We start from the raw sequence: 57,671 nt of genomic DNA on the forward strand, positions 1-57,671 counted from the left end.
TGCTTCGCGAGGCCGATCCGGTTATGCGGGCGATGTTTCTCTGGCATGGTGTGGAGGAGGTTGAACACAAGGCAGTGGCCTATGATCTTTATCAGACCGTAGCTGGAGGTGGATACATGATGCGCGTCTCTGCGCTAGTGACAGCAATGTTGATAATGCATGTGGTGGTGGCGCCTGTCTTTATCAATATGCTGCGTCTGGATGGTGTCTTGACAAAACCCGGCGTGGTAGCGCGTGGACTAAATCGGTTGTACGGGCGTAGAGGAGTTGTCACTTGTATGATGCCAGAATTTCTTGCGTGGTTTCGACCCGGGTTTCATCCTTGGGAAACCGGTATGCCAGAGAAGGTGGCCGCTTGGCTGGAAGAATATGGTGAACATGGTGATCCAATGCGCGCGTCCGCAGCAGTCTACGGTGACCTCGCTGTCAAGGAGGTCGTGTGAATGAGCATGATCAAGCCGTCCTCGGGTACTGCAAAGTCATCCTCAGAGTTTCATAGCCATACACCTGGGCGGCATTGTGGTAGTTCTGCGATTCGGGATTTGCTGGAGTTTCATGGTCTGACTATGACTGAGGCCTGTTGCTTTGGTCTTGGCGCTGGGCTTGGCATTACGTATGTTGAGGTGCCAGGGTCGTCAACGCCATTTATCGTTCATGTTCGCTCCATGGGATTCGAGGAGAAGGTATTCTCGACTTTGGGCGTGCCATTTGCCTGGGATGTTTTCGAGGACAAAACGCGGGCGAGCGACGCCCTCAATGTAGCTTTGCTGAGCGGGCGTCCAGCATTGTTACTCACGGACATCTTTCACCTCCCTTATTTCAACAGTAAAACCCACTTTCCGGGGCATGCTATCGTTGCCTGGCAAATTGATCCGCTGCGTAGTCAGGTTTTCGTCAGTGACACCGAGCGACCTGGTCTAATACCAGTGCCTCTAGAAAAGCTTGCTGACTCCCGCTTCTCCACTTCGGAACCCTTTGTACATTATGGCAACATGTATGCTCCGTTGCGTATTGACGCAGAAGTATCCCCTTTGAGCATTCGACGGGCTATCTTTGACAATGCTTCCAGCCTGATGCGGGGTAATCGCCATAGCGGGCTGGCGGCTCTGAATACTTGGATTGCAGAGTTGGCGCGCTGGGCGGCTGATCCGAACTGGCGTTGGAACCTGAGATTTGCTTATCAGGTGATCGAGAAGAGAGGCACGGGTGGTTCAGGCTTTCGCACTATTTACTCGGAGTTCCTGGAGGAGGCGCAGATTCATTTACCTCAGGTGGAGCGTGGCGGGTTGGTTCGGAAAATGCGTGCTTCGGCAGCAGCGTGGTCAGATTTGGCAGCAGTGCTTAAAGCGGGTTCCGAGGCTTCTGTATTTCCCCATGAGAAAATTGAAGCTGCGATAAATCATGTTCTCATTAATGAGCATTGCTACGTAGAGAGCGCGCTCTCCATTTTTCCAGAATCTTGACCAAGTAATGTGGCCGGCTTTGCTCAATGGCCTGAACAAGAGTAGGTATCTTGGAGGTAACGCTGAATGATTGATCGATATCTTGAAATGGCAAAGAGTTTTTTCGGTGCTTCACACCCACTGTTCAATACACTTGGTGTGGAAGTAGAGGAAATTTGCGGGGGTAAGGCTGTGATGACCATCTGTCACCAGAAGTTTTTGACAGGTCGCAACGGTAGTATGCATCGTGGCGTCATCGTGACTCTGCTTGATACAAATTGTGGTTTGGCAATATTCTCCAAACTCGGTGATATGAGGGCGATTGCTACAATAGATCTGCGAGTCGACTTCATCGCAGAGGCTGTGTCGGGAGACTCAGTAAGCAGTGAGGTGGAGTGCTATGCGATCAAGAATGATATTGCTTATGTTCGTGGCCGAGCAATAAATAATCGAGATGATCGGCTTTTGGCGACGGTGTCTGGGTCATTTGCTGTGGGTACACTTGGTCCAGGCTTTGATTCTTCTATGCAATAAAAGGCGGGCATTAATGGCTGATGTAGGTACAAAGCGTGTCGGTAATGACAGAGAAGACAAAGTTGCATTGTTAAATCCTGCACAAGCAAAACTGCTGGAAGACAATCCATTTGTAGGGTTTTTAGGAATGAAGCTGGTTAATTCGGCTGATGACGTAAGTTATCAGCTTTCATTCCGCGATCAGCATATGGGCAACCCTTTATTGCGTACCTTCCATGGTGGAATCTTGGCCAGTTTTGGTGAGATCAGCGCTGCTTTGCATGTTATAGGGATTCTTGATCTTAATAGCGAGCCTCAGTGCCAAAGTATGACCTTCGACTACTTGCGCCCGGCATTCGCCGGAACCATATGTGCGGTGCCTCAAGTCATCCGATCAGGCAAACGATTCATCATCACATCAGTAGAAATCTATCAAAATCAGACATTGGTGGCGATGGGCCGATTTATTTATACCCGATAGCTCGGCCCTGAAGAGAAAATTCTATCGACCGTGTTGAATTGCTCCCCAATCCGCAGCTTCTGTGTGGTTTGCGGCTGAGTAGTCTGAGGCGGTGATCTTGGGCCTCAGCGTTATCAAAGTGAGTTGGCAATACGCCTGTAATCATCGGGGGGTTGGCCAAACCAGCGCTTGAATGCACGCCTGAAGTTGGCGCTGTCGTGGTAGTTCAGCAGCACGGCAATTTCTTCGATCGATAGAGTAGTTTCACCCAAATAACTAGCCGCTTGATTGGAGAGAATTTCCTCACGAATTTTTCGAAAACTGGATTGCTCTTTCTTCAGCTTCCTCGCAAGGGTGCGTTTGCTCATTAAAAGAGTAGCGGCGGCTTCTTCCTCACTTAGTGTGCCGGGCGGACGGGATAACATCATTTTCTTAAGGCGGTTCTGATAGCTCGATGTCTGCGCTTGAAGTTGCTCTAGCAAGACCTCACAATGCTGCAAAGCAAGTTGATAGCTTTCATGATTGGCTGAAGCATTCGGCTCAAGACACAACGCCATCGGCAATCTGAGTGTTAACTGTTCGCGGCAGAAATCAATTCGTCCGGAAAGATACTCTGCATAGATCGCTTGGTATTCAGGCGCTACATGGGTAAATCCAATCTCTGCCTCTTCCAAAGCACGGCCTAAAATAAATTCACCGAAATTAAGTAGCACAGTGACAATCAACTCTGCCACGCAACGAAGCAGATCGTTGTCCAGTTGTATCTTGAAGGTCACCCTACATTCAAGATTATCCTCAGTCTCATACAAACGCAGTTCGATAACACCAACACGAGTGGGCAGGAAAGTGTGTATGGCCTGAAATGCACTGAGCAGGTTCGGGCTGCTGGAGGCAGCAAAGCCCATCGTGCCATGAGTTGCCGGTGTCAAGCGTCTGCCCAGCCGCAGTCCGAATCCCGGTCGGCCCGACAACGCCAGTGCGTTGCGTAGAATCTGTATCTGCTGAGCCGACGTGATCAGACCGTTATCACTCAACAGCTGAGCGGCCCTAAGACCGGTACCTTGTAGTAATTCCGGCAATTGCCTAGCTGTTAGCCCGAGCTCACGCGCTATAAGCCGTGAGTAATTGGACGGAATATTCTTCACCGAGTCGACACTTGTTTTGGTGTGATGTGTCATTGAGAGGGCTCTTGTAAAATTAAATTGTCTCCAAATGACCTCTATTTTGTCAAGAAATGACCTCCTCTACATGAGGATGCATCAATAATATGATCACTCGTAGAGATAAAGGAGAAAAGCGTTGGGGAAGATTATTTTTGTTGAGCATAACAGCACCGAGCATGTCGCCAAGCTTGATGTGGGCTCTACTTTGATGCAAATTGCCGTCACCAATGCTGTGCCAGGCATTGACGGGGATTGCGGCGGAGAGTGCGCGTGCGGCACCTGCCACATTGTTGTTGACGGTCAATGGTTCAATAGAACCGGTGAGATCGCGGATGTCGAAGAGCAAATGCTATCCATGACACCGGAGCGGACTGACACTTCGCGTCTTGGTTGCCAGGTCAAGGTTACTGAAGAAATGGATGGCATGATTGTTTACTTGCCAGAATTCCAGATGTGAAAAAAGTGGAGCGATTTATGACAACGAAATCAAGCATGAGTGGCACGATTCAGACAAAGGTAATTAATGCTACGGCCAAAATCGTGCCCATGAACTTGCAGATTAGGGCGCTAAAAGTATTGATGAAGGCAAAGAGAAAAACTATTGGGCCTAAAACCCCTATGCTCCATTTTGTCGAATCCCCATTGCCTGACGTTACTACGCTTTCCATTGAGGAGATTGACGCCAGCAATCCGTTTCTTTACCGACAAGGCAAGTGCTCAGCCTATTTCAAGCGGCTGCGCGACGAGGCTCCAGTTCATTACCAGAAAAATAGCCCGTTCGGGCCATACTGGTCGATAACACGCTTCGATGATATTTTATATGTGGATAAGAATCATCAGTTGTTTTCCTCGGAGCCTCAAATCGTTCTGGGAGATCCCCCGGATGGTTTGTCCGTCGAAATGTTTATTGCCATGGATCCGCCTCGGCATGATAAGCAGCGACGGGCAGTTCAAGGCGTCGTGGCGCCTCAAAATCTGAGAGAAATAGAGGGGCTGATTCGTAGCCGTACCGGCGAGGTGCTTGACAGCCTTCCGCTGAATGAGCCTTTCAACTGGGTGCCCAAGGTATCGAAAGAACTAACCGCTAGGATGCTCGCAACCTTACTAGATTTTCCCTACGAAGAACGCCATAAGCTTGTGGGCTGGTCAGATCGATTATCGGGTGCGTCATCGGCAACAGGTGGTGAATCTACCAATGAAGATGTCATGTTTGACGATGCAGCGGATATGGCGTGGTCCTTCTCAACCCTTTGGCGCAACAAAGAAGCTGATCGAGCAGCCGGCGAAAAGGTTGGCTTCGACCTGATTAGCATGATGCAGAGTAACGAGGACACCAAAGACCTGATTAATCGTCCGATGGAGTTTATTGGTAACCTAGCGCTACTCATCGTCGGTGGCAATGACACCACACGAAATTCTATGAGTGGTGGCGTGCTCGCCCTAAATCGGTTTCCCGAAGAATTCGTTAAGCTTAAGGCAAATCCGGGGCTGATTCCTAATATGGTTTCGGAAATCATCCGTTGGCAAACCCCGCTTGCGCATATGCGTCGCGTTGCTACACAGGATGTCGAGCTGCATGGTCAGACCATCAAGAAGGGTGACCGTGTTGTGATGTGGTATGCATCAGGAAATCGTGACGAACGAAAATTTGAAAATCCCGATCAATTCATCATCGACCGTCATGATGCAAGAAATCATATGTCGTTTGGCTATGGCGTTCATCGTTGTATGGGTAATCGCCTTGCTGAACTTCAACTGCGCATTCTTTGGGAGGAGTTGCTGAAGCGTTTCGATGACATCGAAGTCGTTGGCGAGCCGGAGCTTGTTCAATCAAACTTTGTACGCGGCTATTCAAAGCTGATGGTGAAGTTGACGGAGAAGAGTAGATGAGCCATCAGGGCGGGCGAGCGTCAGAGCAGTTTGACTACGTGGTGGTTGGGGCTGGCTCGGCAGGTTGTGCGGTCGCTAACCGGCTGTCCGAGAGTGGTCTTTATTCCGTACTTTTGCTCGAGGCCGGACCAGAGAGTCGTCATAACCCCTTCGTGAATATACCTCTGGGATTCTTGCAACTCATGTTCAGCCGTCGTTACAACTGGCAGTTCAAGACTGAGCCGCAGCGGCATATGTATGGTCGTTCGTTGTTCCAGCCTCGGGGTAAGATGCTTGGTGGGTCGAGCGGCATCAACGCTCAGGTTTACATCCGTGGTCATGCTCAAGATTATGATGAATGGGAGAAACTGGGTTGTCAGGGATGGTCATACCAAGAGGTGCTGCCTTATTTCACGAAGTCGGAGAATTTCGAGCCGCCATTGAATCCGCTTGATGTGCCGTTCCATGGTCGGGGAGGTCCACTCAATGTTGCTGAACGCCGCTATACCAATCCCCTTAGTCTGGTGTTTGTTGAGTCTGCAAAGCAGGCTGGACACCGCCACAACAGCGACTTTAATGGCCATCATCAGGAGGGTGTAGGTTTCTACTACGCCTATCAGAAAAATGGTGCGCGATGCAGCAATGCACGCGCCTATCTTGAGCCGGCGTCAGGACGCCCGAACCTGACTGTACGAAGTGGTTCACATGTCACCCGAGTACTGCTCGAAGGGACACGTGCTGTCGGTGTGGAGTATCGGAGCGGGACGGGCCTAGTACAGATTCGAGCAGCGCGCGAGGTCGTACTCTGCGGTGGCGCGTTCAATTCGCCGCATCTGCTGATGTTATCCGGAATCGGTCCGCGTGAGGAACTTGACAGGCACGGCATTCAGGTGCGTCACGCGTTGGAAGGGGTGGGGCAGAATCTTCAGGACCATATCGACGTGTTTGTTCGTGCCCGGGCACGCACCCGTCTGGGTATTTCGATGCATCCAAGCTACTGGCTCAAGGGATTATGGGCCGTGCTGCAGTATCTGGCTGGTCGGCGCGGGGTGCTGTCCAGCAACGGCGCCGAGGCTGGCGGGTTTATCCGCTCCCGGCCGCAAGAGCCGATTCCCGATCTGCAGCTACACTTCGGGCCCATGCTGTACGCTAATCACGGACGGGACATTAAGACCGCAATGAGTGGTTATGGCTACATAGTCATGATCTATGGGCTTCGGCCTTTGTCACGGGGCCGAGTCGGTCTGCACAGCGCTGATCCCCATGCGGCACCGCTGATCGATCCCGCCTATTTGTCCGACCCCGCGGATGTTGAGCGACTTGTTCGCGGGGTGCGAATGGTGCGCGAGATTCTGGTACAGCCGGCCTTTGCGCCGCACCATGATGTCGAGGTTTCCCCCGGAGAGGCGCTGTTGTCGGACCAAGACCTCGCAGACTGGGTGCGGCGCAGCGCTGAATCGGCATATCACCCGGTCGGTACATGCAAAATGGGCGTCGATTCGCTGGCAGTGGTGGACCCGCGTTTGCGAGTGCATGGCGTGCAGTGTCTGCGGGTGATCGACGCGTCGATCATGCCGACCTTGGTGGGTGGCAATACCAATCAACCGGCGACCATGATCGGCGAGAAGGGCGCCGCGATGATGCTTGAGGATGCCGCGACATCCGGCGCCTGAAAAAACTTTCCCATAAATCAGTCTGAGAGAGGCCATGGCGAATAAATCGCAAGAGGTGACAGTCATCGTTGGGAGTGGGCATGCAGCAGGTGCGCTTTTGGCCGCCTTGCTGCGAGGCAGGTACCAGCATGAGGTGGTGCTGATCGGTGAAGAACCACATCCACCGTACCAGCGACCACCTCTGTCGAAGAATTATCTGGCCGGTGAGGTTGAGCAGGAATCACTGTACCTGAAGCCACGCTCGGTATACGAAAATGCAGGTTATCAATTGCGGCTCGGTGTGCGTGTCGATCAGATCGACCGAGACAGCAAGACGGTCAGATTATCCGATCACAGTAAGATCAAATACGACCGCCTTGTCCTGGCCACTGGCTCACAGGTTCGGCGCCTGACGTCGCCGGGGGCCAAGCTGAAGGGCATTTATTATTTGCATGACATGGCTGACGCGGATGCCCTGCGTGAGGTGCTCGTTCCGGGCAAACGTCTGGTTATAGTCGGCGGCGGTTTCGTCGGCCTTGAGGTCGCCGCCAGCGCAGTCAAGAAGGGTGTCCATGTTACGGTGCTGGAAGCTGCCGGGCGTCTGATGCAGCGGGTTACCGGGCCGGAGATGTCCGCTTTTTTTTATGCCAGACATCGTGATGCCGGGGTGGATGTACGACTGGATACAGGGGTGACCGGGTTCGAAACCGGGGATCACGGGTTTGTTGCCGGGGTCCGGTTGGCCAATGGCGACACGGTGTCGGCGGATATCGTGCTTGTTTCGATTGGCGTCATACCAGATACCGCACTGGCAGAGGCCGCCGGCCTGACCTGCGATGGCGGTATTCTCGTCGATGAGTTTACTCGCACCGATGACCCCGCCATTCTGGCGATCGGAGACTGCACACGCCATCGCAATCTTTTTTTTGAAGACAGACTACGGCTGGAGTCGGTAGCGAATGCTGTTGATCAGGCGCGTACTGCCGCAGCAGTATTGATGGGTGAGGACAAGCCCTACGATAGCGTGCCGTGGTTCTGGTCGAATCAGTATGACATTCGTCTGCAGATGGTCGGCTTGTCACAAGGCCATGATCAGCGTGTCATGCATGGTAGCCCGGCGGATAAGGGATTTGTGGTGTTCTACTTGCGCGACGGCTGCGTCATCGCGGTAGACGCGGTAAATTTGCCAATCGCTTTTATGGTCGGAAAGCAGCTGGTTCAGCGACGTATGATTTTGAATACTGAACTATTGAGCAATCCGGATGCGGATCTAACATTGCTCCTAATAGCTACCTAACGAAATTTTGAACCGCTCTGAGATTTGTGAGACTCCGTTGTTTGACACAATGGTGCCATCATCAGCAAACCCGAATTCAAATTCGCCCCTGAGCTTTGCAGGCGAGCAGTTCGCATGACAAGGGAAGTCTGCAAAGATTGGTTCAATTGCCATCGACTGATGGTGCCTCTGATAGACTTTTCTCCCGACGCAGATTTAAGTACGATCAACGAATCGGTTAGTAGGCGGAATATACCTGCACTTATGCAAATTGGCCTCAACGAAAACCGGGACTGTTCAACATTTCAGTAAATAATATGTTAACTAGTAAGACAACATATGAATGTAAGCCGAATCCCAATCCGAATTGTACAAGTGTTAACGGTTGTTTTCTGTTTCCTACTGTTCGCCTGCACCTCCGATTCCAATGACAGCGAAAACCCCGCTAGCACCGGGGGTGTAACTGCATCAAGTGAGTCGACGAGAACCGTCTTGATGTTGGGCACCCGGTCAAGTCAGTCCAGACCGGTGCAAGTGATTGAGGCAAATGAGGGTCAATGGACTAGTTATGAGCGCGCCGAAGATTTCCCATCAACCGTAACTTTGCCCAAAGGCTTTATTCGCATGCGCGATGGCATTGAACTGGCCTACACAGTCACTTTGCCTGCAAACGAATCTGCTCAACCCATTCCCGCTGAAACGTATCCCGCCATTTTGATACAAACCGCTTACAACAAGGCGGCGGGTGCATTTGTGCCTGCGATCGGGGGAGCTGATCCATTTATGGTGAAGCGAGGTTACGCCACAGTCGTTGTTGATGTGAGAGGTACGGGTAATTCACAGGGCGTTTGGGATGCGTTCGGGGAGAAAGAGCAGGGTGATTATTCCGAGGTTGTAGATTGGGTGATTTCTCAACCGTGGAGCAACCAAACAGTGGGTGTGTACGGAGTCTCTTATTTGGGTATCAGCGCGATTTTAACGGCTGCGAAAAATCACCCTGCGGTTAAAGCTGCGTTTCCAATAGTGCCGATTGGTGATGGTTACCGAGACATTGTGTTCACTGGAGGACAAGTCAACCCGACCTTTATACCGCTATGGATGGGGTTGGTGACCGGGCTTGGCGTGGTGCCGTTTGATGCTTTACAAACGGACCCGGCCCGGGGGATTGAGTTGTTGGTGTCGCACCTATTGAATGGGGTTGTTCAATTTCAGGTGCCAACAATTCTCAAGGCGCTTTTGGGCGAAAATGAAACAGCATTTGATGGTGAGTTTTGGAAAACCCGTTCTCCGCTTGAACAGGCTGACAACATCAAGGTGCCCACTTTCATCGTGGGCGGCCTTCGTGACCTCTTCCAACGAAGCGAGCCCATGTGGTTTGAGCAGTTAAAGGGCCAAACCACAGCCAAACTATTGATAGGGCCTTGGACGCATATTGAATCTGCCGGAATTCCAAGCGATGGGTTGCCTCGTGACGGGGTTCCTACTTTGCAACAAATTCAGTTGATGTGGTTTGATCAGTACTTAAAAGGCATGGATGTAGGCGCGGACAAGTTGCCCAACGTGACACAGTATGTGCTGGGGCATGAAAAATATGTGACAGCCAGTGATTGGCCTCATCCAGGTGTCCAGGCCACCGAGTTTTATCTGCGTGGCGACAAATCGTTGAAGCCAGAACCAGCAGAAGCGATGGAGGCATCCAGTGTGATTCTCCAGGCGCCGCTTTTCGGTCTTTGTTCCTCTTCGACCAGCCAGTGGACAGCAGGGGCTCTTGGTTTACTTCCGATTTCTTGCAACACGGAGGACACCTTCAATCAGATTCCATCGGCCAATTTCAGAACGCCGGTACTTACTGAGGATCTTTATATCAATGGACCGATCGCCGCAGATGTTTGGATTACCACCACAGGCCGGGAGGCTGCATTGTCGGTCCGTCTATCTAGTTATGATCCAGCAACCGGTCGATCAAAATCAATCAGCAATGGATTGCTAACGGCATCACATCGGGCCGTGGATGACACAAAATCCAGGTTTATGAACGGTCTGCGAATTCAGCCGTGGCATCCATTTACTAAAGAGGCCGTGTTGCCAGTACAGCCTGGTGCACCAATGTTGTTGCCAGTAGAGATTTTCTCGACCGCAGCAGTTATACCCAAAGGGCATCAACTTCAGGTGTCGATCAATTCAAGTAATTTGCCGCAAGGTTTGCAACCAGTGCCGCAGTTGCTCGGTGGTTTATTGGGTGCAATCAATATATTGAATAGCGACGAGCATCGTTCAAAGATTGTGTTGCCTGTTGTACCAACAAGTGCATTGAGCCAATGAGCCATCTTTCGTACACTAATTACTGAACTGACAGAGGGAGGTTGGGGATGACTGCAAGGCGTCTAATTGTTGCCTCCCTTTTGTTGGTTTTTCATGCTTTGGCTTTGGGCGAATCAGTTCTATCTGTGTCTATCCCTGCACCCAACGATGCGCAGCTTAATGCCCATGTTTATCCTCCCTCATCAAAAACTTGTAAAGGTGTTGTCGTGGTTTCGCATGGCGCAGGTGGCAATGAGCGAGGGTATTCCTATCTCGGTGAGTTTTTTGCATCAAGCTCTTTTTTAACCGTGATTCCAACCCATCGTCTGAGCGACAAATCGGCATTGACCCGTTTGCGAAAAGACCATGGGCTTGAGGATGGTTTGATTCAATTGACTACCAATTCAAAGGCCTATAAAGAGCGACTCGTCGACATTGGTATTGCCAAATCGTGGGCAGAGAAAAAATGTGATTCGGGGTTTTCGGTACTGTTGGGGCATTCGATGGGAGCAGCCACTGTGATGTTGGAGGCTGGCGCTAAAAACTTGATGGACTTAAGCGGTGAGGATCGATTCGATGCTTATATTGCACTCTCACCTCAAGGAGAGGGTGCAATTTTTAATGCGAAATCATGGAGTCCAATACAAAAGCCTTTGCTATCAATAACAGGGACAAGGGATGATGAATTGAGCGGTAATTCGTGGAAACACAGGACACAGCCTTTCAAGAATATGTCCGCCGGGTGCAAATGGTTGGCTGTCATTGACGATGCAACGCATTTGAATTTTGCAGGACTGGGTTTTTCATATCGGACTGAGAAATACACTATAGAGGTGATTGATGCTTTCCTGGCAGGTATTAACAAGGGGTGTAGAGCCCCGACATCGTTGAAGTCGCTTCAGGGGCTTTATCTCTTCCTGGAAAGTGATTTGTAGTGGTCCCGATCTGACTCGATAATCAATCTCGACGCTCTTCTAACACGGCACCGCTTATCATCGTCCAAACGAAAGTACCGATTTCCTCGAGAGAATAGCGACCACCGTCACGAAACCAGGTAGCCACCCAGTTTAGAGCGCCCAGTCCAATCAATCGCAGCAAGTCTAGATCAACATCCTTGCGAATAACACCTTGGTCGGCCAGTGACTTCAGCATCGCTGCCCACAATGCTTCATAGCTATCGCGTAGGCTGATCATCTCCTTTCGAGCATTGCCACGTAAGGATCGCCACTCGAACAACAGCACATAAACCATATCTGAGCCACTGACCAATAACTGTAAGTGTGCGTTGATACCACGGCGCAGTTGTTCAGCGGGTTCGGATACTCCCGCAACAGCATTGCTGACATCGTTAGATACTTGCTCCAAGCCCAGACGCATGAGATCAACCAGAATGTCCTCCTTGGTTTGGTAGCGATAATGCAGGCTTCCGGGGAGCATGTTACAGGCCTCGGCAATTTCCTTGACCGTGGTACGGTCATAACCCTGTTCGCGAAAAAGGCGCGCCGCGGAGGCCAAAACAAATTGTCTGTCAGCTTGGGCTACCGGTGTAGACTGACGCTTTTTCCTCACAAGCTCCCCCTGATTGTTATTTTTAGCAGTTTGATTTTACCCCAACATACATCAGGAAGCCCCTTGCAACGCCATTCTCTTTACCGTCATCAGTATCAGACGCGCCACTGTGTATTGGAAGTGATTCCAATTTCCCTGAACTGAACCGCCCCGGTTTTTGTAGAGGCCAATTTGCTCAAGTGCAGGTTTGTTTGGCCTGCTGACCGATTTGTTGATAATAATTAATCGTTGCTTCTGCGGTGAATGACTTCGGCTTTATAAAAATCATTGATGGTCTATGCAAGTGCATTGTCATGGCTGTCGCTCTTGCTGCCCACTGATGGTTCAATGCCGGTGCGTGTTCAAAGCCGAGTTCAAAGCCAAGGTGGCGTTGGCAGGCTAGGTGTTTCCAATAACCAGAAGGGGCAGTCTGGAAGGTCTTGCAGATTGACTCAACCCCTAAGGTTTGGTGATGTTCGTCGATGAAGCGCCTCATTTCTTTTTGAGGCGGTCGAATTCCGCCTAGGCGAAAAAGGTACTGGCCAGCAGCAACTCTCACATCCGTTTCATTCCGTTTCATTGCGTTTATCCAGAGAAAAAAAAGGTCGCATAAAGCGACCATTTCAAGTTACTGCCACAATGGTGTTTTTATCAACACCTAAAAACGTTGTGTAAGACCCAGAGAGAAAAACTCTGCATCCAAGTCTGCAATGCCCTTAAATTCGCCACCGGACACTTCTACTGGAGTCACCTTATTGTTATTCCCAACTTGACCCGCATCAATGTCAATAATGCCAAACGCCAGAGAGATGGTTGTATCCCGACTAGGCGTGAAACTAGCCCCCAGGCCATAGAAACGGCGGTCATTATCAGGTAAAATGGGAACTCTTAAGTCGTCACCCACTACACCGTTCTCCATGCCGTAGCCGGCATGCAAGGTCAGACGCTTATATGCTTTGTAATTCAGACCAATCCTGTAAGCATGCGCCACTTTGAAATCTTGCGGTAGGTCCTCAATGACACGGCCATTACTAACCCGTTCATAACGCAAAAATGTTTCGGTATAGTCTTGATAGGTGTAAGTGGCCATTAGGTCCAGCTTTGGGCTGTAATGGTGAAACAATGAAATTCTAAACTCATCCGGGAAAATCACCCTCTGGCGTGCTTGCTGTTGCGGTGCTAGATCGGCGGCGGCTTGTGGGCCATTCACCCCCAGCAAAGGGCCACCAATTGCAATCAAACCACCGTTGAGAAACTCACGGAAAGCTGCAGTGTCAGCGTTTTCGTTAACTGTTAATTCGCCCTGATTGCCGTTGAAGCGGGTTTTGGGGCGGTACGACGCACCAATCCGAGTGCGATCCGTCGGCTCCCACAGCAGGCCGGCTTGCGCATTTAAGGCCCATCCTAAAATTCGCAATTTGGCATCTGTTTCACCAGGAATGGGAGGAGCCTGTCCTAGGGCACTCAAGCTATCCAAAAGAGCAGTAGTGCCTGGGGGGCCTAGTTTACTTACTGCATCGCGGAAATTCAAACGCAGTTTGATGGATTGAAAGTAGCGCTCATAAGAACCATTGGCACCAATGGATAGGGTTGGTGTCAGTTTATAGCCAAAGCCCAGGTTCAAGCGCGTTATCTTCAAATCACTCTCGCGACCAGAACCACGGCCTGGGAAATCTTCGCGATAACGGGTCAACAAACCATGAGAACCCGATGCGCTGAAACCCACCACCAACTTGGGACTGACCGGAATAGCCACGAACAAGCCCGGAATAAACAGGGCTGAGTCATAGCCGTCTTTTCTGGAAAAGAACTCACCGTTTGAGCCTTGGCGTCCATCGTCGGTTGGGGGGCCATCGTTGTCTTGAGTGGAGGTGTAATCGTTGTCGAAGGTGGCAATGCTGGCCACGTTCAACACCTCAATCCGCTTGAATCGGGTCAAAGCGGCAGGGTTAAAGAAAATTACCGACGCATCCGAAGCCTCAGCGGCTTGACCGGCACCCGCCGTGGCAATGCCCATGGTGCTTTGATTGTCGTTGGCAGTACCACCAGCAAAAGCCTGCTGGCTAAGTGAAAAGGCCGTGACTGAAAACGCGACGGCACAGGCTCTCCGAAGGGAGCTTTGCTGCAAAAACACCATTGGTCTGTCTCCTGGCTCCGACGTGCAGGGTCGCAGTGCGCCCGGCTTTTAAGAAAGTCGTGAGTTTTTTGCTGGTTGTTTTTAAAATTTTTAACGGGGTATTTCCGAGAAATAGTACCTCAGGAAACACCCTATGTTTACAACGATTAACATTGATACTGACGGAAATGTAACCCAGATTCAATCAATCGTTCAAATTTTTTTTTATCAAACCAGCGAGAGCCGTTCTTTCCACAACCTCATAGGCGCATCCATATTGGTTTGCATGGGATGAAAGCCTGGTTTGTAAAATTTCAACAAGTCCGGAATCATCTTGCGGAATACGCCTTTGCGGCCGAAATACAGGTCGGTGAATTTCATCCATGATTTAAGGTTGTACAGCTCACCGTCCTGTTTCATGCAACTCAACATGGCGGCCAGCACCACCGGGCCAATGCCAATCGATACGATCGTCATTGCAATTGCGCGTTGTGAGTACGAGCCGCCAATGGCCAAATGCGTATCGAAAGCCACCGCTCTGTGCTCGCTTTCTTCCATGGCATGCCAATAAATCAAATTCTTGATGGTTGGGTCGATAATCATGTTGTGAAATTCTTCACTTTTCATGATGTGTTCAGCGATCACGGCCGTGTAATGCTCAACCGCTGCGGTACCCGCCAGGCGTGCCTTGACGGACAGCAGTTTGTTCAGCTTCCTGCGCGCCCAGCGAGTGCGTGCATCCCAAACATTCACGTTGATGCCCTGGTGTTTCAATTCTGCATTGGCTTGAAGATGCTCTTTGCCATGCATGGCTTCCTGCCCGATAAATGCGCTGATTTCCCGCAATAGGGCTTCATCTTTCACCCATTTTTTTGCATCTCGCACAGAATCTACAAAAAATTGTTCGCCTTCGGGAAAGTAGGCCTGAAAAGCCGTCCAGACGTGGCTGCTGGCAGGGTCATTGTTGACAAAATGGCGATTGATATTCGAAAAATCAAAATCCATTCGACGAACCGGAAAGCTGGAACCTTTCTGGTGAATTGAAACGGGTGTGCGCATGACAGCCTCCACAGACTCATTTACATCATTACCATCAATGACGTTGACAGTAGCTGATGTAATATTACAGATGTGGAATTAAAAGTAAAGCGATGTAATGAAGTAGTTTTCTAGATCACTTCTTCGTCTTTCAAAATTCGCAGTTGCAATTCACGCCACACCCGCGTGCCAGTCTCGTCAAAGCGCAGCACGCTTTCAAAGAATTGTTGCCGTGCAGCAGCATTGATCCACTCGGCGGGTAACAGTGGATCGCGGCGTACTTCATAAATGGCTTGACTACCCACCAGGTAGGCGTCTCGAGCCGCTTTCTCCAGTTTCATGCGGGAATAGCCCTGCATCCAGTCATTCAACTTTTTGGTGTGACTTAAATACAGTTTTTCGAGCTTTCGGATGTCCCATAATTTTTGAATCGAGACGATTTGAGAAGGGGTGGCGGGTTTCATTTCAAAAGCAAGAATGTTTTTCTCGACTCCCTGAGCCAGCAGTTTTTCCTGCAGGCCAGCAAGGCCCAGATTCAGGTTCGCCGGCCGCAAGAAAAGGCCTTGCTCAAACTCCCGAAAGCCCTGCAGTGCAAGTGCCTTCTCGCGAAGTTGCAACTGTTTGCGATTGCTGCGACCAAGATGGGCTGTAAATACCGCGTAAAAATTTCCATTCCAGTCGCAGGTCGCTGTAAGCCTGTTACTCCACCCTTGAATGTCTTGACCCGTGAAGGCCGCCTGCCTACCCAGGGTGTAAACGCCCCGGCCTGCCGATTTCAATTGCCCTTCAGCAACCAAGCGGGCCATTGCCACCCTTGCACTGTTTTCGGAGACGCCAAACATGCTGCAAGCCAGCACAATGTGAGCGGCCTTCACTTGGCGACCCTTGCCAGCCAACATCAGGCCGAGAATTAATTGTTTTGGGGAAGCGTTTGTTTTCACGGGAGTTTTTAATAAATTGGAGGTAATAGTCTAACTTGTTGCAGGGCGGGGTGGTGGGGTCACCCTGCTGCCTGCTGCAAATTCGATATATTGAAGAAAATAACAAAAACAGCGTAAATTGCATTGCGCTGTAACATTCGGAGACCCTGCAACCATGAACCCGATTCAGTTTGTGGCCGAGAAAGCTGTTCGTGCAACGCTGCGCAGCACTTTCAAAGCGCCCGGTAAACTTCCAATTCCGCTCAGTTGGCTGGCGGCTACCATGAACGCTGGGGCACCACTGTTCAAGGTTCGACCCGATGCCAGGGTCGAGTATCTTGAATTGGGCACCTGCATGTGTGCGCTCGTTCGCCCAGCTGATTCGCACACCGACCAGGTGTTATTGCACATGCATGGCGGAGCGTTTTTTGCCGGTTCGCTTGAAACGCATTTACCCCTGGCCAGTGAACTTGCTGTGCGTTGCAATGCCCGGGTGTTCCTGGTTGATTACCGGTTGGCACCGCAGGATCCTTATCCGGCGGCGCTTGAAGATGGCATGGCTGCCTATCAGGCCTTACTGGATCTCGATGTCAATCCAAAAAACATCACTTTGGTTGGAGACTCTGCTGGCGCAGCTCACATCTTGTCCATGGCCATTTATGCGCGCAACGAAGGTCTTCCCCTGCCTGCAGGTTTGGTGATGATTTCTCCTTTTGTCGACATGACATTGACAGCCGCCTCCATTCAAGCCAAGGCCAAGGCCGATCCCATGTTGAGTGTGGTGCCATTACAGCGCGGGGTCACTGCTTATTGCGGCGACGTGCTGCCTGCGGACCCCAAAGTGTCGCCTGTATTTGCTGACCTTGAGGATTTGCCACCCTTGTTCATTCAGGTGGGCAGTGATGAAATTTTGCTGGACGATGCCTTGTTGCTCGAACAACGCGCCAAGGCTGCAGGTGTGCAAGTAAGCTGCACAGTGCACGAGGGTATGTGGCACAACTTTCAAATGTTCAATGCCTTTGTTGAAAAAGCCGACAAGGCCTTGTGGGCAATCGCCGATTTTGTACGAAGAGGGGAACAGGAATGAAGCAATGGGCATTGGTAACAGGCGCATCGTCTGGCATTGGTTTGCATTTGGCAGAGTGTTTTGCGAAGGATGGAGTTTCCCTGGTGCTCAGCGCACGCAATGAAGCCAAGCTCACTGAGCTGGCCGCTGACTACATGGGCAAATACAAAGTGGACGTCATTGTGATTGGATCGGACCTGTCCAAGCCCAACGCGGCCAGCGAGCTTGTAGCCAAAGTCAAGGCGCACAGCATTGAGCTCAGTTATCTGGTTAACAACGCAGGCGTGGGCACTTACGGTTTGTTCAAGGACACGCCAGTCGAGGACACCACCAGTATGCTGCGCCTGAATATGGAAGCACTCACTGTGCTTTGCAGTGGCTTTATGCCCGATTTGCTGAAGACACGAGGAAAGATCCTCAATGTGGCTTCTACGGCAGCATTTCAACCCGGCCCGTACATGGCGGCCTACTATGCGACCAAGGCCTATGTGCTCAGCTTTAGTGAAGCGCTTGCCGAGGAGCTGGTCGACAGTGGCGTTGCTGTGTGTACCTTGTGCCCCGGCCCCACTGCATCGGGATTTCAGGCCGAAGCGAACATGCAGAAATCCGCCTTGGTGCAAGGCAAGCGCATGCCAAGCTCAGAAGATGTTGCCGTCAAAGGTTACGCCGCAATGAAGCGAAACCAGCGTGTTTACATTCACGGTGCACTGAACTGGACCATGGCACAAAGCATCCGCTTCACGCCACGTAGCTGGGCGACCAAAGTGGTTAAATTAATCTCCAAGCCTGTGGCTTGAATGGCATTCGGGGTTTCTCAGTGATGATGCAGGAAACACACCTGGTTCCGATGCACGGTGGCGGCCATGTGGCCTTGCATCGTTACAAGCCTTCAAACCCGGTGGGCTCGCCTGTTGTGGTGGCCCACGGCACTTTGTCCAACCAGCTTGCTGTGGAACATTTGGGTGTGTTTTTCGCGGAGCAAGGGTTTGATACCTGGCTGTTGGAGTGGGGCGGGCACGGGCAAGCCAGGCCTGCGTACCGCCAGCAAAACTTTGAATACCCGGCTTTGAATGATCTACCGGTCGCGATTGACTTTGTTGTTCAACACACAGGCCACTCGCAGTTGCATTGGACTTCTCACAGTGGTGGAGGTTTGCTGGCCTTGATGTTGCTTGCCCGGCAACCCGAACGCACTTCACAAATTAAAAGCCTGAGCCTGATTGGTGCGCAGGTGACAGATGCTGCACCCAATTTGAAAGAAAAAATTCGGGTTGCCGCTTTGGGAGCATTGACCCGCCTGTTTGGCCGAACACCAAGAAAACTGGTACCCATTGGGCCAGAGGGGGAGCCCACTTTGCTACTGGTGCAGTGGTGCAAATGGAACCTGAGTGGCAAATGGAAAGGGGCAGATGGTTTCGATTACCTGGCGGCATTGAAGCAAGTCAGCGTACCTTCATTGGTGATTGCGGGCGGGCGAGACGATGTAGCGCCTCCCAAGGGTTGCAGACGAATTTATGAGGCTTTGGGTGGTCCCAAAACCTGGCATGAGTGCACCGTGCAGAAGGGGTTCAGCAAAGACTTTTCACACAGCCAGATGATTCGCGGTGAAGCAGCGAAAACCGAGGTTTTCCCGCTGCTGCACCAATTCATTCAAACCATTTAAAACTTACTTTCTGATCAGAAATGTTTCAAAATGGGCAGCAATGGCCGGGTGACTTTCAGTTTTGATGTGTGGCGGAAGTTTGCGCAGCGTGTGCTTGAACAAGGTGTGTAGCACATTGATTACGCCGTTGATTGTTTTACTGATCACAAAATTGAAACCCATCAGGTCTTTAGGTGTGTATACCAAAGGCACCAATGCCGTCTCTATGGCTTCAATCAGCAGCTCAACACCTTCTTCAATGCGTGTATCGTCACGCTGAGCCAAGGCATTCATTACATCGCTCGCTTTTTCTGCGTATGTTGTAGTGACCGGAATCACGATGTAGGGATATTCTTGGCCAGTCAGGTTCAAAATGTGAACCATGTCGTGAAAATGTTGGATCACGGGCGGCACGCGTTTGTTGGCAATAAATTTGATAAGCCAGCCGATGTAATGTTGTGCCTCGCTTTGTACCTTGTGTATCACCTTCGACGCATCTTGCAGCATTTTGTCGGGTTGGGTTTTGTTCAATTCATCGAGCAGGTGAGTGAAGCAGGTGTCGAGAAGTTGCACATAGGTTTGCGCCAGTAGGTCGGCACCCAGCGCTTTGTCTTCATCGCTGATGGGTTTGGACGCTCGCTCGTGTAGTGCCTTCATCTGTATATAAACATCTTCTTTGATTTGAACGGCAATGTAAGGCTTGTTCATGTTTCTTCAGTAAGATCTCGATTCACACAGTTTACGTTTAACACGCCATGCAATCCCAGCCCCCAGTTGAATTCACCGACGAAATCAAATCCCTTTTTGTTGAAAAGAAGTTGGCGCAGGCCCGCCAGCGTTTGCTGGATACATTGAGCAATCAATGGGATGGACACTGCAACCTGATCGCCTTTACTTACTTGTACGCTGAAAATCGCAGCGCCGATGATTGCACGCTGGCTTTGGAATGGCTTCAAAAAGGTGTGATGGCCGGAGAAGTGGACGCCAAGGTGATTCTTGGGCGTTTGCTGGTGTCAGGTGAACTGGGTAGTCAGGATTTTTCTCGTGGCATGGACCTGCTGCAACAAGCAGCGCAGGCCAAAGTGTTGATGGCCGTGCTGACTTTGGTGCAAATTTACAAGGGTGGGGTTGAAGGGCATCTGGATGCTAATGCGCAACTAACCTTGCAATACTTGCGGCAAGCCGCTGACCTGGGCGACCCCAATTCCGCTTACCACCTGGCGCTTGAACTTGAGCGTGCGACCAGGCCCGATTTTACGCAAGCCTTCAAATATTTTGACAAGGCCGCTCAAGGCGGCCTGTCGCAGGCCATGCACAATGTGGGTGTGTATTATTTGCATGGCAAAGGCGTTGCAAAGAATGCGGCGCTGGCCATGGCTTATCTGACCGAGGCGGCCAAGCTCGGTTCGCCTTTGTCCATGTTGAGCTTGTCTTTGTTGTATCTCGATGGGGTGGAGGTGCAGAAAGATCGCGGTGTGGCTTTAAGTTGGCTTTACATTTACCAGGTGCTTTTTCCAGAAACCGACATACCAGACCAACTTCAACTGTTGCTTGATGATGTGTCTGCCGAGGAGGAAAATTTCGCACGCAAGGCTGCCCAGAATTTTGTGAATCATCAACTGAATAAATCTCCTAGCGGAACGCTGCATTAATCTGCAATACTGCCTGCGGGAGCTTCCCCATAACCACAAACGAGGACCGCCATGACTGTTTGCCCGATTGCGATTGCTGTTGGTTGTCAAAAATGTCCTGCATTTAAAATTTGTCCTGCCAAGTCGATTCTGGGTGATCAACCCAAAGCCGGCGAGAAGCAGCCTGAAAAGAAACAGTAAGTTGCGATACTTTTTCTGAAAAACCCCGACCTGGTTCGGGGTTTTTTTATGTCAATAAGTTTCGCGATTTGTTAAAAAGTGTTTCTCAGGCACATTGCTTGCATACTAAACTGACCACTCGCCATTGCAGCACCAATTCGGCGCATCGCTTTTCACAAGAAGGAGAACAATGCATGGAAGCACTTACTCAGTTTGTTAATTCAATCAATGGAATTGTGTGGGGGCCACCCATGCTTGTTGCCATTCTGGGTACGGGTCTGTTTTTGCAGCTGCGTTTGAAGTTGATGCCAATATTTAAAATTGGCATGGGCTTCAAGTGGATTTGGAAAAGTCGAAGTCCCCAAGCCGGAGCGAAAGGCGACATTACCCCTTACGCTGCACTGATGACAGCACTGGCCGCAACGGTGGGTACCGGCAATATTGCTGGTGTGGCTACAGCCATTGCTTTGGGCGGTCCCGGCGCCTTGTTCTGGATGTGGATGACTGCGCTGGTGGGTATGGCCACCAAGTATGCCGAGGTGTTGTTGGCTGTGCATTATCGAGAAACCGATGCACGTGGTCAGCATGTGGGGGGGCCAATGTATGCCATTAAAAATGGCTTGGGTCAAAACTGGAAATGGTTAGGTATTGCATTCGCACTGTTCGGTGGCTTGGCGGGTTTTGGTATTGGGAACATGGTTCAGGCAAACAGTGTTGCCGATGTGCTGAATGTGACCTTTGGTATCGACAAATGGATTTCCGGCATTGTAATGACGGTGCTGGTGGGTTTTGTGTTGATCGGCGGCGTGAAGCGAATTGGTGCAGTGGCACAAAAAGTGGTTCCGTTCATGTGTGTGGCTTACATCGTTGCCTCGGTCATTATTCTGGGAATGTACATCGACCAAGTACCCGCTGCGTTTGCCTTGATCATCGAGAGTGCTTTCAACCCGGTTGCCGCCACTGGTGGTTTTGCAGGTGCGGCAATCATGCTGGCTATTCGGTATGGTGTCGCGCGCGGTATCTTTTCCAATGAGGCTGGCTTGGGCACGGCCGGTATTGCGCAAGCTGCCGGCCAAAGTAGCAACCCTGTGGAATCAGGCTTGGTGGGCATGATGGGTACCTTCATCGACACCATTATTGTGTGCTCTATGACCGGTTTGGTGATTGTGGTGACTGGTGTTTGGAGCAGTGGCTTGAACGGCGCCGCTCTCAGTTCCAGTGCTTATGCAACAGGTTTACCAGGTGTGGGTGAATATGTGTTGGCATTGTCGCTGGCCTTTTTCGCTTTCACTACCATTCTGGGTTGGTCGTATTTCGGTGAAAAGTGCTGGGAGTTTATTGCAGGCACTGCCATCACCATGCCTTACCGTGTGTTGTGGACAGGTTTCGTCATGGTGGGTGCTGTTACTCAGCTTGACTTCGTGTGGCTGGTGGCCGACACATTGAATGCCTTCATGGCCTTGCCCAACCTGGTTTCGCTGCTATTGCTTTCACCAGTTATCGTGAAGCTCACTAACGAGTATTTCGCCAACAAATAATTTTTTCTTCGCATCGGCAAGCCGCAATCTCAGCGGTTTGCCGGCCAGACTTGAACCAGTTTCGAGTTTCTCACCAAGTTTTACTGATTGTTCTGCACTTTGCCGCTATGATACGGTCCCCTTACAACAAGCAGACGCTTTTCCTCAATATGCTTCCAGGAATATACGCATGACCGATGTGAGACGTTTCAACAAAGTGAAAAGCAGTTTTCTCGTGTTGATCGTTGCATTCTGGCCTGGCATCGCATTCAGTGATTCCTCCCTTGATTCCCTACTGAATCCGCCCGCGGCCGAGCAGTCGTACAGCAATGAAATTCAAAACGCGTTGTTGGCTCATTATTCAAATTGGGCGGGAACGCGCCACAAACTGGGCGGCACCGGTACCAACGGCGTGGACTGTTCCAGTTTTATTCAAACCTTGTTTCAAGACAAATTCCAGCTGCGCTTACCACGCAGTTCACGAGAGCAAATGACCATGGGCGAGCGGGTTGATCTCTCTGATTTGCGTTCTGGTGACCTTCTGTTTTTTCGCACAGGCCCCACACGTCGCCATGTAGGTGTGTATGTGGGTAACAATCAGTTCATGCACGTATCTACGCGGGCGGGCGTTGAAATTGCCAAGTTGCTCAGCCCTTACTGGCAACGTCACTTCATTACGGCCCGCCGCGTGGGTTTGGCGGGCATTACACCTTCAAACTGAATGGCGTGAAGTTGGTGTCTCTGTCGTAATAATCTTCGCTTTCTGCGCGTTTCAAACGCGCTACTACCCAGTAGGTGAGCGGCGTGGCCAGTATTTCCCAGCTGGTCTTAAGCACGTACTGCGTCAATGCCACGGTGATGATTTGATCGGTGGTCATAATCCCCCAAAACGCGATGGTGTAAAACAAGCCAGAGTCCACGAACTCACCCACCACAGTGGAGCCAATGGTTCGGGTCCACAACCATTTGCCCTGGGTCCATATTTTCATTTTGGCCAGCACAAAGCTGTTGATAAAGCTGCCACTCCAAAAGGCAATTAGCGAGGCCAGCACTATGCGCCAGGTGTTGCCAAACACACTTTCAACTGCAGCCTGTTTGTCGACCCAGAAGGATGCTGCGGGAAGATTCACCACGGTGAATGCCATGAACGATGCAAAGGCCAAAGCCCCAAAACCTGCCCACACGGCCCTGCGGTCGCGGCCGTAACCATACACCTCGGTCAGGATGTCGCTGAATATGTAAGAAATGGGGAAAAACAACACACCTGCTGCAAAGGTAACAGTACCAAGCAATGGCAAATTCAGTTCGGCAATTTTCGCGGGGCCGATCAGGTTGGAACACAACAGCACGGCCACAAAGGCAACCAGGACGAATTCATAATATTTGTATTGACGCATCCAAAACCCAGTTAATTGGTTAGTAAAGGGAATATTAGGTTGATTAAGTAGTAATTGTTGCAGTAATTGTCATTGTGTTAACAATTATTGAAACCTATACTCGAATGAGAGGTTTTGTAAGTGTAGTTTTTGGAAGCACCAATTGGAAGTCAGGGAGTTATTATGAAAGTACAGAGGAAGACAAACACAACCAAGAACAACAAGTTTAAGTTCAATATTTTAGCGGGCAGTCTTTTGGCTGTCGTCAGCGTTGCGGCTTTGGCTTCTAGCCACCGTGAAGCGCCTTCAATCACGACCACTCCGAAAGCAGACGGAACTGATTTTTACATGTTCCGCAGCTATGAGACCAATCGGTCAGACTTCATCACCTTGATTGCCAATTATCAGCCCCTTCAAGACGGCTACGGTGGTCCAAATTATTTTTCAATGGATCCCAACGCGCTGTATGAAATTCACATTGACAACGATGGCGATGCGCAGGAAGAAATTACATTTCAGTTTAATTTCAGAAATAATCTCAAGGATATTGCGCTGCCGATTGGAAGCGGGACTAACAGGCCCTCAGTCAGCATCCCATTGATTCAAGCGGGCACTGTGTCTACATTGTCAGATCCCAATTTGAATCTGAATGAAACCTACACCATGACAGTAGTGCGCGATGGGCGACGCAACGGTAACCGTACTTTGGCGGCCAAAACCAGTGGGGGCAGCACCACGTTGGAAAAGCCGGTGGATTACATTGGTGAAAAAACCCTGGGCAATGCAGCGGCTTATCAAAGCTATGCCGATGCGCACATTCACAATGTGACCATCCCTGGCTGTGCAGCGGGTACCAACCAGGCACGCGTGTTTGTAGGCCAGCGGCAGGAAGGTTTTGCAGTGAATTTGGGTACAATTTTTGATTTGGTGAATGCCCCGGCCAGTGCCATTTCGAATCGCAGCAGCGCAAACGCAAATGCGGCCGCCGTCAATTCAATTCAAGACAAAAACATCACCAGCATTGCGCTGGAAATTCACAAGGATTGTTTGGCCCCCAGCACTGAAAAGGTAATTGGTGGATGGACTACGGCCAGCTTGCGTCAAGTGCAAATTGGCGACGGTGTGCCTGCCCAAGGGCATCAAACTGCCGAGAAGGTGGGGGGTGCATGGGTGCAGGTTTCCCGCCTTGGCATGCCCTTGGTGAATGAGGTGGTGATTGGCTTGAAAGACAAGGACCGTTTCAATGCTTCAAAGCCCAGCGGCGATGGTCAGTTCCTGACCTATGTGTCTAACCCCACTTTGCCTCAGCTGATCAGCATGGTGGTGCCGGGGCTGCAAAATACAGCTCCAACCAACTTTCCACGTACCGACCTGCTCAATGTATTTTTGGCGGGTATTCAAGGCGTGAACCGCCCGGCAAATGTAACCTTGTCGGAAATGATGCGCTTGAATACGACGATTGCACCTACCCCGATCGCGAACCAGAACACGCTGGGGGTTGTTGGTGGCGACAATGCGGGTTATCCAAATGGCCGCAGACCAATTGATGACGTGGTCGACATTTCGCTGGTGGCAGTGATGGGTGGTTTGTGTGTGGCAAATGGTACGGGTAACGGTCTGGGTTTGAATACAGTACCTGGCACTAGCCTGACTTCAGCCTGTAACCCTGACAGCGTGCCTTTGGGCTCAACGTCCCTAACGCTTCATGATGCGGTGGCTCAGGAACAGGTTACTTTTTTGAGTCGTTTCCCATTCTTGAACACGCCAATTCCAGGTGCACGGAATTAATTTCATATCAAGGAGCTTTAAATGAAACTGAAAAGCAAACTTGGATTGGCCACAGGCGCAGCGTTGCTGCTCACTTTGGGGGCCTGTGGAGGTGATGGCTCACCTTTTAACCTGGGTAGCGCAGCAGGTGACGGGAATATCAATGCATCTGAGGCGGGTGCCTTGGTACGCAGCACTTCTGAAACCGGTGAACCTGAAAACGCTAGTAACCTGATGTTGGCAACCTCTGAAACAGCAGAGCCCTTTGATCTTCCAGACTAATTACACAGCAAAAATTTGATACAGTATTTTCAGAATCCCGTAGCAAGTGTAGCTGCGGGATTTTTTTTGGATGGATTTCTACATGAAATTGATTGTCTTTGGGGTGTGTGGTTTGGCCCTGATGCCGCATATTTCCAGTGCCCACGGCATTCATTTTGATTCCCAAGAGCTTGATGAAGTGTCGGTGACTGAAAGTATCGAAGCCATTCACACTTTGGGCGGAATCACCAGTTCCCAGGGCATACTCGGTGCACGGCGATTGGCCAACCAGAATCCGGCAAGATCCTCGGATGTGCTGGAGGCTGTACCCGGTTTGAATGTGACCCAGCATTCTGGTGGTGGCAAAGCCAATCAATACTTTTTGCGTGGCTTCAGTCTTGATCACGGCACAGACTTGTCGATTAACTTTTTGGGTGCGCCCTTGAACCTGCCGGGTCACGCACACGGGCAGGGGTACGCAGATTCAAACATGATCATTCCCGAGTTGTTGTCTCGCGTGGAGTACCGCAAGGGCCCTTATTTTGCGCAAGATGGTGACTTCAGCTCTGCGGGATCTTTGAACATCGATTATGTCAGCGAGTTAACAAGAGGATTGGCTTCATTGTCGGTGGGTGAGTTTGGTTATCGGCGTGGTTTGTTGGCCAATTCAGTGTCTTTCAATGAAGATCAAACCAAACTACTGTATGCCATTGAGTTGACTGATAACGATGGTCCCTGGGAGATCGCAGAGAATCAATACAAATACAATGCGCTGTTGAAATTGAGTCATCGAATTGATTCAAGCAAACGCTTCGAGCTGCAATATTCAGGCTATGAATCACAATGGACGTCGACCGATCACATTCCAGCTGATGCGGTTAATCAGGGTTTGGTGGGTCGATTTGGAAGCCTTGACCCAACTGCAGGTGGATTTACGCAACGACATGCTGTTTCAGGCAACTTCACCCTGGCTTGGGATCAATCGATCACGCAGCTACGGGCTTACCTGGCGGATTACAAACTGAATCTTTTCAGCGATTTCACTTATGGGCTCAGGGACAATACGGCGCTTGGCCGCCCCGGGGTGATTTCTGACCAGTTTAACCAGGTCGACAGCAGGGTAACTTTTGGCGGTGGTGTGACACATACGCTATTTGAAAATTTGTCGTTCATGCGTTCGCAATTGGCGGTCGGGTTTGACTATCGGGTAGATGATGTAAACCCAGCGGGGCTCTACGACACAATTGCCCGAGAGCGATTGGCCACTCGAAGCGAAGATTCTTTTGAGCAAAGCAATTTGGGTATTTTTATATCGCAGCAACTGCTTCCAGCGTCTTGGCTCAAACTGACTGGCGGCTTGCGATATGACCAGTTCGATGTTGATTTGAATGGTCAGTTTGATGACGATGAAGACCTGACAACACCCAATGTGATGCGAAGTGGTTCTCGAAATGATCAGCAATTCAGCCCAAAGTTCAGCGCAAGCATTACTCCATTTGAACATGACACTGAATTGTTTTTGTCCATTGGTCGGGGTTTTCACAGCAATGATCCCCGAGGTTTATTCACAGCAAACCCAGTGGACTATATCGTGAATACCCGTGGCTCAGAGGTGGGTTTGAAAACTACCAATACCTCAAGAAATTTGAGTGCTTCAGCGACCTTGTTTCAGTTAGAGAGTGACTCTGAACTCGTTTTTGTCGGTGATGCGGGTACGACCGAGCCCAAGGGTGCTACCAAGCGGAACGGGCTTGAATTGATTGCAAGTTATTTCAACAAAACCGGCTTTGAAATTGATGGCTTCGTGACTCTTGTGGATGCTCGTTTTGTCGGCGTGCAAGACAATGGCATTCCCAACGCGATAGAGGAGTCTGCGGCCGTGTCGTTGGGTCAAACCTGGGGTAATTTGAAAGTAGGTTACAAGTTGAAATATGTGGGCAGCGCGCCTTTGGTGGAAGATCGGAGCATTGAATCGGACTCAGTGATCAATTCAGATCTGTTCTTCAACTTGAAAGTGAACAAAGATCTCAGTTTGAATTTGTCCATATTCAATTTGTTCGACCGGGACAATAGCGATATCCAGTATGCGCAGGATTATTTTCTAGCAGGGAGCCCGGCTTTTGGAAAAACTTTTCATCCATCCCTGCCACGGCATGTTCGGTTAACAGCCAATTTACAGTTCTGAGTGCTTTTCGTTTCAACGAGGTTCAAGAATGACCGATAAAAACTGGCTTTTGTAAGCACTGCCTTTTTCTTCGGTGATCAACGCTCGAAGCAGCGCTTTGCTCTTGGGTTGTAACAGCAAGGTGACTTTGCCGCTTGCATCGGTTCTCGACCACAGGGTTACTGGCGTTTCGGGATACTCCAGGCCGACGGGAAGCTGCGCCAAGGGCTTGCCGTTTTTGTAAACATAAATTGTGGAAGCGTCGCCTGGCAGCGTGATGAATTGGGCAAGTTCCGGGTTGTACAAATTACTGTCTTTTTCAATGGGTTTGATTTGTGCCGCTTTAAAATATTCTTCGTTGAATTTGTCGCTTTTCAACACCTTGTTCACCAAGGCTTTGTCGACCTTGTTCTCATCAAAATGTTGTGCGCCCTGCCGCGGCGAAAGCTCGATCTGGCTGGTTTTCAGAATGGCGAGGCAGTTGGCGGGGCGCTCTTTGTACGTGTAGCGAATACTGTTGTCATTGAATGGCAAGCCGAACACCTCGCCGTCGCCACCAACACATCTTACAGAGTCCACATATTCACCCTTGACTGTAATTTCCTTGGCCGGGAAATTGTGCCCAGTCGACAAACCGAGGCTTTGTTCACCAACGTCAATCCAGGTGAGGTGGGCCATGGCTGGAGCACTTGCACTAACAAACAGCAAAACAATCAGTTTCTTTAACACGGGAACCTCGATACAGCAGGTTAGAATCACTCAACACTACTACACATCGGAACGAACATGGCGAAAACCAACGCTGACCAGCCCAAAGATTTGGCGTCGCAATTGCTAGAGGCCGAGGTGGGCTTCTGGTTGCAAAACCTGAAAGGCAAAAAGTTTCAAGCTTTGCTGGCTGATGAGTTGAACCATGTGCTTGCCAGGCTTGAGCATATTCGCCTGCGCGATGCGGTGGATGAAAGCAAAGTAAAGGCCACTGCCCGGCGTTATGCGGTGGAAATGGAAATTGGTGGCGCCATTCCTGAGCTGTTTGGTGAAATTGCCAATCGCATTTTTGAGTTTCCAGCCAGCCGAACCACGAAAATTGGTGAGGTGGTATCCGATTCAATCGCGACAGAATTCATTGAGAAAATTTTTGAGCAAAATGGTGTGCTAGACCACGCAGTAACCAATATTCGAAACAGCACACCGTTTCGACATTTTTTGTCGGATGTAATTTTTACCGTGCTCAAAGGCTATGTGTTTGAGCAAAACAACCTGATGAAATTTTCTACTGTGGCCAGCAGCACGCGCAAGGTGCGTGAGTGGTTGAGTACCAAGGCCCCCGATTTGTCTGAGGGGCTCGAAGAGCGGGTGCGCAACCTGATGGAAAGTGGAGTGAAGGGATCGCTTGAGATGGTGGATGAAACGCTGGATAACGAGCAATATCGCGAAACTGCCATGAACAGTGCCTTGGCCTTTTGGGATGTGGTGCGCGAATGGCCGCTGACAGCCTATCGCGATTACCTCACTGAGCAAGACCTGCAAGAATTCATGGTATTGGGTTATGAATTCTGGCTTGAATTCCGCAACACCGAGTATTTGAAATCATGCATTGATTTGGGTGTGGACTTTTTCTTTGAAAAGTACGGTGAACAGTCTCTGCAAGACCTGCTGGATGACATCGGTATCAGCCACGAGATGATTACTGATGAACTGGACAATTACATTCCTGACCTGGCTGCCCTGTTGATCAAGGAAGGGCTTGCAGAAAGTTTCCTGCGCCGCAACCTTCAACGTTTCTACAGCAGCAAGAAGGTGCAAGACCTTCTTGCAGAATGATTGTTCAAAGGTTTCCCGTGCTTGTTCCTGCCGGCAGGTTCAATACCTTGCCATTGGTGAAGTTCAGCACCACGGGGCCGTCTGACACCACGGTGTAAGCGGCACCGTTTCTTAGGCAGCTCGCAGTGGTGTCAAGACGCATCGATTCCACATTGCTCAGCGTTGCAGTGAAACGGTTCTCGCTGGCGGCCTGAACAGGTTCACCCATCAGCCTGCGAAAGGTTTGAATGAACGGCACGGGGCCCACACCCGCGGTTTGACCGGTTTCGAAGGTCTTCTGGGAGCGCGCGCAAGCAAAACTTTCGATATCAATATCGATGTCACCTTCTTCACGGCCTTTGATGTTACTTAGCCAATACGCCTTGTCATGTTTGATTGCATACTCGGGAAATGCAAAGGCCTCATTGGTTTTGTACGTGATTCGACCTGGGTTCTTCACACGTTTCAGCTCGCTGGAATACGCCGCTTCTTTCTCCCAATTGTCCAGGGCGATCAGTGTCAGGTGTTCGGCCGGGGCGTGCATATAGAACTCGTACAATACACCGTCGGCTTCACTCAATTTAAGAGCCCAATCGAGTCCGGTGTTCACTTGAACCAATTCATCCAGTGCACCGTAAGAGTGTGTGCCGGGAATGTGTCGAAGATTTCCAAGGTACTTGCTGATGTTGCCTTTGCCGCCTATTGTGCTGCCCAGTGGAAACTCGAAGGGCAGGGCACCAGTCACGGCCTGTTCACCTTGAATCAACACATCGCCAATCAGTGGCGTGTTGAAAATACTCCCTGTGAAACCCACCCAGTTGCTTAGGCCTGCAAAGCGGTCTGGATACAGAATGGCCAAACGTGTAGAACCGTAGCCACCCATGGAATAACCGCCCACCAAAACACGCTCTTCGTCGATGTTGAAGGTGTTTAGCGCGTCGTCCAGTACATCGAGCACATCGCGTTCAGACAAACCAGAGTAGAAACCATAAGGACCGCGTCCCAATGGTGAGATCAACACGCGGTCGAGTGCATCGCCAAACTGGGCCTGCATGCCTGGCTGGTTGATCTGACTTGCGTGGTTGGCTTCACAACCATGCAGTATCATTTGCAAGCTGCGTTGGTCGTCAAAATTACCATTTTCTGGAATGTAAACGCCATAGGGTTGATACTTGCCCACAAAGTGGAAGTACTGGCCGCAAAACATGCTGTCGTTTTCAGGGCTGCTCGCTTCGGCCTGAAGTACCATGCCTTCACCAGTCGAGTTGGGGGCAGTGTATTTCGAGGTGTAAACCCGTTGTTTGAAACCAGCATCAACCTTTGCAGTTTCCGTGGTGCCGGAATTCATCTTCCGGATGTCAACGATTGCGAAGAACTGGCTGATATCGCCCGCACCCAGCGCTGCAGCTTGTTTGTCTTCCCACCAGTTGCCCTTGCCAGGTAGTGCTTGCGAGGGAACAGTACCTTCTGCACCTGCTTCTTCATTGGGGCCACGGAAGGCCACATTCATGACTTCGCCACTGCTTTGAGCGGTCACCGCCCATATTTTGAATGTGTTGCTGGTGGGTGAGGAGAATGTGCCGGAAATGATGTTTGTGTCGACATTGCCGTTGTTGAATTGAACCACTGTATCGGCGCCTTGTACCGTCAAGCCCAACAGCGTCTCTGAACCCGTGTCTGGGTTGTTGTCTGTGTCAATCGCAATGGCTGCGATGGTTTGTCCCGCGTCGTAAAGGGCATTGAGTTCGAATGTGGCTGTGTAGGTGTTGCCTTGTTTGCTCAGGCGGAGCTCAACCAGGTCGGCAGTACTTTCTGCGCCTGCCGGATAGCGTGAATCGCCCGCCGTGGGCGATAGCAATCCGGGCGTGTTGGCCAAGGGGTTGCCCAATTGGCCAGCGCGACTGGCGAGGTTTAAAAGGGCAGGACTGGGGGAAATGAGTCCTGTGTCCGCGCCGTAATCGTCGTACACATAGTCACGGTAAACCAACACCCCGTTGCAAATTTCGGTAACGCCTGCAAACCAGGATTGCTCGTTGCACTGCGCTGTTTCTTGCGGGTTGACTGGTGTGCCAGTGCCTGGGTTATCGGAAAGTGCGGAGTCTTCGTTGCTGCAAGCAATCAGAAGCGCGCTAAAGCTTAAAGCGATCAGTGTTTTTCGGGATGTACAGGGCACAGTAAAAGTCCAAAAGTGAATTGGGTCTAAAGAACTTTTACTTCAGTAAAGTACTGATGGATTCAAGCGGGGGTTAATTGTTGCTGGCCAAAATCTGAAAATCCTTAGCCCAACCCGCTGCACGATCAGCAGCGTTGTTGCGTTGCTCTGCAGTGGCTGAATTGAGAATATCTACAATCAGCGCAATGGTTGCCTTTTGTCGTTGTTCGCTTTCCTGTTTTTCAGCGGCACTGCTTGGGCTTTGCCAGGCGTTGAGCAGGCGAGCAATTTCCTGGCTTAATGTGGCTTGGTCAATTTGACGGTTGGAGGCTTTGTTCACCAAAGCCATGAATTGTCGCTGCCGCTCAAGCCGTTTTTCATAGCGTGACTCGGACCAGCGAATTTCGCTCCTTGCCCATGTGTCAATTTGCTTAAGCTGAACCGCGTTCAATGTGCCCAGCCAGCGCTCGAACCGCTCGGTCATCCGTTCAGCTGATTCGCGCACGCGCTCATCAGCGCTTTGCATCAAGCGTTCTTCGCGGTATTCCTTGTTGGATTTGTCGAGCGCTTTTTGAATATCCGGAGCTTGATTGGGCCACAGGCCCAGCATGTTTTTCGCAATTACAGGTGCTGCTTGATTGGCTGTGCGTCGAAGTGATGCCCGAATGGCAAGGTTCAGTGCTTGCACCTGGTTTGCACTCACAGGCATTACCACGTCATTGCGCGCAGCGAGGGCTTGTCGGGCGGTTTGCAGTTCGCTGGCTAGCACGGGGAGTTCGGTGTTGCGATGCCACTCCACAATCTCATTCAGACTTGTTTTCAGAAATGCAGATTGTTCGGAATCAAAATCGACTTTGCTGGTGAGATACGTGTGCGCAAAACTTGCCGAGTTGTTGTAACCCAGCTTGATCGCGCTGCATGCGGCCAACAAAGTAAGGCAGGTCAGAAGTAAACAGGTTCTGGTTCGAATTGCAGGTTTTATCACGAGTTCTTGCCACCCAAAAAAGTTGAACTTGTTGGTGTAGGACCCATTGAATTGCCATTCGTTCATTGGGTTTTGAAGCGGCTGGCCCAATCGGGCAATGGGTGAATGAATGCCTGCATGTTCCCACCCTGAATTCGAAGTACTTTCTTATAAGGTTCTTGTACGCTGGAGTTGTCGAGCACCCACACATCGTCGCACAGGGGCAGGGCGTTCAATACATTGTCAATAGTTCTGGGAATTCGCGTTTCGATTTTTTCTTCAGGTACCGCATGCCCGCCAGTTTCAATTCGTTGGTGCACGCGGGCTTTGTTCAAACTGCTTTGTTCAAGATGGACAAACACCATCACCACCTGGTAGCCCAGTGCTTTGGCTTTCGCGACAAAATCAATTTTGGAGGGATGTGAAAACACGGTTTCAAAGCAAAAGTTCTTGCCTTGTTCAAGCAGACTGTTGCGCAGGTTCTCTGCAATTTTTGCAGCTTCGTAGCTGTGTTCCTCGGGTGCTTGGGGAAATACATCTCGGGCAATGTCGTCGGCATTTACGAACGGCATGCCCAATGGTTTTAACTGTGTGCGGTAGAAAGTCGATTTGCCAGCCCCGTTGCCACCCACCAGCAGCCACAGCTGCTTCATGCCAGTTTGACAGGCTTGAATTGGCCATTTTCAAATTGACCAATTTTGACTGCACCTTTTGGGCCAATTTGTTCAAGCAGGCCAGGGTGGGTAGTACTGGCCTGGTAGCGTACTTTGTTCTGGCTTACCTCTTCTTTCAACTCACCGGTGGTGCGTCTCATGTCCAGGTTACCAAATACCCAGTCGGCACTGACAGGCGGTGCATTCACTTGTTCTAGTTTTACACGCAGCAGCCCTGCTTTGATTTGTAGCAAACTCTCTGGGTCTAGCAGGCTTTCAACTTTTTGCCCAATGCTGGCCCAATATTCGATTTGTTCAGCCGCGCTGCGGTGGTGGAGCTTGCCCAACACGGTGGCATTGCTCATCAAGTCAGACTGAATTCGTATGGGTGAAGAGGCTTTGGCCATGGCGTGTTTCCTTGATTGATTGATTTCCTGTGTTACGGCTTGATTGTAGCATTTTGCTACAATCAAGGCAATTTACAGTTGGCCATTCAAAGGGAAATATCCAATCAAAGGTTTCTGAGCACAAATTCCTTGATGGCTTGTGCGCAGGGGTAGGGCGTCTCGATCATCGGCAAGTGACCCACTCCGTCGAACAGGCACATTTCGGCCCGCTTGATCAGGCGTTCGAACTCGTAAGCGCAACTGATGTGCAGAACATCATCTTGTTTGCCCCACATCACGAGCGTGGGCGCTGAAATGTCTTCAAAAGTTGCCTTGGTGTAGTCGGGGCGGCGGCTCAACATTTCTTGAAACAGGAAGCTATTCACGTCGCGGCGGTGAATCAATTCTGTTGCGGAGAAAAACGCAGCAGACGCAGCCAGTGCCCGGTTGTGAAACACCAGGTCGGTCAACTTGATTACATCCATGGGGGCGCGTGGAACCAGGCGGTTTTTGCCGCGAAGAACCTCACGAATAAAGTCGGTTTCCTCGGTACCAGGAAGGCCCAGCGCATCCATCAATACCAGGCTGGTGACCATTTCCGGAAAGCGGGCCGCCAAAAGGCCAGCCAAGGCGCCCCCCATGGAATTGCCCACCACGTTCACCTTGTGAACGCCAATTTCTATCAGCCAGTCGTGAAGGCGTTCAGTTTGGTCTTCAAGACCATAGTTGCGATCCGGGTTGAAGCCGCTTTCACCCCAACCGGGAAGATCAGGGATCAAAATTCGAAATTGGCCTGCGAAAAAAGGGAGCAAGGGCAGCCAGTGTTCTTTCGCAGCGGCAAAGCCGTGCATCAGCAACAAAGCCGGGCTGTTTTCGTGGCCTATTTCCAGCCAAACCAGTTTGTCTTTTCCCACGCCAATCCGCTTGCGATGAACACCCACCAATCCGCCGTACCACGGGTTCAGCCGGGTAAAGCTAAACAGCTTGGGACGCCAGTCTTTCAGTTTTTCTGGGTCTATCTCGGGGGCGTGGCGAAGAAATGCTTCGCCCACGTGATCGAAGTACTGATCTACCAGTTTTGCGCCTTCGCTAATTGGAGAGACTTCTTTGCCTTTGGACTTGCGGACAGGTTTGGCCAAAATGGACCTTCTATTTTTAGTATTGATACATGATTAGCAAAGCATACTTCGAATAATTACAAAGATATTTCTACAACACAAAACCGGATAATCTTTGTACGCAGTATTTTTTGCATCATTCGGGGCTTGGCTTACACTGTCCTTGCAAGCCAGCCCGATATTTTTGAGTGTTCCTTGCGCTTGTGTCAGATGGGCGACACAGTGGAATTCACCACAGTGCGGAATTCTTCCGGTATCAACAGTTCATAGGTGGCACCGGTACCCGGTAAGTTGGGCAAGCCGGGCAAGGCAGGCAAGTTAGGGCCACGCTGGTTGCTGAAATAAAGCCGTGAACCATCCGGGGAGAAGGCGGGTCCCGCCAGTTCACTTCCACCCCCTGTAATTTGGAGCAAAATTTTTGCGGGCTGGTTGGGAATCATCACCATCAAACGCATCGCATCGCCATCTTCCGCCACGATGACATCGCCAGCCGGGCTGATTACCAGATTATCCACATCGTCAAAGCCGGTGCCCTCAGCCAGTTGGCTGTTGTCGAACACCACCTCAATCAAATCGTTGTCAATGTCCAGCGCGTATACTCGGTTGTCACCTTTGCAGGCGAAGAACGCCACCGCGCGCATGGGCTTGGCGACACCACTAACCGCAGGCGCTTGACCCTGCGGGAATTCTTGGATCCAGATGCCTTCGCCACCCCTGAACACGGTGCCCGGAACCGGAAGACCTGCTGCGGCGGTGCGTGTGCGTACCTCGGCCTGTGGGTTTTCAGGCTCGAGAACATCGGCCCATTTCACGCGGTGAACGCGTTGTGCCACGGCGATGTCTTCTTGATAGGCACCGGCCTCGAAACCCACAATTTCCAGAACCTGCAACTTGCCTTGCTCCATGTTCAAGCCCATTTGCCCGTTGACTGCTGGGCGCAAATCGCCTTCGGATACGAACCGATACAAACGGCCGTCACCCGCGTCCTCAGTCAGGAACAAGGTTTTGGTGGTCATGTCCACCGCAACTGCTTCATGATTGAATACACCCAGCGCTGGTAACGCACGCGCAGTTGCAGTGCTGCCCAGTGGGTCACATTCCCAGGTCACACCGGTTTGGGTTTCTTCGCAGCTAAGCCAGGTTCCCCAAGGTGTGGCCCCGCCTGCGCAATTGCGGGCCGTTCCGGTCAAAATTCGATAGGCCGATTGAACCTCACCTTGCGCATTGAACCTCAGCGCACCCACGCCACCCTGTGGTGCCTCGGTTTCGCTGTTCGAGACATACACCCAACCGCCATCTTCGGTCGGGAAGACTGCGCCACCATCGGGAAACATATGCCAGTTGTAACCGGTCAAGCCCAGTAAATCGGGAATACCCAGCACCGGGTTGCTCAAGTGCCTTGCAACAGGGCGGACGGTAAAACCAGCTGGCGCAAAAATATTGTCGACACCCGTGGCCACCAGTTCGCCAATGCCAGCAAGTGGCCCGGCTTGCAAGGGCAGCTCCATGGCCAAAGGCCCAAGACTGGGTGGGTTAACCATGGGTGGGTTTACATTTTCATTGGGGCCTGTGGGGGTGGCATTGGATGTGGATGCTTCTGAATCAGAACCACATGCGCTGAGCAGGGGTAAGGCACTGGCCCCTGCGCCTAGAAACATGGCTCGCAACAAGGCGCGGCGTTTGAATGAGGGAATGGCTGGATGATGCATGGTGAAACCTGTAGGAATGTCATGAACGGCTAATTTTGATACTGCGCAATCGGGCTCATGGTTTGGGTAAAGTACTCAGTGTGAACAGCCATGTCTTTGACATATTTCAAAATCAAGACGGGTCATCTAGTAAGCCTGCTCTTTTGTGTTTTCAATCCTTTCCAAGCTTTGGGCAGTACAAGCTACAAGAACAAAGTGAAGGTGACGGGATGAAGCGGCGTGATGTGTTGAAAGTGATGGCGGCCAGTACATTGGTGGGTTGCGGAGGTGGTGATGATTTATTGGTGGGTACCAATCCTGCCGGGCCTGTTGGGCCCTCTGATCCAGGCACTGATTCGCCAGTTTCAAGCAATGAATTCGAAGAAGCCTTGCCACAACCGGGGTTTGAACCCGCAAGTTTTGACTTTCCCATGGTGCTGGCCATGCCATTTGCACATGGTGTGGCCAGTGGCGACCCTTTGGCGGACCGCGTTATTTTGTGGACCCGAATTACCTTGCCCGAATACCCGGCACAAGGTGTGCAGGTGCGCTGGCTGGTGAGCACCACAGCCGATATGCAAAATGTAGTGCGCCGTGGCACACAGCGTGTGGTGGCAGAACACGATTACACATTGAAAGTAGACGCTCAGGGATTGCAGCCCGCCACCACTTATTACTATCAGTTTAAAACCGGTCCGCACAGCAGCATTGTGGGGCGCACGCGCACTGCGCCGGCTGACATGGTTTCAGCCATCCGCCTGGCAGTGGTGTCATGTTCCAGTTACTGGTCCAGTACTTGGAGCGGATATGGTGCCATTGCGCAACGTGAGGACCTGGATTTGGTGATTCACTGTGGCGATTACATTTACGATTTTGTCGATGAAGACGAACAGGTTCGGGCTCGAAAAAACATCGAGGACACCGCCTACGTGGATTATCGCGACTGGCTGAACATTGACGAGTGCAGAAGGCGCTATGCACTGTTTCGTTCAGACCCCAACTTGATGGCAGCGCACCAGCAACACCCCTGGTTCATTACCTGGGACAACCACGACATCGACCCTGGGTTTGGCAATGAATTGCCCACCACTTTGCCCGAGGGTGTCGAGTCCACTTGTACCTTACTTGACACCACACGCGCTTTTTGGGAATGGACTCCTTCGCGCCCTGTGAAAGCCGATGGCAGCGGTGAATTCATTTTTTATCCCGATACTGAATACCCTGAGCCCGTCGATCCCTTGCTGGTGTATCGCAGCTTGAACTATGGCCCGCTGGCCAGCATTCGAGCGCTGGACACACAAAGTTATTTACCCGGCTACGGCTTACAAGCGGATGCCTCGCATTTGCCGGAAGGTACGCCCACCTTGTTTGGAAAAACACAATTTGACTGGCTACTTTCACAACTTCGCAAAGATGAAACGGAGGGCGTGGTGTGGAAAGTGTTGAACAACCAAACCTGGATTGCGCCCTGGGTTGTACCCAATGTGGTGGGCTCTCCGGTGCTGCCATTGCCTGTTCGCTGGAGCGATTACAACACCGAGCGAAATTTGTTGATTTCGCAATTGCGCGGCGCAGGTGATATTCCTTCTGTGAATGGTACAGTTTTTGTTTCCGGTGACATGCATGGCAACTGGATTTCTGATGTGGTGGAAGACGAGCAAACCGCGTTGTTGAACCAGTATCAGGTGGCACCACCTGTGCCCACTTTGAGGCAGGGTACATCTCCAGAAAATATTTCAGCAGGCTTTCAGCGGGCAGCCACAGCCAATTTGCCGGGTGTGAATTTGCGCGCAGCGTCAGCTGCGGTAGAGTTTGCACCTTCTTCAATGGGAAGGGGTGGAGCCGATGAGTTGGTGGCCAATGCCTTGCCGGGAAGTCCGTTTGCCGTGCATGTGGCAGCAAGCCGTGCCATTGAAACTGCCACCATGCTGGGCAACAAGCATGTGCAATTCATGGAATGGGTGGAGCACGGATACGGCATTGTGCAACTGGAACAAGACAAGGCAGTGTTTGAATGCTGGTGGCAGAACAAGTTGCAAGACAACGCACCCGATGTGCTGGGTGTGCAAATGGTGAGTTTTGCAAATGATGAGCCCGCACGCTTACCCACGCCGCGATTCAAAAATCAGGTTGATTCGGTCACCTTGCACGGCATGCCTGTTCAACCCAGCAGCAGTTCACGGGCAGCGCCTTTGGCACCCATGCCCGCCCAGGTATTAGCGCGTTAGTTGGCAAATTAGTTGGCAAATTAGTTGACGACTTGGTTGGCGAATGAGTTGGCCAATTAGTTGATCAACAGCTGTATCAAATTCATCACCAGCAAAATTGCCGCCAGCACTTGCCACAGCAACACCGGGTTTTTTTCAATCAGGGGTTGCTTGGCCACACTGGCTTCCAGCTTGGTGTTAGGCACGGTCAGGTCTTGCAAAAATTCACTGAGCGCATCGTAGCGATACCGTGGGTTGGGTTGAAGCGCTTTGCGCAAGCAGGCCTCTACCCACAGCGGCAAATCACGGCACGGGTGGTTGGCTGGAATGTAGCGCAAATCGCTGTAGCTTTTCAGTTCAACCTGCTTCACCGCTTTTTCTGCAAACGGCAAGCTACCTGTCAGCATTTCATACACCACCACGGCCAGTGAAAACAAATCGGATTTGAAAGTACCTACTTCACCCATCAAGTACTCTGGGGCCACATAATTCACGCTGCCTTGCGGTACCGATTTGTCCAGTGGTGAAATCAGTTCATCGGCACCTGCGATCAGTACGGTGCCGAAGTCGAGAATTTTCACGCAGCCGTTCGAGTCGATCATGATGTTCTCGGGTTTGATGTCCTGGTGCACCATGTCGGCACGCTGAAACGCACGCAGCCCGGCCACCACCTGCTTCACAATGCGTCGCACCGCATCCATGCCGGGTTTGGGGTTGTCATACATCCATTCCCGCAGGTTGATGCCTTCAATGTATTCACCCAGATAATACAAAAACTGCTTCGGGCGTTTGGGCACATGGGTGCGCATCACATTCACATGTTGGATGCTTTGCCCCACCCATTCTTCGCGAACAAAGCCACTTAAATACATCGCGTCTTCCGCGAAATTCAGTGAGGGTGTTTTCAATGTGAATTGTTCACCGGTTTCCATGTCGCGCACGCGGTACATGTGGCTGCGGGTTCCGCTGAAAATAATTTCAAGTACTTCATAGCCATCTATTTTGTTGCCCACCTGAAGCACAGGCGGTATGGGCAATTGTGTCAACTTGCGGTGCACCTCATCCAGCGTTTCATGGGGCAGGGCATCGACCGCCATCAGCAACACGGTCAGGTTGTCATCGCTGCCTGCATTTAGCGCGGCCTGTACCATGTGCCTGGCGAGTTGCTCCAGGTGGCCTGTGCCGTGCTGTGCAATCAGGGCCAGCAGCTCAGGGCGCTTCAAAACGCCGTGAACGCCGTCGGTGCTCAGCAATACCAGGTCACCCACCTGCAATTCATGCGTGCTGTAGTCCAGTTCCAGGTGGCGGTCGGCGCCCAGTGCACGCGACAAATATTCCTGCCCGCGTTCTGTGCGCACGTGGTCTTGGGTCAGGCGTTCAATGGCATCGCCGCGCACGTGATATACCCGTGAATCGCCCACATGAAAACAGTGCAGGGTATTGGATTTCAACACCACGGCGCTGAAAGTGGTCAACAGGCTGTCATTGTGGCTGGCGCGGTTGGTGTTTTGTTGGTAAATCCAGGCGTTCAGGCCAGAAATGATTTGCCGTGCCGATTTGTGAACACTCCAGGTGTAAGGCGTGGAAGAATAGTCATCCAGAAAACTGGTCACAGCTGTTTGGCTGGCCACATGGGAATCGGCGCAACTGCTCACGCCATCGGCAATGGCCGCCGCAGCACCTTTGAGCAAGTTCGATTCAGCTTGCCCACACCAGGCAGCAAATGCATCCTGATTCACAGGCTTTGGGCCTGCGATGGAATAACCACCAAACCGGACTTGCAGTGTGCTGCTCATGGTGCCTTTGCTTGTCTTTGTCTATTTATCCCACGCGAATCAGTTCAACTGTACCGTCTTCTTTCACCTCGGCCATGTGTCCTTGCGGTTCTTCCATGAACAGCAGTGTAATGAAACCCACCACGGCTGTTAATGCAATCACGAAGAAGAAGGCCTGATAACTGACAAACGACAACACAGTGAGGTAGACCACCGCGCCCACGTTGCCGTAGGCCCCTGTCATGCCAGCGATTTGGCCGGTCAGGCGGCGTTTGATCAAGGGCACTGCCGCAAATACGGCGCCTTCACCAGCCTGCACGAAGAATGAGCAGGCCATGGTGGTGATCACAGCGAGCCATAGCGGCCAGCTGGATTCAGTCAATCCCATCAGGGCATAGCCCACAGCCAACCCTGCCGTCAGAATCAGCAGGGTGCGCTTGCGGCCAAATTTGTCGCTGATCCAGCCACCGCCGGGTCGCGACATCAGGTTCATGAATGCGTACATGGAGGCAACCAGGCCAGCGGTAACCGGGCTCAGGTTGAAGGTCTCGGAATAAAACAGGGGAAGCATCGACACCACGGCCAGTTCAGAACCAAAGGTTGCAAAGTACAACACATTCAACACCGCCACCTGCTTGAACTTGTAGCGGTGCAGTTCGGGCACTGGAGCCTTGAAAATTTCGCTGTTTACCTTGTAAGCGCTGTAGCAGTCGTACACCAAGATCAAGATCAACACGCCGTAAATGCCGTTGGCCACTGCGCTGCTCAGCATGCTGACACCTTCGGGCGACAATTTCCAGGTTAACAAGGCCAGTGCAGCGTACATGGGCAACTTCATCAACAGCATGAAGTAAAAGTCGCCCACACTGGTTACTTCCATGCCACCGCTTTTCTTGGGTTTGAAATAAGTGGAGCCCTTGGGCGTGTCGCTCACATTGGAATACCACACAAAGCTGAACAAGAGGCAAATTACACCAGTAATTGCAATTGCATAGCGCCAGCCGTCAGGCCCGCCCAGCAACAAGGCCAGTGTGGGCAGCACCATGGCTGCACCTGCCGACCCAAAGTTACCCCAACCGCCATAAATACCTTCGGCCGTACCCAGCTGGTGGGCTGGAAACCATTCACTGACCATGCGAATACCGATCACGAACCCGGCACCGATAAAGCCCAATAGAAATCGGGAAATGGCGGCCTGTGCAAAGTCAGTTGAAAGCGCAAACATGAAGCAGGGAATGGACGACACAAACAGAAGCACCGCGTAAACCAGGCGGGGGCCAAATTTGTCGGTCAGCATGCCAATCAATATGCGTGCGGGAATGGTCAGTGCCACATTCAAAATCAACAGTGTTTTAACCTGTTCTTTGCTCAAGCTCAGCGATTCAGCAATGGCGCCGAGCATGGGTGCGTGGTTGAACCACACGAAAAAAGTGATGAAAAATGCAATCCAGCTCATGTGCAGGATTTTCATTTTCCCGGCAAAAGAGAACAGATTCAGTTTGGCGTGGTCGTTCATGACGAATGGCTCTTTTTGGAATTCAAAATAAAAAGCGCCCACCCATCGAATCAATCTGTGGATTGACTTGGTGAGTGAGCGCCTTTGCCCGTTTTTGCTGCATATGAAAGTCAGTTGCACCTAAAAGGTGCGCTTAACTCTCCCAGACAGTCTCGATTTCCAGCTTTGGAGGCGAAAACTGTGTGTATGAATGTTGCAATGCAGAAACTGTGCCAGCGAACAAACCGTGAACCAAGAAAACCTGTCAAGGTCTATGCAATATGGATAAAATAACATCGAGTGGGCCGTCAGTTTTTAGCAGCAACTTAAGTAGCAGAAAGGTGATTCAAATGCGTATGTTCAGCGTGTCAACAGGTGTGGTGGTGGGGTCTGCATTGCTCTTGAGCGCATGTGCCTCCATGTACAGCGTTCGGCCAGTGGTGGCCGAGAACCAGGTGCCAGTTCAAAACCAGGGTTTTGAGTCTTTGAGTTCGAGCAAAAAACACATGGTGCAGGTGGGCTCGGTGTACAACTCGATGCGTCAATTTGATAACCCTCGTTTTAACGTAACTTTCGTGAACAACGGCAAGTTTCCAGTTGAGTTTTCGACGGAAAACGTCACGGTGACTTTCAATGGCGAGCCGGCCACTGTGGTCAGTTACGAGGCACAAATTCAGGATGTGCAAAACCGACTTTCTTTCTACGGTTTCAGGGCCCCAATTTTTTACAGCCCGTTTTATCACTCACCTTTTCACAGGGGTTTTCACGGAAGCGGTTTTCTGTTTCAAACCGATTTCAATGACAGACTTGATGTGCAGCAAGCCTTTGCCGACTTTGACCGAATTCAAAAGTACAGTTTGAAACCGAAGGTGGTGCGCCCGGGTGAGCAAACACAAGGTGAAATTATTGTGGCCCGAAAGTTATCGGCCAGCAGTGCGCAAGACATCACAGTGACGGTACGTGTGGATGACGACATGCACAAATTTGATTTTGGTTACCTCCAAACCAATTAATCAGGGGCTGCTTACTGGAGTTCAGCGATTTTCCTGAACTCCTGAAGCTTGGCCCGCAAAAACAAAATCATCGCTTCACGGTCGTGAAGTTCTGCACTCAAGTACTCCACCACTGTGGTCAATTGCTCCACTTCGGCCGATCGCTTTTGAATCAATTCACTGGCGCGTGCTTGCAGTTTGGCCAGTTGCCTGCACAAGGCGTCGTTTTCAATCAGCAGGGTATCCATCGATTTATTCATGCACACTGCGGCTTTCATGGGGCAATTCCTTCATGAATCAGTGAAGCGCGCCACCTGCATGCTGCCGGTTGTGGCCTTGCAGGGTGGGTTGCTCCAAAGCTTGTTTGATTCGTTGAATTTCGGCTTGTGCAAAGCCCATCATGCCCAGCAAATCCCGAAAGGCGGTGGCTTCAAAGCGCATGGTCATGTAGTGAAGACAGAGGGATACCACCCCGGTTTCCTGACAGTAATAGACTGAACCGTTTTCGCTGCCCGCTAACCATTGACCCAGTTGAGCTGTACAGTTTTCCTGCTGCATGAAGAACTCCCGATTGATACAAATGAGAATTCATCGTAAATGATAATCATTATCAATACAAGTGCTTTTTGCAGTTCTAGGCTTGCTCGGTGTTTAGTTGGTACTTGTCTTGCGCACCACAGTCAATTTATTACCTACTGGGCTACTTTGTTCGCCCAGAATTCCTTTTTCAGTCACCAGCAAGTCAGTGCCGGAGAACAGTGGTGGCCGGCCTTGCATGACCTGCGAAGTGCCGGTTGAAAAGGTCAGTGGGTTGAAGGCATCCACTTGCTCGCCGAGAAAGTTGAGTTTAATGACCTGTCCCGTTAAAAAGTAGGTAACGGCGAAACCATCGGGAAGAATTGAAAAGTCGTCCGGCAGGCTTTCCAGCGTGGCCAGCACCAATGGCATTCCGGCAGATCCATCCTGTTGAATTGGCACTACATTCAAGCGGCCCAGGTTTGGTATTTCAGAATCAGTAAAGTACAGCAGATTTCCCCGGCGTTGAATGCCATTTGGAAAACGACCTGCCAGGTCTAGCCATGTTGTTTGATTCTCCACTTGCAGCGGGTTGTTGGCAGCAACTTTCAGTTTCACAATTTTTGGAGTGGGCAGGGCATTGGTAGCAATCGGTCCATCCACTGCATACAGTGTTTGGCCGTCTGCACTGCTGGTTAGTCCATTGGCCAACCCCATGCTGTCATAGTCAAATACCGGTGAAATCGTCATTGGGGATTTGTTCAAGCTGCCTGCCCACAAAGTGCCGTCGCCACAATTGGCGTAAAGGGTATTCCTGGCAATCGCCAAACCCGTGAAGTTGCACACCCCGCTGGAAACGGTTTGAGCCGCGAATTCATCGGCAACTTTAACCACCTCAATCACGGATTGCCCGCCGGACACAAACAGCCTGCCTTCAGCCGAGAAAATCATGTTCTCTGCATCCGGAACGGTCAGCAATTCCTGCAAACTGGCACAAGCATTGTTAAAGCAAGGGCTGTTTTGTTCCAGTGATGATGCATTGTTGCGAGTTGTTGGCAGGGCAGTGGGCTCTTCGCCCGTGCATGCAACCACAAACGGCAGAAAAACAAGGAGCGACCAACAAAGACGTGTTCCAGATTGCATGTATCAAATTCCCCATGAGATGAAGCTTGTACTTTGAGTGCAAATGTTTGGATGTAATAATCAAGAATCAACAACATCGCAGGAGCAAATCCCCGTGCTCGAGAAAGTCTGGGCGGGTGTATTGCTGGCATGTCGCATTACGGAAACATTTTGTCGACCTTGAATTACAGCTTGAATCGCACCGCAACTGGGGATGTACCGGACTTGAAGTTGTTTCCGCTCACGGGGCTTTATCGCTATTTTGCCGATGCTGGCCGTTTTATTGAATGTGCAAGTGGCCTTAACTTGCCCGTGGTTACCATGGGTGACAATGCAAAACTTGAGAATGCTTATTTGCAACTAATTGAACCTGCTTGCTGCCACACGCATGGCCTGCTTAAGCAAGGGTAATGTGGATAGTGAACTGATTGACACGCTGACCCAGGTCAGAAGCTGGAATATTCTGGGTCAGCGTATGGAGTTGTATGACCAGCTTGGGCGTTTGCTGGCCAGGTTTGAAGTGCGTTAGTTATTTAATTCTGCAACAGCTCGAAAGTAAGGCCCGCATGCTGTTGCAAGCGACCTATCAGCTGTTCGCCCATCAGTGAGGCGGGTGTCCAGAACCCGCCTGCGTGGTTTTGAATGTCCAGGGCCAGGCACACGGCAGCCTCGCCCAGCATTTTTCCGGTTGAGCCATAACCCGGGTCCATATCGCCTGTTACTTTGGCTGTCAAAGTATTGCCCTTGCTGGTGGTGCCATAAAAGCGCAAGTCATAAGAGCCGCGTTGCTGCGAAGTTTCACTGGGGCCTTCGCCAGGTTTGGGAACCACGAATTTTTCAAGTACCCAACGGGTTGGCGGCAGTGCTGCACCAATCAAAAACCCAGCCATGCCGCTGGCCAGTCCCATCGCAGTCATTCGGCCTTTGAATCCATTTCCGGTCATCATCGCTTCGTCGTATTTGAATTCTTTGCCATATCCATAATTCTGCAGCGCATTGCTTCGATGAACCACGCGCGTATTAATACCCGCCATAACAAAAGGTGCCAGCCAGCTTTTTGCCACGGGGTCAAATTCTGCGAAGCTTACGTTGGGCTGGCGTGCAGCCAGGCGGGCAGGGGAGATCAAGTAGGGGTTGGCCAGTTTCTTCGCCAGTGAACGGTCAGCCGCAACTTCGCGAGTAACGTTGATCATGCTGGCCACGGTGCCACCTGAAAATTCACCCTTTAGTTTCCTGACCCGCATGCGTATTTGTTGGCAAGGTTCACCATATTGAACGCTGGCGGCCTTCTGTAAAAACAGCACGCCCAAATCAGAGGGGATTGAATCAAAACCGCAGCAATGCACAATGCGTGCACCGCTTTGTTTGGCGGTGTCTTCATGGGCTTCAATCATCCGTGCGATCCATTGCACTTCACCGGTGAGGTCACAGTAGTCGGTGCCGGTTTCAGCACACACTTTCACCAAACCGGAACCATACAAAGCGTAAGGGCCCACTGTTGAAACCACAACCTTGGTTTTTGCACACAGATTTCGCAGATCAGTTTCTTTACCGGCGTTGGCCAAAATGGTAGGAAGCTCTCGGGCCTGCTCACCCAAGCGGTTTTTCAACACTGCCAGTTTGTCGGCATCGCGCCCTGCAATTGCCCATTTGATCTCGCCATTCAAGCCATGGCGCTTCCACAGGTACTGCACCAAAATTTGACCGACAAAGCTGCTTGCCCCGAACACGATCACGTCGAATTCTTTCTTTTTCATTGTGCTGTATCTCCTGAATTTATTGTGTTTTGCCAGATTCTCTCACACTCAATAAACCTTGTATTGATATTCCGAATACTGATTATTTCTAGGCCCTAAGGGTGATAGGGAGTGACCGGAGCTTTAACCCGATCGGGGGGACGCAAATTGGATGTGGAATATTTAAGGTGAATCCATTCATCGGAGAACCCCATGGCCAGTCTTTCAGCAGTCAACTTTTTGTTCGATCCAAGCTCCCAATTGTTGCCATTCTGGATTGCGATTGCACAAAACGACCGTGAACTTGAGCTGGCCGCCAAAGCCCGTCAAATCGCTTACGGAAAGCATCTGCCTTTGCTGGGTGAAAAGCTGGCTGTACCCGATGCCGATGATCGCAACCCCGACTTTGCCGTGCTTCTGGCTTTTTCAAAGTTGGATGGAAGTTGCATTGGCACTGTGCGGGTTCAAATTGCCAATCAGCAGCAGCTTCGCCTTGAGGAGTCATATGCATTGCCCAAGGCCCTGAGAACAGGGCGAATTGCCGAGGTATCGAGGCTGGCCATACCTGCGCGTTCGAATGGTTTGGCATTGAGGTTGATGTTGATCAAAGCGGCCTACTGGTACAGCAGGGCGAATTTGGTGGACCGATGTTTTCTTTGTGTACGTTACCCGGTGGACAGGCAGTACCGACGGTTTGATCTGGATGATGTGCTTCAGCCTGATGAGTTTGTGGCCATGAAGCACATTGGCATGATTCCTCACCGAATTCTCTGGTTTGATGTATTTCATATCGAGGCACGCTGGTTATTAAGCGCGAATCCGCTCCACTCAGTTTATTTCTCCAGCTCTCATCCTGATTTGTTGCAAAACATTCAGATGCGTACCTTGCAACTGGAAACGCAAAATCAATTGCGCTCTATCGGATGATTTCCATGCCTATTGCTGTCGCAGACTCATTTCAGAAAACACCTTGGGTGCCCTTTCTGTCGGTGGTGTTGTTGAGTTTTTTTCTGCTGGTGTCTTTTGTCAACTTGTCGGTGCTTGGCGAGAACAGCCCCCCTGAAGTGCCACTGGTATTCTCGAGCCTTGCTGAAGAAGATGTGCAGGGCAGTTTGTTCAATGTAGTAGAACAATTAAAAAACCAAGCTGAGCAGACTGTGCTGCGCACCCACTTGAAAGAGACGCCCTATTGGGTTTATGCAAATGTGTCGCAAACCATGGCACAACAGTATGAACAAATTTTTTTCAGATCACGGCATGTGGTGCAGTCCAGCTGCTGGCTTGCATACCCCAACGGCACCTTGCAGGAAATTCAGCTGGAGACAAACCAGGGGCGTGTGGTGTCAGCAAACCTGACAAATCCTGTCAATCTGCAAGGTGTACTTTGCCAGTTCAAGTTCATCGGGCCCGCCAGTCTTGAAATTGGTTTGCAAACAGCTGCAAATTTCAATGAAACCATTCTGGTCTCCGAACGCCGCCAAAGTTTTCTTGAGGGTGTTCTTTATCTCATGATCGGCATGGTGGCAGTTGCCGCGTTCATGACCCGCAGCGTACTGTTTGTCAGTTACGGGTTCTGGCTGTTTGCCAGTCTTCGATTGGTGGCATTGTCGGAAGGTTGGGACCATTCAATTTTTGGTTTTGATTTGAAATCTGAGCCGCTCATGCGGGCCCGCATGCTGGCCTTGGCCATGTACTTCACCTCTACAGTGCTGATTGTGTGGCACCTGTTTGAAAACATTCGCCGAGAATCGTGGTTGGGTGTATTGCGCGCCCTGCAGTGTGCCAGTGTAATTCTCACTGCCCTGGCGCTGTTCTCTCCGTACCGCACCTTTCTGGAGTTGTTTTGGCCCATGAGCTTGGTTGCAGCCTCGGCTGTGGCTTGGGTAGTAATCCAGAATTTTCTGGAGAAACGTGACCGCGTTGCAATTTACTACCTCGCGGCGATGTTGATTTCCTTGGCTGGTGCAGTGGCTGAAGTTTTGTCAGCCTGGTTTGATCAACGTTTTCTGCTGCAGTATTTCAACAGTGCCTCGGTCACGGTGCTGGCCAGCCTCATGACTGCTGTTGCCTTGGCCGAGTTTTTAAGGAAAGCACAATGGCAACAACAGTTGGCAGCACAGGAAATAAAACAGGCCCACGAGCGCCTGGAGAGTGTTTTTGATATTGCGCCGTCAGCCATGTTTACTTGCACGCGCCATGGTCAATTGATCCACTTCAACAAACAGTTCACCGATTTGTTCCTGAATCGGGAGGGCATGCCCACGCTCGACTTTCTTCAGCCGCAGCGCCTTGCTGCGCTTTTTAATTTGCTGGAGCAACCCGGCAAATCATCACGGCGTGAATTGCCTGTTGTGGTGGGTGAGGGGCAAACACGTTGGTATGAGCTGGTGGTTAGTCGCGATCACCGGGAACTCGTGGGCGTGGTAGCGGACTTTACAGCCAGAAAAGACCGTGAGTTGGCCTTGCAGTACCAGGCCACACACGATGAATTGACTGGCGCCCTGAATCGACGTGGGCTGCAAAACATTATTCACAACAAGCTGAACAAGCGTGCAGCCAGTTTCACTTTCTTTTGTGTCGATATTCAACAGTTTTCGCGTTTGATCAGCGCATATGGCCTTGCGGTGTCTGACCAGTTGCTTCGAGCCTTTCACACTGAGCTGTATCGCCACATGAACGCCCATGGCGAGATTGCACGGCTGCATGTTGATCAATTCGCAATCATGATTCATCAGAACGACACGGAGCGTGCAGAAGAAGCCTTCAATGCATTTTTGTACAGGCTGGATTCAGTGCCGTTTCAATTTGACGGCAGAAGTATTCAAACCTCTGTGCTGGCTACACTGGTATTTCAGGGGCTGGTTGACAACGTGCTCGATGTCATGGAAACCGTTGAAATGTCCATGCGTGAGTCCAAGTTCAAGGCCAAACGCAACAACAAGGTTGAGCGGGTGGTGTTTGAGCAAAACCAGACCCGCAGTTTACTTGATCAATCCAGAACCATTCGCAGGCTCGATGATCAAAAATTGCCCACTGGTTTGACCCTGGCGTGGCAACCCATACTGGCTTTGAATGAGCACAACGGACCCTTGTATGCGGAAGCCCTGTTACGGATCAAGGATGAGAACGGCAAGCTTGGATCGGCCGGGTTTTTGATTGAGGCCTGTGAGCGGGGTGGGCACACCGCGTTTCTGGACAATTGGGTATTAAGCCATACACTCGATTTTCTGGCTCAGCATGCACAGCAGTTAAACAAGTTGAGCGTGTTGAGCATCAATGTCTCACCCGGTTCTTTGAACGATGAAATTTTTCTACAGGACACGTTGGCGTTGATTCGCGTACATCAGCAGCACGCCTCAAAGTTGTGCCTCGAAATTACAGAAGTTGGTTCGGTGATCAATCTTCAGGCGGTTCAGAATTTCATTGAACAGGTGCGCAGCCTGGGCGTGCGCATTGCACTGGACGATTTTGGTGCCGGGTACAGCAATTTCCGGTACGCGATGGACCTGCACGCAGATGTCATCAAGATTGATGGGTCGATTGTGAAGAACATTTGCCACAGCACGGAAAGCCATGCCGTGATTACTGCCATTGTGGGTTTGGCCCACGATCTGGGTTGCAAATGTGTGGCCGAGTGGGTGGAGGATTTACACACCCTGCGAGAAGTCAAAGAACTTGGCGTTGATTATGTGCAGGGTTACCTGGTATCCCCTGCAGTAGAATGCGAGCGTTTCCTGAACTTGAACAGCACACTGGAATTGATGCCCGATCAGAACCGGGCACGTCTGGTTCAATCTGTTTTGGAATCGGTGTCTGCCTGAACGCTGGTCAATTCACCATACTCCACCCAGAACCGTTTCACGATTGACTTTTCAAGTTGCCCCCGCTTGTTTAGGGGGCAGGCAAACCGCAGGGTCATGCGCAGGCATTTTTCGTCGATGCTTGCCCAGAACACTTCAGGCCTGGCCTTGGGCAAATCGACAAAATTGTCACGTTCAATTGCTGAAAAATGGCGTTCGGCTTCCTCTATCCAGTGTTTTCCAGCCTCGTCGGCCAGTTTCAGCGCAAGCGATTCCGCAGCCTGAATTTTTACAGACTTGTCAAAGTTGAAGTCGATCAGGTGAATGCCGTAGGAGCCATACACTGAAAGGTTTTTCATGGCTTGCGTGAATACGAGGCTGTTGGGCAATGTCAGCAGGCGGCCGGTTTGTTTTTTCGACGGACCAATTTCAGCCAGTTCGAAGGTTACAAAACCTGTATTCACCAACTGCCCTGTGAATTGGCCCACTTCAATCGTGCTGCCAATGCGAAGGCTTTTGTTCAGAGAAATAACCAAAGCACCCCACAGGCACAAAATGAATTCTTTGCTGACAATCAACAGCGCACCACCAATGGCCGCCAGGGAAATCAGAAAACCGGTAATTTGCCCTGACCACAAAGCAAGTACCAGCAACAGGGCAGTGACCCATACAATGTTTTTACGTCGAACCCAAGTGGCCCGCACATTGCCCGTTTGCGGTGTGGCTCCATTGGTTTCCCGAAGCAGCCGCCAGTGCATGAAGCGGTTGATCGTGGTGGCCAACATCAATAGTGCGATCGACAGGATCAGCTTGCCAAGCCGGCCTTCGAGAAAATTGAAAACCTGTTCAACCGTGGGTTCGAGGTCTTTGAAAAATTGAAGAATTTCCATCTTAGCTTCTGTTTGCTGCCCGTTGATCTTGCTGGAATATGGCTTCCAGTTCCTCGCGCCCCTGTCGACCTATTTCAATTACTTTCTCGCTGTCGCCCAGCACTTTGGCTTGCTTGTTCAACAGGCTTTCATCGTGTTGCTTGAATGTTTCTGCTTTCTGCATGGCTTGGCCGTCGCTGTACCCCAGTGCATGCAGCGCCTCGGTGGCTGCCTCCAGTGCGCCAGCGAACAATTCACGGATCACCGAATGCGCACCTGCTGCCTTCAGTGCGAGGTAATCGTTTCGATTGTGCGCACGGGCGATGATGGTGATTTTTGGGTAATGATGAACAATGAACTCAACAATGGCTTGCGACATCTTCGGATCATCAATGGCCACAATCACGGTGCGAACCTTTGAAATACCCGCAGCTTCAAGAACTTCGGCACGCGAAGCATCGCCGTAATACACTTGATTGCCGAATTTCTTGACGAACTCAATGTGCTCGGCGTTCTTGTCCAGCGCAGTGAAGTGAATTTGATTGGCCGCCAGAATACGGCCAGTAACCTGCCCAAACCGGCCGAAACCGAGAATAAGTGCTTCTGATTCGCTGCTGTCAAACTTTTCGATGTTCTCGGGCGCTTTTGCAATTTGCTTGTCGGTGAATTTTTCAAACCACAACACCGCCGGTGCAGTCAGCGCCATGGAAATACCGATCATCAAATTGACCATGCCTGCTGTGCCTTCGCCCAGCAAACGAAGATCCATGGCTTGCGCCATGATCACGAAACCGAATTCACCGCCCTGACACAACATCAAACCCAGCATCAGGCCACGCGGGAAAGGAACGCCTGCCAGCATGACCAGGCCGATGATGACCAGTGCTTTCAATGACATCAGGCCCAAGGTGCCGAACATCACAGTGAGTGGAGATTCAACCAGCAGACCGAAATTCAAGGTCATGCCAATCGAGATGAAAAACAGACCCAGGCTTAAGCCCTTAAAGGGCTCTACGTCGGCTTCAAGCTGATGCCGAAATGAGGAGTTGGCCAGCATCATGCCGGCCATGAAAGCACCCAAACCCATGGAGAGGTTGGCATGTTCCATCACCACCGCAGCGCCCAATACAATCAACAAGGCCACCACAGTCATGATTTCACGTCCGCCGTAGCGGGATAAAAAGTGCAGGGCGGGATTGATCAGAAAACGCGCAAATACAATCAACCCGAGAATGGCCGCGGGTGCAAGCCACCACTGTCCGGGGTCGGTGTCGGGCTCTATTGGGGCCAAGGCCTGCACGGCAAACAGAATGGGAACGACCGCCAGGTCTTGAAACAGCAACATGGAAAAACCACGCCGGCCGTCTTCATTGCCCAAGATACCTTTGTCGGCCATCAATTGAATGGCGAACGCCGTTGAGGAAAGGCCCAAAGCCAGGGCGATGACCAAGGCCGCATTGCTGTTCATCTCGAACAGGAATGCCAGCACCCCGTAAATGATGCCCGCAGTAATGAACAACTGGCCCGAACCCAGCAAGAGTACTTGCGCACGCATGGCCCAAAGCTTGGCGGGCTCCAGTTCCAGCCCAATGACAAACAGCAGCAAGATAACGCCAATTTCAGAGAAGTGCAGCACCTTTTCCGGGTCGTCGATCAGCCCCAGCACTTGGGGGCCGATGACCACGCCGGCAGCCAGATAACCCAAAATTGCGCCCAAGCCCAATTTCTTGAACAGGGGCACCGCCAGGGCGGCAGCCAGCAAAAAGTAAACAACACTTTCCATCATTTTTGTCTCTCGATGTTTTTAGATCAGTTCGATCGCCAGTGCCGTGGCTTCGCCACCCCCAATGCACAAACTGGCCACGCCGATTTTTCCGTTTGTCTTTTTCAATGCACCGATCAAGGTACATACAATTCGGGCGCCGCTGGCACCAATGGGGTGACCCAAAGCACACGCGCCGCCGTGAATATTCACTTTGTCCGCGGGCAGGTTCAAGTCAGCCATTGCAGCCATGGTCACCACAGCAAATGCTTCGTTGATTTCAAACAAGTCAACCTGTGCGGCGTTCAGGCCGATTTTTTCAAACAGCCCTTGTAACGCACCAACCGGCGCGGTGGTAAACAAACTAGGCTTTTGCGCATGGGTGCTGTGCCCCAGTATGCGCGCCAAGGGCTTGATTCCCAGCTTTTCTGCATGGCTTTGTTTCATCATCACAACCGCGGCTGCGCCATCGGAAATGGATGAACTGTTGGCAGCAGTGACCGTGCCGCCGTCACGTCGAAAGGCAGGTTTCAACGTGGGTATCTTGGCCGGGTCTGCTTTCAGGGGCTGTTCATCGGTGCTGACGACTTCCGTGCCTTTGCGGCTGGCCACTTCGATTGGGGCAATTTCCCATTGAAAACTGCCGTCTTCCGTGGCTTGTTTGGCGCGTTCCAGTGAGCGAATTGCGAATTCGTCCTGCGCCTGGCGGGTAAAGCGATATTGGTCAGCGCATTCTTCAGCAAAGCTGCCCATTAGTCTGCCTTTGTCATAGGCGTCTTCCAGGCCATCGAGAAACATGTGGTCCATCACCTGCCCATGGCCCATGCGCATGCCGCTGCGCGCTTTGGGCAGCAGGTAGGGTGCATTGCTCATGCTTTCCATGCCGCCTGCCACCGCCACTTGGGTGCTGCCAGCCAACAGGCTGTCGTGCGCCATCATGATGGCTTTCATGCCCGAACCACACATTTTGTTGATCGTGGTGCAGGCGCTGCTCAATGGCAAACCGGCGGTGAGCGCGGCCTGGCGGGCTGGTGCTTGCCCCTGGCCTGCTGGCAACACACATCCCATGATCACTTCATCCACTTTTTCAGAAAGGGTGGGGTGCCCAGCGCGCAACACGGCTTGTTGAATGGCGTGTGCGCCCAGTTCGCCGGCTGTAAAACCAGACATGCTGCCCTGAAAACCGCCCATGGGGGTGCGGGCGGCAGATACGATCACGATGGGGTCGTGCTTCATGGTTTGGGGTCTCCGGGAAAATAGGTGTTATTAATCCTATTTTCCCGTGCCCACGGGGTTTTTAACCCCCTGTGCAGCAATTATGCAGCAGTTTTTTCAGACCGGTTTTCAGCTTGCAGTTCGTCCCGCAATACCTGTGTCGCCTTCACCATCACAGCCAAAGCCGCCTCGGTTTCTTCCCAGCCACGTGTTTTCAGGCCGCAATCGGGGTTCACCCACAGGTTTTCGGGTGGAATAACCTGCGCGGCTTTGCGGATCAGGCGAACAATTTCATCCTGGCCCGGTACGCGGGGCGAGTGAATGTCGTAGACACCCGGACCAATTTCATTGGGGTAATGGAATTCACCAAATCCACGCAACAGTTCCATGTCAGAACGGCTGGTTTCAATGGTAATCACATCGGCATCCATGGCCGCAATGGCGGGCAGAATATCGTTGAATTCGGAATAACACATGTGCGTATGAATTTGCGTGTCATTTCGAACGGGGCTGGCTGAAATGCGGAAGGCTTTGCTGGCCCAGTTCAAATACTCGTCCCAGCGTGCTTTGCGCAAAGGCAAACCTTCGCGGTAGGCCGGCTCGTCAATTTGAATCATGCCAATGCCCGCTGCTTCAAGTTCGGCCACTTCATCGCGTATGGCCAGTGCAATTTGCAGAGCGGTGGTGGCGCGGGCCTGGTCGTTGCGCACGAAGCTCCACTGCAAAATGGTAACCGGGCCTGTGAGCATACCTTTTACAGGTTTTTCACTCAGGCTTTGGGCAAAGCGGGCTACATCCACTGTCATTGCTTTGGGGCGAGATACATCACCAAACAGAATTGGCGGCTTTACGCAACGTGAACCATAGCTTTGTACCCAACCGTTGGCTGAGAAAGTAAAGCCTTCCAGTTGCTCGCCAAAATATTCCACCATGTCATTGCGCTCGGCTTCACCATGTACGAGTACGTCCAACCCAATCCGTTCTTGAAACTCGATCGCTTGGCGAATTTCCTGGCTAATGTGCTGCCAATAGGTGGTTTCGTCAATTTCGTTTTTCTTGAACCGTGCGCGCAAGTTACGAATATTTTTGGTTTGTGGAAACGAACCTATTGTGGTGGTCGGGAAGGCAGGCAGCTTAAAACGCTCGCGCTGCACTTGCTGGCGAATGGCAAATTCGCTGCCACGTTGGTCAGCTGTTGGGGCCAGTGCTGCAAGGCGGGCCTTGACTTCTGCATTGTTCAACAGCGGGCTTTGCGTGCGCTGTTTTACTGTGGTTTGGTGCTCATTCCACAAAGTGGCCAAAGCACCTGTCAGTGTTTTGCCTTGTAGTTGTGTTTTGGCGGCCTGCTTCAGAAGTTCAAGTTCTTCGAGCTTTTCAATCGCGCCGGCCAGCCAGGGCAATACCTGCGGATTCACGGTGGTGTCGTTGTTGAACCGGTAGGGCACATGCAACAGCGAACAACTGGGTGCGAGCCATACCTCACCTTTGCCAGCATCAAAAGTTTTGCTTATTTTGTTGAGTGCGGCTTCCAGGTCAGTTTTCCAAATATTGCGTCCGTCGATCAAACCCAAGGACAGCACCTTGTAATTGGGTAGCCAGTCCAGTACCAAGGGCAAGTCTTCTTCGGCACGCACGCAGTCAATGTGCAAACCATCCACAGGCAGTTTGCACACAGGGCTGGTGTGCCCCTGCGTGGTTGAAAAGTAAGTGGCCAGCAAAATTTTTATGCTGCTGCTTTTCAGTTGCAGGTAGCTGCGCTCGAAGGCCGCCAGGTAATTGCCGGGCAAATCCAGTCCCAATACAGGTTCATCCAGTTGCACCCATTCAATTCCATGTGCTTTAAGTTCAGCCAGAATTTGTCCGTACACAGGCAGCAGTTTTTCAAGTAGATCGAACTGCTCAAAACCAGTCTGTTTGCTTTTGCCCTGATACAGAAAAGTGAGTGGACCGATCAGGCTGACCTTGATGGGATGATTCAAGGTTTTGGCTTGTTCAATTTGCTCTACAAGGCTTGCTGTATGCGCTTTGAACACCGTGCTTGAAGTGAACTCTGGCACCATGTAGTGGTAGTTTGTGTCGAACCATTTGGTCATTTCCAGTGCCCAGGTTTCGTGAACATGGGCGCAGCTGTGGTTCTCGGTTGATTTTCCACGAACCATGGTGAAGTAGCGTTGCAGCTTCGATTGTTCAGCCTTGAACTCAAACCGTGCGGGCTCGCAACCCAGCAATTGAATGTGGTCTGCCATTTGATCGTAAAAAGCAAAGTCGCCTACAGTGATGAAATCAAGCCCGGAATCAATTTGTGCTTGCCAGTGTTTCAGGCGCAATTCGTGCGCGGTGGCGCGCAGTTCTTCCTCCGTGGTTTCGCCGCGCCAGTGGCTTTCTAGCGCAAATTTCAATTCACGGTTTTCACCGATTCTGGGAAAACCCAGGGTGTGCGTTTTAATCATGGAGTTTCTTCTTGTGTGGCAATTAAAACATCATGATCGGCATAAACAGAGTATTATTCAAACGAATAATATTATCGAAAATAGTGAATATAATTCATGTCAAAAAGTATTCTGGAATTGCGCCACCTGCGTACCCTACAGGCCATTGAACAAACCGGCAGCCTTAGCCGTGCGGCCGATGTGCTGTGCATTACCCAAAGTGCGGTGTCGCATCAAGTCAAGGCGCTGGAAGACTGGTTCGGCGAAGAACTGGTGTACAAGCAAGGCGGCCAAAGCCGATTCAGTGTTGTTGGGCAACGACTATTGCAGCTTGCAGGCCAGGTGCTGGGGCAGGTTGACCAGGCCGAACTGGATATTCTACAAATGAAGCAGGGGGCAGGCGGCCCACTGCGTGTGGCCGTTGAATGCCACACCTGCTTTGACTGGCTGATGCCATCAATGGACGTGTACCGTAACCGGTGGCCAGAAGTGGAACTGGACATTGTTTCCGGTTTTCATGCCGACCCGGTGGGGCTGCTGCACAAGGGCGATGCGGAACTGGCAATTGTGTCCGAGCTTTGCGAGGAAGAGGGCATTGTTTCCTTCCCGCTATTCCGGTTTGAAATGGTTGGCCTGGTGCCTGTGGATTCAAAGCTGGCCAAACGTGCTTATTTAAAGCCCACTGATTTCGCTGGTGAAACCTTGCTGACCTACCCGGTACCCGACGACATGCTGGACGTGATCAAGCACTTTTTAACCCCAGCTGGTGTGCAGGTAAAGCGCCGCAGCAGTGAACTGACCGTGGCGCTGTTGCAATTGGTGGCCAGCAAACGCGGGCTTTCAGCCTTGCCAGCCTGGGCGGTGAAAGGCTATGTGGACCGCGGTTATGTGGCCCAGGTGCCTTTGGGTAGAAAGGGTTTGATGTCAACCTTGTACGCAGCTTTGCCCAAAGCGATTGCCGGTAAGCACTACACCGCTGATTTTGTGGCGGTGATGCGTGAAGTGTGCGCCCGTGAACTCGATGGAATTGAGTTGTTGGGTGATGACTAGAAAACTTATTCCACAAATACGTTGCAATATTCAAGGG

52 protein-coding genes and 1 other annotated feature (1 of these 53 running past the window's edge) are annotated in these 57,671 nt (G+C 51.2%); of the genes, 27 read left to right on the forward strand and 25 right to left on the reverse strand.

Annotated features, from left to right (window positions below; genetic code table 11):
- From B4C79_RS14415 to B4C79_RS14430, 4 genes are all read left to right on the forward strand, one after another.
- Positions 1 to 443: the 3' portion of a metal-dependent hydrolase gene (locus B4C79_RS14415; RefSeq protein ID WP_105029258.1), read on the forward strand. It extends 427 nt beyond the left edge of the window; only the last 443 of its 870 coding nucleotides appear in the window; the start codon falls outside the window, past its left edge; the stop codon is at positions 441 to 443.
- On the forward strand, positions 444 to 1,463 hold the full coding sequence (locus tag B4C79_RS14420) for a BtrH N-terminal domain-containing protein (RefSeq protein WP_205882398.1): 1,020 nt from the start codon (positions 444 to 446) through the stop codon (positions 1,461 to 1,463).
- Between the two features lie 66 nt (positions 1,464 to 1,529).
- A complete protein-coding gene (locus B4C79_RS14425) occupies positions 1,530 to 1,976 on the forward strand; it encodes a PaaI family thioesterase (RefSeq protein WP_205882397.1) in 447 nt (148 codons plus the stop codon).
- 13 nt (positions 1,977 to 1,989) lie between these two features.
- Positions 1,990 to 2,436, forward strand: a complete 447-nt coding sequence (locus B4C79_RS14430; RefSeq protein ID WP_105029256.1) for a PaaI family thioesterase — start codon at positions 1,990 to 1,992, stop codon at positions 2,434 to 2,436.
- Between the two features lie 113 nt (positions 2,437 to 2,549).
- Here B4C79_RS14430 and B4C79_RS14435 read toward each other — a convergent pair whose 3' ends face one another.
- Positions 2,550 to 3,593, reverse strand: coding sequence for an AraC family transcriptional regulator (locus B4C79_RS14435; RefSeq protein WP_105029255.1), 1,044 nt, complete (start codon positions 3,591 to 3,593; stop codon positions 2,550 to 2,552).
- Between the two features lie 121 nt (positions 3,594 to 3,714).
- Between B4C79_RS14435 and B4C79_RS14440 the strand changes: the two genes are divergently transcribed.
- From B4C79_RS14440 to B4C79_RS14465, 6 genes are all read left to right on the forward strand, one after another.
- Positions 3,715 to 4,035 carry a 2Fe-2S iron-sulfur cluster-binding protein gene (locus B4C79_RS14440; RefSeq protein ID WP_105029254.1) on the forward strand — a complete coding sequence of 107 codons (321 nt, stop codon included), beginning with the start codon at positions 3,715 to 3,717 and terminating at the stop codon, positions 4,033 to 4,035.
- A 35-nt stretch (positions 4,036 to 4,070) separates the two neighbouring features.
- Positions 4,071 to 5,468 carry a cytochrome P450 gene (locus B4C79_RS14445; RefSeq protein WP_422655547.1) on the forward strand — a complete coding sequence of 466 codons (1,398 nt, stop codon included), beginning with the start codon at positions 4,071 to 4,073 and terminating at the stop codon, positions 5,466 to 5,468.
- Entirely contained in the window at positions 5,465 to 7,120 is a 1,656-nt protein-coding gene (locus tag B4C79_RS14450; RefSeq protein ID WP_105029253.1) for a GMC family oxidoreductase, read from the forward strand. Before B4C79_RS14445 ends, B4C79_RS14450 begins: the two co-directional genes overlap by 4 nt.
- A 34-nt stretch (positions 7,121 to 7,154) precedes the next feature.
- Entirely contained in the window at positions 7,155 to 8,396 is a 1,242-nt protein-coding gene (locus B4C79_RS14455; protein WP_105029252.1) for an NAD(P)/FAD-dependent oxidoreductase, read from the forward strand.
- 318 nt (positions 8,397 to 8,714) lie between these two features.
- Positions 8,715 to 10,697 (forward strand): CocE/NonD family hydrolase, encoded by a 1,983-nt coding sequence (locus tag B4C79_RS14460; protein ID WP_105029251.1) that lies wholly within the window; start codon positions 8,715 to 8,717, stop codon positions 10,695 to 10,697.
- 47 nt (positions 10,698 to 10,744) lie between these two features.
- Entirely contained in the window at positions 10,745 to 11,611 is an 867-nt protein-coding gene (locus tag B4C79_RS14465) for an alpha/beta hydrolase family protein (protein WP_105029250.1), read from the forward strand.
- Positions 11,612 to 11,633: 22 nt separating this feature from the next.
- Here B4C79_RS14465 and B4C79_RS14470 read toward each other — a convergent pair whose 3' ends face one another.
- From B4C79_RS14470 to B4C79_RS14490, 5 genes are all read right to left on the reverse strand, one after another.
- Positions 11,634 to 12,245 carry a TetR/AcrR family transcriptional regulator gene (locus B4C79_RS14470; RefSeq protein ID WP_105029249.1) on the reverse strand — a complete coding sequence of 204 codons (612 nt, stop codon included), beginning with the start codon at positions 12,243 to 12,245 and terminating at the stop codon, positions 11,634 to 11,636.
- A 175-nt stretch (positions 12,246 to 12,420) separates the two neighbouring features.
- A complete protein-coding gene (locus B4C79_RS14475; RefSeq protein ID WP_146106709.1) occupies positions 12,421 to 12,804 on the reverse strand; it encodes a hypothetical protein in 384 nt (127 codons plus the stop codon).
- Positions 12,646 to 12,762, reverse strand: a sequence feature (AL1L pseudoknot). Its footprint overlaps the gene before it by 117 nt.
- A gap of 78 nt (positions 12,805 to 12,882) precedes the next feature.
- The gene (locus B4C79_RS14480) at positions 12,883 to 14,361 is read right to left on the reverse strand and encodes an OmpP1/FadL family transporter (RefSeq protein WP_171099320.1); all 1,479 of its coding nucleotides are present in this window, start codon (positions 14,359 to 14,361) and stop codon (positions 12,883 to 12,885) included.
- A gap of 207 nt (positions 14,362 to 14,568) precedes the next feature.
- On the reverse strand, positions 14,569 to 15,399 hold the full coding sequence (locus B4C79_RS14485) for a metal-dependent hydrolase (RefSeq protein ID WP_291740569.1): 831 nt from the start codon (positions 15,397 to 15,399) through the stop codon (positions 14,569 to 14,571).
- A gap of 110 nt (positions 15,400 to 15,509) precedes the next feature.
- Positions 15,510 to 16,319: a PaaX family transcriptional regulator C-terminal domain-containing protein gene (locus B4C79_RS14490; protein ID WP_291740571.1), complete on the reverse strand. Its 810-nt coding sequence runs from the start codon at positions 16,317 to 16,319 to the stop codon at positions 15,510 to 15,512.
- Positions 16,320 to 16,473: 154 nt separating this feature from the next.
- On the opposite strand from B4C79_RS14490, the gene B4C79_RS14495 reads away from it, so the two are divergent.
- The 3 genes from B4C79_RS14495 to B4C79_RS14505 are packed head-to-tail and all read left to right on the forward strand — an operon-like array spanning position 16,474 to position 19,027.
- Positions 16,474 to 17,385: an alpha/beta hydrolase gene (locus B4C79_RS14495; protein WP_291740573.1), complete on the forward strand. Its 912-nt coding sequence runs from the start codon at positions 16,474 to 16,476 to the stop codon at positions 17,383 to 17,385.
- A complete protein-coding gene (locus B4C79_RS14500; RefSeq protein ID WP_291740576.1) occupies positions 17,382 to 18,161 on the forward strand; it encodes an SDR family NAD(P)-dependent oxidoreductase in 780 nt (259 codons plus the stop codon). Before B4C79_RS14495 ends, B4C79_RS14500 begins: the two co-directional genes overlap by 4 nt.
- A gap of 23 nt (positions 18,162 to 18,184) precedes the next feature.
- Positions 18,185 to 19,027, forward strand: coding sequence for an alpha/beta fold hydrolase (locus tag B4C79_RS14505; RefSeq protein WP_291740577.1), 843 nt, complete (start codon positions 18,185 to 18,187; stop codon positions 19,025 to 19,027).
- 3 nt (positions 19,028 to 19,030) lie between these two features.
- Here B4C79_RS14505 and B4C79_RS14510 read toward each other — a convergent pair whose 3' ends face one another.
- Positions 19,031 to 19,714, reverse strand: coding sequence for a hypothetical protein (locus B4C79_RS14510; RefSeq protein WP_291751936.1), 684 nt, complete (start codon positions 19,712 to 19,714; stop codon positions 19,031 to 19,033).
- A gap of 47 nt (positions 19,715 to 19,761) precedes the next feature.
- Here B4C79_RS14510 and B4C79_RS14515 point away from each other — a divergent pair, with 47 nt between their 5' ends.
- The 3 genes from B4C79_RS14515 to B4C79_RS14525 all read left to right on the forward strand — a co-directional run bounded on the left by B4C79_RS14515 (position 19,762) and on the right by B4C79_RS14525 (position 23,055).
- Positions 19,762 to 20,658 carry a tetratricopeptide repeat protein gene (locus B4C79_RS14515; RefSeq protein ID WP_291742858.1) on the forward strand — a complete coding sequence of 299 codons (897 nt, stop codon included), beginning with the start codon at positions 19,762 to 19,764 and terminating at the stop codon, positions 20,656 to 20,658.
- A gap of 353 nt (positions 20,659 to 21,011) precedes the next feature.
- Positions 21,012 to 22,355 (forward strand): alanine/glycine:cation symporter family protein, encoded by a 1,344-nt coding sequence (locus B4C79_RS14520; RefSeq protein ID WP_291742861.1) that lies wholly within the window; start codon positions 21,012 to 21,014, stop codon positions 22,353 to 22,355.
- A gap of 169 nt (positions 22,356 to 22,524) precedes the next feature.
- Positions 22,525 to 23,055, forward strand: a complete 531-nt coding sequence (locus B4C79_RS14525; protein ID WP_291742865.1) for an NlpC/P60 family protein — start codon at positions 22,525 to 22,527, stop codon at positions 23,053 to 23,055.
- Here the strand turns inward: B4C79_RS14525 and B4C79_RS14530 are convergent.
- Positions 23,039 to 23,731, reverse strand: coding sequence for a queuosine precursor transporter (locus B4C79_RS14530; protein WP_105029236.1), 693 nt, complete (start codon positions 23,729 to 23,731; stop codon positions 23,039 to 23,041). The genes B4C79_RS14525 and B4C79_RS14530 overlap by 17 nt on opposite strands.
- A gap of 162 nt (positions 23,732 to 23,893) precedes the next feature.
- On the opposite strand from B4C79_RS14530, the gene B4C79_RS14535 reads away from it, so the two are divergent.
- The 3 genes from B4C79_RS14535 (at position 23,894) to B4C79_RS14545 (ending at position 27,923) form a co-directional block, all read left to right on the forward strand.
- On the forward strand, positions 23,894 to 25,498 hold the full coding sequence (locus B4C79_RS14535; protein ID WP_291751938.1) for a DUF4331 domain-containing protein: 1,605 nt from the start codon (positions 23,894 to 23,896) through the stop codon (positions 25,496 to 25,498).
- A 21-nt stretch (positions 25,499 to 25,519) separates the two neighbouring features.
- The gene (locus B4C79_RS14540; protein ID WP_275270739.1) at positions 25,520 to 25,759 is read left to right on the forward strand and encodes a hypothetical protein; all 240 of its coding nucleotides are present in this window, start codon (positions 25,520 to 25,522) and stop codon (positions 25,757 to 25,759) included.
- Positions 25,760 to 25,841: 82 nt separating this feature from the next.
- Complete coding sequence (locus B4C79_RS14545; RefSeq protein ID WP_291751941.1) at positions 25,842 to 27,923, forward strand: TonB-dependent receptor; 2,082 nt, start codon at positions 25,842 to 25,844, stop codon at positions 27,921 to 27,923.
- A gap of 12 nt (positions 27,924 to 27,935) precedes the next feature.
- Here the strand turns inward: B4C79_RS14545 and B4C79_RS14550 are convergent, their stop codons facing one another.
- Positions 27,936 to 28,631 carry a hypothetical protein gene (locus B4C79_RS14550; protein ID WP_291739358.1) on the reverse strand — a complete coding sequence of 232 codons (696 nt, stop codon included), beginning with the start codon at positions 28,629 to 28,631 and terminating at the stop codon, positions 27,936 to 27,938.
- Between the two features lie 57 nt (positions 28,632 to 28,688).
- Between B4C79_RS14550 and B4C79_RS14555 the strand changes: the two genes are divergently transcribed.
- Complete coding sequence (locus B4C79_RS14555) at positions 28,689 to 29,726, forward strand: hypothetical protein (protein WP_291739359.1); 1,038 nt, start codon at positions 28,689 to 28,691, stop codon at positions 29,724 to 29,726.
- Between the two features lie 4 nt (positions 29,727 to 29,730).
- Here B4C79_RS14555 and B4C79_RS14560 read toward each other — a convergent pair whose 3' ends face one another.
- From B4C79_RS14560 to B4C79_RS14585, 6 genes are all read right to left on the reverse strand, one after another.
- Positions 29,731 to 31,878 carry a hypothetical protein gene (locus B4C79_RS14560; protein ID WP_291739360.1) on the reverse strand — a complete coding sequence of 716 codons (2,148 nt, stop codon included), beginning with the start codon at positions 31,876 to 31,878 and terminating at the stop codon, positions 29,731 to 29,733.
- A gap of 73 nt (positions 31,879 to 31,951) precedes the next feature.
- Positions 31,952 to 32,842 carry a DUF6279 family lipoprotein gene (locus B4C79_RS14565; RefSeq protein ID WP_291762674.1) on the reverse strand — a complete coding sequence of 297 codons (891 nt, stop codon included), beginning with the start codon at positions 32,840 to 32,842 and terminating at the stop codon, positions 31,952 to 31,954.
- A gap of 62 nt (positions 32,843 to 32,904) precedes the next feature.
- A complete protein-coding gene (locus B4C79_RS14570; RefSeq protein WP_291751946.1) occupies positions 32,905 to 33,474 on the reverse strand; it encodes an AAA family ATPase in 570 nt (189 codons plus the stop codon).
- A complete protein-coding gene (locus B4C79_RS14575; protein ID WP_275270746.1) occupies positions 33,471 to 33,881 on the reverse strand; it encodes a TA system antitoxin ParD family protein in 411 nt (136 codons plus the stop codon). Before B4C79_RS14575 ends, B4C79_RS14570 begins: the two co-directional genes overlap by 4 nt.
- A gap of 104 nt (positions 33,882 to 33,985) precedes the next feature.
- Positions 33,986 to 34,999, reverse strand: a complete 1,014-nt coding sequence (locus B4C79_RS14580; protein ID WP_275270747.1) for an alpha/beta fold hydrolase — start codon at positions 34,997 to 34,999, stop codon at positions 33,986 to 33,988.
- A 185-nt stretch (positions 35,000 to 35,184) separates the two neighbouring features.
- Positions 35,185 to 36,687 (reverse strand): alkaline phosphatase PhoX, encoded by a 1,503-nt coding sequence (locus B4C79_RS14585; protein WP_291739282.1) that lies wholly within the window; start codon positions 36,685 to 36,687, stop codon positions 35,185 to 35,187.
- Positions 36,688 to 36,896: 209 nt separating this feature from the next.
- Here B4C79_RS14585 and B4C79_RS14590 point away from each other — a divergent pair, with 209 nt between their 5' ends.
- Positions 36,897 to 38,894 (forward strand): alkaline phosphatase D family protein, encoded by a 1,998-nt coding sequence (locus B4C79_RS14590; RefSeq protein WP_291751948.1) that lies wholly within the window; start codon positions 36,897 to 36,899, stop codon positions 38,892 to 38,894.
- Positions 38,895 to 38,950: 56 nt separating this feature from the next.
- On the opposite strand, the gene B4C79_RS14595 is transcribed toward B4C79_RS14590, so the two are convergent.
- Complete coding sequence (locus tag B4C79_RS14595) at positions 38,951 to 40,669, reverse strand: bifunctional protein-serine/threonine kinase/phosphatase (RefSeq protein ID WP_291751950.1); 1,719 nt, start codon at positions 40,667 to 40,669, stop codon at positions 38,951 to 38,953.
- A gap of 25 nt (positions 40,670 to 40,694) precedes the next feature.
- Complete coding sequence (locus tag B4C79_RS14600) at positions 40,695 to 42,164, reverse strand: NarK family nitrate/nitrite MFS transporter (protein ID WP_291740496.1); 1,470 nt, start codon at positions 42,162 to 42,164, stop codon at positions 40,695 to 40,697.
- Between the two features lie 329 nt (positions 42,165 to 42,493).
- On the opposite strand from B4C79_RS14600, the gene B4C79_RS14605 reads away from it, so the two are divergent.
- Entirely contained in the window at positions 42,494 to 43,156 is a 663-nt protein-coding gene (locus B4C79_RS14605; RefSeq protein WP_105029220.1) for a hypothetical protein, read from the forward strand.
- Between the two features lie 11 nt (positions 43,157 to 43,167).
- Here B4C79_RS14605 and B4C79_RS14610 read toward each other — a convergent pair whose 3' ends face one another.
- From B4C79_RS14610 to B4C79_RS14620, 3 genes are all read right to left on the reverse strand, one after another.
- Positions 43,168 to 43,413: a hypothetical protein gene (locus B4C79_RS14610; protein ID WP_105029219.1), complete on the reverse strand. Its 246-nt coding sequence runs from the start codon at positions 43,411 to 43,413 to the stop codon at positions 43,168 to 43,170.
- Positions 43,414 to 43,432: 19 nt separating this feature from the next.
- On the reverse strand, positions 43,433 to 43,693 hold the full coding sequence (locus B4C79_RS14615; RefSeq protein WP_105029218.1) for a hypothetical protein: 261 nt from the start codon (positions 43,691 to 43,693) through the stop codon (positions 43,433 to 43,435).
- Between the two features lie 93 nt (positions 43,694 to 43,786).
- Positions 43,787 to 44,794 carry a hypothetical protein gene (locus B4C79_RS14620; RefSeq protein ID WP_291762675.1) on the reverse strand — a complete coding sequence of 336 codons (1,008 nt, stop codon included), beginning with the start codon at positions 44,792 to 44,794 and terminating at the stop codon, positions 43,787 to 43,789.
- A 129-nt stretch (positions 44,795 to 44,923) separates the two neighbouring features.
- On the opposite strand from B4C79_RS14620, the gene B4C79_RS14625 reads away from it, so the two are divergent.
- Positions 44,924 to 45,184 carry a hypothetical protein gene (locus B4C79_RS14625; protein ID WP_291740498.1) on the forward strand — a complete coding sequence of 87 codons (261 nt, stop codon included), beginning with the start codon at positions 44,924 to 44,926 and terminating at the stop codon, positions 45,182 to 45,184.
- Between the two features lies 1 nt (position 45,185).
- Positions 45,186 to 45,302 (forward strand): hypothetical protein, encoded by a 117-nt coding sequence (locus B4C79_RS14630; protein ID WP_275270757.1) that lies wholly within the window; start codon positions 45,186 to 45,188, stop codon positions 45,300 to 45,302.
- Positions 45,303 to 45,306: 4 nt separating this feature from the next.
- On the opposite strand, the gene B4C79_RS14635 is transcribed toward B4C79_RS14630, so the two are convergent.
- Positions 45,307 to 46,530: a saccharopine dehydrogenase family protein gene (locus tag B4C79_RS14635; protein WP_291740499.1), complete on the reverse strand. Its 1,224-nt coding sequence runs from the start codon at positions 46,528 to 46,530 to the stop codon at positions 45,307 to 45,309.
- A 192-nt stretch (positions 46,531 to 46,722) separates the two neighbouring features.
- On the opposite strand from B4C79_RS14635, the gene B4C79_RS14640 reads away from it, so the two are divergent.
- Positions 46,723 to 47,436 (forward strand): N-acyl amino acid synthase FeeM domain-containing protein, encoded by a 714-nt coding sequence (locus tag B4C79_RS14640; RefSeq protein WP_171099269.1) that lies wholly within the window; start codon positions 46,723 to 46,725, stop codon positions 47,434 to 47,436.
- 5 nt (positions 47,437 to 47,441) lie between these two features.
- Positions 47,442 to 50,330, forward strand: coding sequence for an EAL domain-containing protein (locus tag B4C79_RS14645; protein WP_275270759.1), 2,889 nt, complete (start codon positions 47,442 to 47,444; stop codon positions 50,328 to 50,330).
- On the opposite strand, the gene B4C79_RS14650 is transcribed toward B4C79_RS14645, so the two are convergent.
- The 4 genes from B4C79_RS14650 to metE all read right to left on the reverse strand — a co-directional run bounded on the left by B4C79_RS14650 (position 50,300) and on the right by metE (position 56,605).
- Positions 50,300 to 51,199 (reverse strand): mechanosensitive ion channel domain-containing protein, encoded by a 900-nt coding sequence (locus tag B4C79_RS14650; protein ID WP_291739430.1) that lies wholly within the window; start codon positions 51,197 to 51,199, stop codon positions 50,300 to 50,302. The genes B4C79_RS14645 and B4C79_RS14650 overlap by 31 nt on opposite strands.
- A gap of 1 nt (position 51,200) precedes the next feature.
- Positions 51,201 to 52,964, reverse strand: a complete 1,764-nt coding sequence (locus B4C79_RS14655; protein ID WP_240965749.1) for a cation:proton antiporter — start codon at positions 52,962 to 52,964, stop codon at positions 51,201 to 51,203.
- 18 nt (positions 52,965 to 52,982) lie between these two features.
- Positions 52,983 to 54,176 carry an acetyl-CoA C-acetyltransferase gene (locus tag B4C79_RS14660; RefSeq protein WP_291739429.1) on the reverse strand — a complete coding sequence of 398 codons (1,194 nt, stop codon included), beginning with the start codon at positions 54,174 to 54,176 and terminating at the stop codon, positions 52,983 to 52,985.
- A gap of 80 nt (positions 54,177 to 54,256) precedes the next feature.
- A complete protein-coding gene (metE, locus tag B4C79_RS14665) occupies positions 54,257 to 56,605 on the reverse strand; it encodes a 5-methyltetrahydropteroyltriglutamate--homocysteine S-methyltransferase (protein ID WP_171099262.1) in 2,349 nt (782 codons plus the stop codon).
- A 96-nt stretch (positions 56,606 to 56,701) separates the two neighbouring features.
- Between metE and B4C79_RS14670 the strand changes: the two genes are divergently transcribed.
- Positions 56,702 to 57,634, forward strand: coding sequence for a LysR family transcriptional regulator (locus B4C79_RS14670; RefSeq protein WP_291739428.1), 933 nt, complete (start codon positions 56,702 to 56,704; stop codon positions 57,632 to 57,634).
- Positions 57,635 to 57,671: the final 37 nt, after the last annotated feature.

Origin of the sequence: Limnobacter sp. UBA7229, from assembly GCF_002473065.1 — a bacterium.
GTDB lineage: Bacteria > Pseudomonadota > Gammaproteobacteria > Burkholderiales > Burkholderiaceae_B > Limnobacter > Limnobacter profundi.

Excerpts from the sequence above, each read along its gene's own strand:
- B4C79_RS14485 (WP_291740569.1), bottom strand. The coding sequence starts at position 15,399 with ATGCGCACACCCGTTTCAATTCACCAGAAAGGTTCCAGCTTTCCGGTT.
- B4C79_RS14425 (WP_205882397.1), top strand. The coding sequence starts at position 1,530 with ATGATTGATCGATATCTTGAAATGGCAAAGAGTTTTTTCGGTGCTTCA.
- metE (WP_171099262.1), bottom strand. The coding sequence starts at position 56,605 with ATGATTAAAACGCACACCCTGGGTTTTCCCAGAATCGGTGAAAACCGT.
- B4C79_RS14515 (WP_291742858.1), top strand. The coding sequence starts at position 19,762 with ATGCAATCCCAGCCCCCAGTTGAATTCACCGACGAAATCAAATCCCTT.
- B4C79_RS14610 (WP_105029219.1), bottom strand. The coding sequence starts at position 43,413 with ATGAAAGCCGCAGTGTGCATGAATAAATCGATGGATACCCTGCTGATT.
- B4C79_RS14635 (WP_291740499.1), bottom strand. The coding sequence starts at position 46,530 with ATGAAAAAGAAAGAATTCGACGTGATCGTGTTCGGGGCAAGCAGCTTT.
- B4C79_RS14445 (WP_422655547.1), top strand. The coding sequence starts at position 4,071 with ATGAGTGGCACGATTCAGACAAAGGTAATTAATGCTACGGCCAAAATC.
- B4C79_RS14555 (WP_291739359.1), top strand. The coding sequence starts at position 28,689 with ATGGCGAAAACCAACGCTGACCAGCCCAAAGATTTGGCGTCGCAATTG.
- B4C79_RS14455 (WP_105029252.1), top strand. The coding sequence starts at position 7,155 with ATGGCGAATAAATCGCAAGAGGTGACAGTCATCGTTGGGAGTGGGCAT.
- B4C79_RS14620 (WP_291762675.1), bottom strand. The coding sequence starts at position 44,794 with ATGCAATCTGGAACACGTCTTTGTTGGTCGCTCCTTGTTTTTCTGCCG.
- B4C79_RS14545 (WP_291751941.1), top strand. The coding sequence starts at position 25,842 with ATGAAATTGATTGTCTTTGGGGTGTGTGGTTTGGCCCTGATGCCGCAT.
- B4C79_RS14640 (WP_171099269.1), top strand. The coding sequence starts at position 46,723 with ATGGCCAGTCTTTCAGCAGTCAACTTTTTGTTCGATCCAAGCTCCCAA.
- B4C79_RS14535 (WP_291751938.1), top strand. The coding sequence starts at position 23,894 with ATGAAAGTACAGAGGAAGACAAACACAACCAAGAACAACAAGTTTAAG.
- B4C79_RS14655 (WP_240965749.1), bottom strand. The coding sequence starts at position 52,964 with ATGATGGAAAGTGTTGTTTACTTTTTGCTGGCTGCCGCCCTGGCGGTG.
- B4C79_RS14615 (WP_105029218.1), bottom strand. The coding sequence starts at position 43,693 with ATGCAGCAGGAAAACTGTACAGCTCAACTGGGTCAATGGTTAGCGGGC.
- B4C79_RS14475 (WP_146106709.1), bottom strand. The coding sequence starts at position 12,804 with ATGAAACGGAATGAAACGGATGTGAGAGTTGCTGCTGGCCAGTACCTT.
- B4C79_RS14495 (WP_291740573.1), top strand. The coding sequence starts at position 16,474 with ATGAACCCGATTCAGTTTGTGGCCGAGAAAGCTGTTCGTGCAACGCTG.
- B4C79_RS14660 (WP_291739429.1), bottom strand. The coding sequence starts at position 54,176 with ATGAAGCACGACCCCATCGTGATCGTATCTGCCGCCCGCACCCCCATG.
- B4C79_RS14510 (WP_291751936.1), bottom strand. The coding sequence starts at position 19,714 with ATGAACAAGCCTTACATTGCCGTTCAAATCAAAGAAGATGTTTATATA.
- B4C79_RS14420 (WP_205882398.1), top strand. The coding sequence starts at position 444 with ATGAGCATGATCAAGCCGTCCTCGGGTACTGCAAAGTCATCCTCAGAG.
- B4C79_RS14435 (WP_105029255.1), bottom strand. The coding sequence starts at position 3,593 with ATGACACATCACACCAAAACAAGTGTCGACTCGGTGAAGAATATTCCG.
- B4C79_RS14595 (WP_291751950.1), bottom strand. The coding sequence starts at position 40,669 with ATGAGCAGCACACTGCAAGTCCGGTTTGGTGGTTATTCCATCGCAGGC.
- B4C79_RS14540 (WP_275270739.1), top strand. The coding sequence starts at position 25,520 with ATGAAACTGAAAAGCAAACTTGGATTGGCCACAGGCGCAGCGTTGCTG.
- B4C79_RS14625 (WP_291740498.1), top strand. The coding sequence starts at position 44,924 with ATGTCGCATTACGGAAACATTTTGTCGACCTTGAATTACAGCTTGAAT.
- B4C79_RS14450 (WP_105029253.1), top strand. The coding sequence starts at position 5,465 with ATGAGCCATCAGGGCGGGCGAGCGTCAGAGCAGTTTGACTACGTGGTG.
- B4C79_RS14670 (WP_291739428.1), top strand. The coding sequence starts at position 56,702 with ATGTCAAAAAGTATTCTGGAATTGCGCCACCTGCGTACCCTACAGGCC.
- B4C79_RS14650 (WP_291739430.1), bottom strand. The coding sequence starts at position 51,199 with ATGGAAATTCTTCAATTTTTCAAAGACCTCGAACCCACGGTTGAACAG.
- B4C79_RS14600 (WP_291740496.1), bottom strand. The coding sequence starts at position 42,164 with ATGAACGACCACGCCAAACTGAATCTGTTCTCTTTTGCCGGGAAAATG.
- B4C79_RS14605 (WP_105029220.1), top strand. The coding sequence starts at position 42,494 with ATGCGTATGTTCAGCGTGTCAACAGGTGTGGTGGTGGGGTCTGCATTG.
- B4C79_RS14585 (WP_291739282.1), bottom strand. The coding sequence starts at position 36,687 with ATGCATCATCCAGCCATTCCCTCATTCAAACGCCGCGCCTTGTTGCGA.
- B4C79_RS14505 (WP_291740577.1), top strand. The coding sequence starts at position 18,185 with ATGATGCAGGAAACACACCTGGTTCCGATGCACGGTGGCGGCCATGTG.
- B4C79_RS14465 (WP_105029250.1), top strand. The coding sequence starts at position 10,745 with ATGACTGCAAGGCGTCTAATTGTTGCCTCCCTTTTGTTGGTTTTTCAT.
- B4C79_RS14460 (WP_105029251.1), top strand. The coding sequence starts at position 8,715 with ATGAATGTAAGCCGAATCCCAATCCGAATTGTACAAGTGTTAACGGTT.
- B4C79_RS14520 (WP_291742861.1), top strand. The coding sequence starts at position 21,012 with ATGGAAGCACTTACTCAGTTTGTTAATTCAATCAATGGAATTGTGTGG.
- B4C79_RS14480 (WP_171099320.1), bottom strand. The coding sequence starts at position 14,361 with ATGGTGTTTTTGCAGCAAAGCTCCCTTCGGAGAGCCTGTGCCGTCGCG.
- B4C79_RS14530 (WP_105029236.1), bottom strand. The coding sequence starts at position 23,731 with ATGCGTCAATACAAATATTATGAATTCGTCCTGGTTGCCTTTGTGGCC.
- B4C79_RS14570 (WP_291751946.1), bottom strand. The coding sequence starts at position 33,474 with ATGAAGCAGCTGTGGCTGCTGGTGGGTGGCAACGGGGCTGGCAAATCG.
- B4C79_RS14590 (WP_291751948.1), top strand. The coding sequence starts at position 36,897 with ATGAAGCGGCGTGATGTGTTGAAAGTGATGGCGGCCAGTACATTGGTG.
- B4C79_RS14645 (WP_275270759.1), top strand. The coding sequence starts at position 47,442 with ATGCCTATTGCTGTCGCAGACTCATTTCAGAAAACACCTTGGGTGCCC.
- B4C79_RS14575 (WP_275270746.1), bottom strand. The coding sequence starts at position 33,881 with ATGGCCAAAGCCTCTTCACCCATACGAATTCAGTCTGACTTGATGAGC.
- B4C79_RS14525 (WP_291742865.1), top strand. The coding sequence starts at position 22,525 with ATGACCGATGTGAGACGTTTCAACAAAGTGAAAAGCAGTTTTCTCGTG.
- B4C79_RS14500 (WP_291740576.1), top strand. The coding sequence starts at position 17,382 with ATGAAGCAATGGGCATTGGTAACAGGCGCATCGTCTGGCATTGGTTTG.
- B4C79_RS14430 (WP_105029256.1), top strand. The coding sequence starts at position 1,990 with ATGGCTGATGTAGGTACAAAGCGTGTCGGTAATGACAGAGAAGACAAA.